Origin of the sequence: Saccharopolyspora sp. 6V (assembly GCF_020176785.1) — a bacterium.
GTDB lineage: Bacteria > Actinomycetota > Actinomycetes > Mycobacteriales > Pseudonocardiaceae > Saccharopolyspora_C > Saccharopolyspora_C gregorii.
The window spans coordinates 1-57671 of the sequence record NZ_JAIUKB010000050.1; the positions used below are offsets into that span (position 1 = coordinate 1).

At 71.4% G+C, this 57671-nt stretch carries 45 protein-coding genes and 3 pseudogenes (1 of these 48 running past the window's edge); 27 read left to right on the forward strand and 21 right to left on the reverse strand.

Going from position 1 to position 57671, the window contains the following annotated elements; translation table 11 throughout:
* Positions 1-515 precede the first annotated feature (515 nt).
* Complete coding sequence (locus LCD35_RS10675) at positions 516-983, forward strand: hypothetical protein (protein ID WP_224963307.1); 468 nt, start codon at positions 516-518, stop codon at positions 981-983.
* 972 nt (positions 984-1955) lie between these two features.
* On the opposite strand, the gene LCD35_RS10685 is transcribed toward LCD35_RS10675, so the two are convergent.
* Together LCD35_RS10685 and LCD35_RS10690 are read right to left on the reverse strand one after the other, a co-directional pair.
* Positions 1956-2825: an IS5 family transposase gene (locus LCD35_RS10685; protein WP_255614689.1), complete on the reverse strand. Its 870-nt coding sequence runs from the start codon at positions 2823-2825 to the stop codon at positions 1956-1958.
* A gap of 592 nt (positions 2826-3417) precedes the next feature.
* Entirely contained in the window at positions 3418-4026 is a 609-nt protein-coding gene (locus LCD35_RS10690; protein ID WP_224962588.1) for a TetR/AcrR family transcriptional regulator, read from the reverse strand.
* A 95-nt stretch (positions 4027-4121) separates the two neighbouring features.
* On the opposite strand from LCD35_RS10690, the gene LCD35_RS10695 reads away from it, so the two are divergent.
* From LCD35_RS10695 to LCD35_RS10715, 5 genes are all read left to right on the forward strand, one after another.
* Positions 4122-5312, forward strand: coding sequence for an MFS transporter (locus LCD35_RS10695; RefSeq protein WP_224962586.1), 1191 nt, complete (start codon positions 4122-4124; stop codon positions 5310-5312).
* A gap of 58 nt (positions 5313-5370) precedes the next feature.
* Entirely contained in the window at positions 5371-6249 is an 879-nt protein-coding gene (locus LCD35_RS10700) for an aldo/keto reductase (protein WP_224962594.1), read from the forward strand.
* A 50-nt stretch (positions 6250-6299) separates the two neighbouring features.
* A complete protein-coding gene (locus LCD35_RS10705; protein ID WP_224962592.1) occupies positions 6300-6575 on the forward strand; it encodes a YciI family protein in 276 nt (91 codons plus the stop codon).
* Between the two features lie 91 nt (positions 6576-6666).
* A complete protein-coding gene (locus LCD35_RS10710) occupies positions 6667-7269 on the forward strand; it encodes a TetR/AcrR family transcriptional regulator (RefSeq protein WP_224962584.1) in 603 nt (200 codons plus the stop codon).
* Between the two features lie 59 nt (positions 7270-7328).
* The gene (locus LCD35_RS10715; RefSeq protein WP_224962582.1) at positions 7329-8327 is read left to right on the forward strand and encodes an amidohydrolase family protein; all 999 of its coding nucleotides are present in this window, start codon (positions 7329-7331) and stop codon (positions 8325-8327) included.
* A 407-nt stretch (positions 8328-8734) separates the two neighbouring features.
* On the opposite strand, the gene LCD35_RS10720 is transcribed toward LCD35_RS10715, so the two are convergent.
* Entirely contained in the window at positions 8735-9361 is a 627-nt protein-coding gene (locus LCD35_RS10720) for a TetR/AcrR family transcriptional regulator (protein WP_224962581.1), read from the reverse strand.
* A 36-nt stretch (positions 9362-9397) separates the two neighbouring features.
* On the opposite strand from LCD35_RS10720, the gene LCD35_RS10725 reads away from it, so the two are divergent.
* The 5 genes and pseudogenes from LCD35_RS10725 to LCD35_RS10745 all read left to right on the forward strand — a co-directional run.
* Positions 9398-10357, forward strand: coding sequence for an NADP-dependent oxidoreductase (locus LCD35_RS10725; RefSeq protein WP_224962579.1), 960 nt, complete (start codon positions 9398-9400; stop codon positions 10355-10357).
* Positions 10358-10507: 150 nt separating this feature from the next.
* Positions 10508-11980 (forward strand): MDR family MFS transporter, encoded by a 1473-nt coding sequence (locus LCD35_RS10730; RefSeq protein WP_224962577.1) that lies wholly within the window; start codon positions 10508-10510, stop codon positions 11978-11980.
* Positions 11981-12038: 58 nt separating this feature from the next.
* Positions 12039-12434 (forward strand): annotated as a pseudogene (locus tag LCD35_RS29880) (cation:proton antiporter); the annotation flags it as partial.
* Between the two features lie 62 nt (positions 12435-12496).
* A complete protein-coding gene (locus tag LCD35_RS29885) occupies positions 12497-13705 on the forward strand; it encodes a cation:proton antiporter (RefSeq protein WP_308012519.1) in 1209 nt (402 codons plus the stop codon).
* A gap of 35 nt (positions 13706-13740) precedes the next feature.
* Positions 13741-13833, forward strand: a pseudogene (locus LCD35_RS10745) (IS5/IS1182 family transposase); the annotation flags it as partial.
* On the opposite strand, the pseudogene LCD35_RS30440 reads toward LCD35_RS10745, so the two are convergent.
* Both LCD35_RS30440 and LCD35_RS10755 read right to left on the reverse strand, forming a co-directional pair.
* Positions 13807-13967: pseudogene (locus LCD35_RS30440) on the reverse strand (IS5/IS1182 family transposase); the annotation flags it as partial. The pseudogenes LCD35_RS10745 and LCD35_RS30440 sit on opposite strands and share 27 nt — an antisense overlap.
* An 837-nt stretch (positions 13968-14804) precedes the next feature.
* Complete coding sequence (locus tag LCD35_RS10755; protein WP_224959346.1) at positions 14805-15524, reverse strand: TetR/AcrR family transcriptional regulator; 720 nt, start codon at positions 15522-15524, stop codon at positions 14805-14807.
* Positions 15525-15638: 114 nt separating this feature from the next.
* Between LCD35_RS10755 and LCD35_RS10760 the strand changes: the two genes are divergently transcribed.
* Positions 15639-16385: an SDR family oxidoreductase gene (locus LCD35_RS10760; protein WP_224959347.1), complete on the forward strand. Its 747-nt coding sequence runs from the start codon at positions 15639-15641 to the stop codon at positions 16383-16385.
* Positions 16386-16498: 113 nt separating this feature from the next.
* On the opposite strand, the gene LCD35_RS10765 is transcribed toward LCD35_RS10760, so the two are convergent.
* Genes LCD35_RS10765 through LCD35_RS10775 form a run of 3 tightly spaced genes read right to left on the reverse strand, consistent with a single transcriptional unit; the run spans position 16499 to position 19006 of the window.
* Entirely contained in the window at positions 16499-17701 is a 1203-nt protein-coding gene (locus tag LCD35_RS10765; RefSeq protein WP_224966802.1) for a HAMP domain-containing sensor histidine kinase, read from the reverse strand.
* 1 nt (position 17702) lies between these two features.
* Positions 17703-18398, reverse strand: coding sequence for a response regulator transcription factor (locus LCD35_RS10770; RefSeq protein WP_224959350.1), 696 nt, complete (start codon positions 18396-18398; stop codon positions 17703-17705).
* Positions 18395-19006 carry an LppP/LprE family lipoprotein gene (locus tag LCD35_RS10775; protein ID WP_224966801.1) on the reverse strand — a complete coding sequence of 204 codons (612 nt, stop codon included), beginning with the start codon at positions 19004-19006 and terminating at the stop codon, positions 18395-18397. The genes LCD35_RS10770 and LCD35_RS10775 overlap by 4 nt, the downstream gene beginning before the upstream one ends.
* Before the next feature lie 239 nt (positions 19007-19245).
* Here LCD35_RS10775 and LCD35_RS10780 point away from each other — a divergent pair, with 239 nt between their 5' ends.
* The 8 genes from LCD35_RS10780 to LCD35_RS10815 all read left to right on the forward strand — a co-directional run bounded on the left by LCD35_RS10780 (position 19246) and on the right by LCD35_RS10815 (position 34058).
* On the forward strand, positions 19246-19623 hold the full coding sequence (locus tag LCD35_RS10780) for a hypothetical protein (protein WP_224959352.1): 378 nt from the start codon (positions 19246-19248) through the stop codon (positions 19621-19623).
* A gap of 190 nt (positions 19624-19813) precedes the next feature.
* Positions 19814-21853, forward strand: a complete 2040-nt coding sequence (locus LCD35_RS10785) for a cytochrome c oxidase assembly protein (protein WP_225044117.1) — start codon at positions 19814-19816, stop codon at positions 21851-21853.
* Positions 21854-22009: 156 nt separating this feature from the next.
* Positions 22010-22447 (forward strand): single-stranded DNA-binding protein, encoded by a 438-nt coding sequence (locus LCD35_RS10790; protein ID WP_224978099.1) that lies wholly within the window; start codon positions 22010-22012, stop codon positions 22445-22447.
* 127 nt (positions 22448-22574) lie between these two features.
* Positions 22575-24251, forward strand: a complete 1677-nt coding sequence (ettA, locus tag LCD35_RS10795; protein WP_224959354.1) for an energy-dependent translational throttle protein EttA — start codon at positions 22575-22577, stop codon at positions 24249-24251.
* 19 nt (positions 24252-24270) lie between these two features.
* Complete coding sequence (locus LCD35_RS10800) at positions 24271-27390, forward strand: hypothetical protein (protein ID WP_224959355.1); 3120 nt, start codon at positions 24271-24273, stop codon at positions 27388-27390.
* A 475-nt stretch (positions 27391-27865) separates the two neighbouring features.
* The gene (locus LCD35_RS10805; protein WP_225044137.1) at positions 27866-32809 is read left to right on the forward strand and encodes an NAD-glutamate dehydrogenase; all 4944 of its coding nucleotides are present in this window, start codon (positions 27866-27868) and stop codon (positions 32807-32809) included.
* 174 nt (positions 32810-32983) lie between these two features.
* Positions 32984-33424: a thioesterase family protein gene (locus LCD35_RS10810; protein ID WP_224959357.1), complete on the forward strand. Its 441-nt coding sequence runs from the start codon at positions 32984-32986 to the stop codon at positions 33422-33424.
* Positions 33417-34058, forward strand: a complete 642-nt coding sequence (locus tag LCD35_RS10815; protein WP_225044118.1) for a hypothetical protein — start codon at positions 33417-33419, stop codon at positions 34056-34058. The genes LCD35_RS10810 and LCD35_RS10815 overlap by 8 nt, the downstream gene beginning before the upstream one ends.
* A 170-nt stretch (positions 34059-34228) precedes the next feature.
* Here the strand turns inward: LCD35_RS10815 and LCD35_RS10820 are convergent, their stop codons facing one another.
* From LCD35_RS10820 to LCD35_RS10840, 5 genes are all read right to left on the reverse strand, one after another.
* Positions 34229-35539 carry a hypothetical protein gene (locus LCD35_RS10820; RefSeq protein ID WP_224959359.1) on the reverse strand — a complete coding sequence of 437 codons (1311 nt, stop codon included), beginning with the start codon at positions 35537-35539 and terminating at the stop codon, positions 34229-34231.
* A 233-nt stretch (positions 35540-35772) separates the two neighbouring features.
* Positions 35773-37020 carry an alpha-amylase family glycosyl hydrolase gene (locus tag LCD35_RS10825; protein WP_225044119.1) on the reverse strand — a complete coding sequence of 416 codons (1248 nt, stop codon included), beginning with the start codon at positions 37018-37020 and terminating at the stop codon, positions 35773-35775.
* Positions 37021-37037: 17 nt separating this feature from the next.
* Entirely contained in the window at positions 37038-37430 is a 393-nt protein-coding gene (locus LCD35_RS10830) for a globin (RefSeq protein WP_224959363.1), read from the reverse strand.
* 22 nt (positions 37431-37452) lie between these two features.
* Positions 37453-38445, reverse strand: a complete 993-nt coding sequence (locus LCD35_RS10835) for a mechanosensitive ion channel family protein (RefSeq protein ID WP_224959364.1) — start codon at positions 38443-38445, stop codon at positions 37453-37455.
* 191 nt (positions 38446-38636) lie between these two features.
* Positions 38637-40742 (reverse strand): prolyl oligopeptidase family protein, encoded by a 2106-nt coding sequence (locus LCD35_RS10840; protein ID WP_224959365.1) that lies wholly within the window; start codon positions 40740-40742, stop codon positions 38637-38639.
* Positions 40743-40997: 255 nt separating this feature from the next.
* Between LCD35_RS10840 and LCD35_RS10845 the strand changes: the two genes are divergently transcribed.
* Complete coding sequence (locus LCD35_RS10845) at positions 40998-41621, forward strand: HNH endonuclease (RefSeq protein ID WP_374108067.1); 624 nt, start codon at positions 40998-41000, stop codon at positions 41619-41621.
* Between the two features lie 16 nt (positions 41622-41637).
* Here LCD35_RS10845 and LCD35_RS10850 read toward each other — a convergent pair whose 3' ends face one another.
* Entirely contained in the window at positions 41638-42591 is a 954-nt protein-coding gene (locus LCD35_RS10850; protein WP_225044120.1) for a hypothetical protein, read from the reverse strand.
* Positions 42592-43568: 977 nt separating this feature from the next.
* Between LCD35_RS10850 and LCD35_RS10855 the strand changes: the two genes are divergently transcribed.
* Both LCD35_RS10855 and LCD35_RS10860 read left to right on the forward strand, forming a co-directional pair.
* Positions 43569-43835, forward strand: a complete 267-nt coding sequence (locus LCD35_RS10855; RefSeq protein ID WP_224959367.1) for a hypothetical protein — start codon at positions 43569-43571, stop codon at positions 43833-43835.
* Positions 43822-44307, forward strand: coding sequence for a DUF5130 family protein (locus LCD35_RS10860; protein ID WP_224959368.1), 486 nt, complete (start codon positions 43822-43824; stop codon positions 44305-44307). The genes LCD35_RS10855 and LCD35_RS10860 overlap by 14 nt, the downstream gene beginning before the upstream one ends.
* A gap of 77 nt (positions 44308-44384) precedes the next feature.
* Here LCD35_RS10860 and pepN read toward each other — a convergent pair whose 3' ends face one another.
* Positions 44385-46964, reverse strand: coding sequence for an aminopeptidase N (gene pepN / locus LCD35_RS10865; protein WP_224959369.1), 2580 nt, complete (start codon positions 46962-46964; stop codon positions 44385-44387).
* A 321-nt stretch (positions 46965-47285) separates the two neighbouring features.
* Between pepN and LCD35_RS10870 the strand changes: the two genes are divergently transcribed.
* The 4 genes from LCD35_RS10870 to LCD35_RS10885 all read left to right on the forward strand — a co-directional run bounded on the left by LCD35_RS10870 (position 47286) and on the right by LCD35_RS10885 (position 51308).
* Positions 47286-47897, forward strand: coding sequence for a DsbA family protein (locus LCD35_RS10870; protein WP_224959370.1), 612 nt, complete (start codon positions 47286-47288; stop codon positions 47895-47897).
* Between the two features lie 266 nt (positions 47898-48163).
* Positions 48164-48913 carry an alpha/beta fold hydrolase gene (locus LCD35_RS10875; protein ID WP_225044121.1) on the forward strand — a complete coding sequence of 250 codons (750 nt, stop codon included), beginning with the start codon at positions 48164-48166 and terminating at the stop codon, positions 48911-48913.
* Positions 48914-49028: 115 nt separating this feature from the next.
* Complete coding sequence (locus LCD35_RS10880) at positions 49029-50456, forward strand: aldehyde dehydrogenase family protein (protein WP_225044122.1); 1428 nt, start codon at positions 49029-49031, stop codon at positions 50454-50456.
* Between the two features lie 180 nt (positions 50457-50636).
* Entirely contained in the window at positions 50637-51308 is a 672-nt protein-coding gene (locus LCD35_RS10885) for an endonuclease V (protein WP_224959380.1), read from the forward strand.
* A gap of 15 nt (positions 51309-51323) precedes the next feature.
* Here LCD35_RS10885 and LCD35_RS10890 read toward each other — a convergent pair whose 3' ends face one another.
* The 6 genes from LCD35_RS10890 to LCD35_RS10915 form a co-directional block, all read right to left on the reverse strand.
* Positions 51324-51683, reverse strand: a complete 360-nt coding sequence (locus tag LCD35_RS10890) for a toxin-antitoxin system YwqK family antitoxin (protein WP_224959374.1) — start codon at positions 51681-51683, stop codon at positions 51324-51326.
* 45 nt (positions 51684-51728) lie between these two features.
* Positions 51729-52175, reverse strand: a complete 447-nt coding sequence (locus tag LCD35_RS10895; protein WP_224959375.1) for a hypothetical protein — start codon at positions 52173-52175, stop codon at positions 51729-51731.
* 135 nt (positions 52176-52310) lie between these two features.
* Positions 52311-52658, reverse strand: a complete 348-nt coding sequence (locus tag LCD35_RS10900) for a toxin-antitoxin system YwqK family antitoxin (protein WP_225044123.1) — start codon at positions 52656-52658, stop codon at positions 52311-52313.
* 14 nt (positions 52659-52672) lie between these two features.
* Positions 52673-57193, reverse strand: coding sequence for a YwqJ-related putative deaminase (locus LCD35_RS10905; RefSeq protein WP_225044124.1), 4521 nt, complete (start codon positions 57191-57193; stop codon positions 52673-52675).
* Positions 57194-57237: 44 nt separating this feature from the next.
* The gene (locus LCD35_RS10910; RefSeq protein WP_224977859.1) at positions 57238-57558 is read right to left on the reverse strand and encodes a WXG100 family type VII secretion target; all 321 of its coding nucleotides are present in this window, start codon (positions 57556-57558) and stop codon (positions 57238-57240) included.
* Positions 57555-57671 carry the 3' end of a YbaB/EbfC family nucleoid-associated protein gene (locus LCD35_RS10915; RefSeq protein WP_224960884.1) on the reverse strand. Its footprint extends 438 nt past the window's final position, so only the last 117 of its 555 coding nucleotides appear in the window; its start codon lies beyond the right edge, outside the window; its stop codon occupies positions 57555-57557. Before LCD35_RS10915 ends, LCD35_RS10910 begins: the two co-directional genes overlap by 4 nt.

Sequence of the window (57671 nt, forward strand, 5' to 3'; positions counted from 1 at the left end):
CCCCGCGGGGGGGGGGCCGGGGCGCGGGGGGGGGCGCGGGGGCCGCGCCCCCCGGGGGGGGGGGGGGGGGGCCGGCCGCCGCGGCCCCGCCCCCCGTTCGTGTCGGCGCAGGGTCTACTGCTGGCGCGCTTCCAGCGCCCGGCCGACGACATCGAGCGTGAGCTCGGTGTGCCAACGGGACAGCTCAGACCTGCCCCGCTCGCTCTCCCCAAATTCAGACGAGGAGTACCGCAAAGTCGACCATGACTAGTCGTCGCGGGCTCACTGGCGTACCTGCGCGAGCACTCGGCCGAACGGCATGGCCTGCGGCGCCGCAGCGACACCCCGCTCTGGCGCGTCGCATACCCGGATCCGCCACGCGCAGCTGGTGCAAGCCGAGGAGCTGAGGTCATCACGGAGCAGCTCACGGACCTGCCGGTGCTCTTCATCTGGATCTTGAACACAGAGCCGAGAGCAACGCGGCAAGGCTCGATGGAGTTCCCGGCAGCTGGGCAGGTCGGCTACCATCGACCGTCATGAGCGCCGTGATCGCGGCCCCGGTGAGCGACGAAATCCGCTCCTATGCATCGCTGGAGCGCATTGATTACGCGGAGGCGTTCCAGCTGGGGGTGCCCAGCGCGGATGCCCGCGCCGCGGAGGTGTGGTTGCGGGCGATCTTCGAGTCGCTGCCCGCGTCCGCACGGGTTGGCTTGAGGCTCGGGTGGAGGGCGATCAGTGTTCGACTCGGTCCGTACCCGTCGGCCGAGCACGTGCTTGGTTGGGCTCTCGAGGACAGTCAGCCTCGCTGGGCCCGTCTTGCGACTCACGGATGGCTTGGTGTCCGGGCGAACCTCGTGCTACGCGTCGAAGCCACAGTGCTGACTCTTGTCACTTTCCTCGAGTACCGCCGTCCTGCGGCCCGCGTCATGTGGCTGTTCGTACGTCCGCTTCACGTGGTGATCGCACGGTTCCTGCTGTCGCGAATGGCCGCCGTCCGCTCGTGAATCCCTGACCTTCCGCAACCGCCTCGTTTGCTGCAGTGACACTTCCTTGCCGCCACTCCTGCTTCGAGGAAGGCTCCGGTCCCCGCGCCGCACTGCTTCCTGTCTCTCACCCCCAAAGAACATTGCAGGTCACGAAGTGTTCATCCGTGTACGCGGGGTAGGTCAGCCAGCTCGGCCCCGGCGCGGACGGCCTGTTGAGTTCGTCCCGCATACACGTACGCGTGCATTGGCTCAGGTCTGCGGTCGTCACCGCTGCCGCTTCGCCTACCCGTTCCGCGTATTCCGACCTGTCAATACCGAAGGCGGGTAATGACGTCCTCCGTTGCGACCCGGGCGTCCTGGTTGCTCTGTCCCATTGGTCGGGCGTAGCCTGATCAAGCTCGGTCAAGGGCGCCGACCTGTGCCCCGCCACGCTTTACCGAAGCCTGCTCCTCGAGGTGGACCGATGACCCCTCGTGGCGGTCGATGGGATGGAGCCACCCACTCGCACCGTCCTGAACCGGCGCCCGAGCTTGATCCCCAGCTCCACCCTGGATACGGCCGCGAACAGGGGTGGCCTGTACCCCAAGTTGTATTCAGAACTTGAAGTCTTGGGTGAGAGTCTCGAGTGCTCGTCCGACTCGTTCGGTCCCCCACCGCCAGACGAGCATGTCGAACTCTCGACAGGCTCGTTCAAGGTCGGTAGAAGACAGTGTCATCAAGTCGGAGACACGGCCGGTCAACCAAATGTGCAGCAGTGCCTCTTCCTGTGCCGGTTTCGGCCCTGGCAAGGACTGTATATGCATCGATCAACAGCATTGGGACGGAAGTACCAGCCACATTCCCCTCTTCGGGTGCATTCTGGAGCTCGGTGCAACGAAGAGACCTAGTGTCCGCGAGCGTCGTTCCGCGGTTTCGCTTTGGGCTGTTCGAGCTGTGGGGAGGGAGCCTTTGACGAGGCCTCTGCCGCCTGCGTAGGTGTCGATTTTTCGGTCAAGGCGAACGATAGGCACCGGCTGGGAGAGTCGTGGCGCGGGCTTGGGTGCTGCCGGACATGATGGCTTGTCGCGTTTCGTCAGTGCCTGTTCCTGTTCTCAGGTGAGGCGTTTGCTGGTGGTGTGGATCATGGCCCGGCGGACGATGGCTTCGTGGTGTTGGGGTAGTCGTTCGTAGTCGCGGACGCAGTGGCGGTGTTGGTTGATCCAGGCAGGGCTGCGTTCGACGACCCATGGTCGGTGGAGAACGACGAACCCGACTTGGCCTGCGAGTGTCGACGATTTCGATGCTGATCCCGAACGGCGATGTCGCCCAGTTGATCAGGGTGCCGGTGTAGCCGGAGTCTGCCCGCAGGTGCCGGATGCTCGGGCAGAGGTAGCGCAGCCTGACCAGGAGGTTCCGGGCGGTGGTGCGGTCTTGGGCGTCAGCCGAGGTGACCAGCACGCAGATCAGCAGTCCGACGGTGTCGATGGCGATATGCCGTTTGCGGCCGTTGATTTTCTTGCCCGCGTCGAATCCGCGGCTGCGGGATCCGACGGTCTCGGCGGCCTTGATCGAGGCGGAGTCGATGATCCCGGCGCTGGGCGCGGCCCGGCGACCTTCGGCCAGTCGTGCCCGGTCACGCAGCGCGTCGAGTAGGTGCTGAGTGGCGTCGTGGTGTTCCCAGGCGGCGAAGTGGTTGTACACAGTGGACCACGGTGGGAAATCCGCTGGTAGAGTTCGCCATGTGATGCCGTTGTCGACGACGTAGAGGATCGCGTCGACGATCTCGCGGCGGCAGTGCTTGGCTCGGCGGCCACCTCGCCCGGTTAGCCAGCCCGGCGTGGGCAGCAACGGTTCGATGAGCTTCCATTGAGCGTCGGTCATGTCCGACGGATAGCGCCGTGACCTGCTTGGAGACTGGTGCGTGGTCGCCAACAGGCGGCAGGATCGACCCCCTGCGGGCAGGGTCGACGAACTCGGGCACGATGGCATCCGGGACTCCTCGGTAGAGCGGATGACCAGACACCACTCGATCTACCAGGGGTCCCTTCTCATCTCCGCAGCCGCCCCGACGACCAACATCAGTTCAGGAACAGGCTCTCAGGGCGAGTGGGCGAGAGCGTTGGGCGGGGAGTGGGGATGGCGCTCTCGGCTTCGACGCTGTCGACGACGATGCGAAATTCCAGTCGAGTCGGAGCCGGGTCGCGCTGCTGATCGGACGTGAGCAAGGGGCCCGCATCGACAGGCCGCCCAATATCGGCCAGCCCACCTCGCCGCGGTCGCGGGCGGACACTTGAACCGTTCCGCGGCGGTGCGGGCGCCAGGTCCGAGCGTCCTCAACGATCGGCGGGCCAGGCGTCCCCTCGCCCCCTGGTGCGAACGGGCACTAGCGTGAGTCGTTGCGGCGCGACGTGTGGTACCTCGCATCGTCCAGGCCGTCTTCTCCGGCGTCATCCGTCCACAACGTGCTGAGGAACTACACCGAGGCCGCGAACGCGTCCCAGACGTGCAGGGACGCGTCCGCACCGCTGTGTAGGGATTTCGGCTCGGCGCCGTCCCGGATCTGTACCGAGAGGCCGAGCAGCAGCCCGTGGAGCAATCCGCTCAGTCCGATCACGTCGGTGTCCTGCCGGAGCTCGCCCGTGTCGACCGCTCGGATCACGCACCACTCGATGCCCTGCCGGTCTTCCTCGCGCCGCCGTGCGACGGCGTCGCGCACCGACGTCGGTGTCTGCTCGCCGGTGAGGCCGCTGGACAGGGCGACCAGGCATCCGGCGGGATGGCGCGGATCAGTCTGCATGTCGATCGAACCGTGCAGGAGTCGTGCGATGGCATCACGTCCGGAGAGACCCGGGTCGCGGACGACATCGGTGATGGCCCCCCAGCTCGACACATAGCGTTTCAACGCGCGCTCGAACAGGGCGGCCTTGGATTCGAACGCCGCGTAGAAGCTCGCCGACGAGATGCGCATCGCCGCGCGCAAGTCTGCGAGAGATGTCCCCTCGTACCCCTGCTCCCAGAACAGCAGCATCGCCGCATCCACTGCGGCATCGACGTCGAAGGTGCGCGGGCGACCTGCGGGCATCAGTCCTCGTCTCATTCGGGATCAGTCGATCCAGTTTGACAAGCGTCGCTCTTGCGGTCAATACTGGATCAACTGATCTGGAATTGGAGCTGCCTGTGACTGAGGCCATCGAGACCGTCCGCACCGCATCGACGGCGCGTCGCACACTGCCGTTCGGAGCCCTTGTCGTGATGGCGATGGTCGGGTTCATCGTGATCGCCACCGAAACGATGCCGGCGGGGCTTCTGGCCGAGATCTCGCACGGCTTGGACACCTCGCCCGGCGTGACCGGGCAGCTTGTCAGCGCTTACGCCCTTGGCACGGTCCTCGCGGCGATCCCGTCGACGGCGCTGACCCGAACTGTCCGGCGAAAGCCGGTGCTGCTCGTCGGAATCGTCGGCTTCGTCGTGGCGAACACGGTGACGGCCCTCGCGCCCGGGATCGTGATCGCGCTGATCGCCCGATTCGTCGCTGGTGGGTTCTCGGGCCTGTTGTGGGGGATGCTCGCGGGATACGCGCGACGGATCGCGGCACCCGAGCATGCCGGTCGAGCGCTCGCCATCGCCATGACGGGGACGCCGGTGGCGCTTGCCGTCGGAACGCCGCTGGGCTCCTGGCTGGGCGCTGCGACGGACTGGCGGTGGGTGTTCGGCGCGATGTCGGCCCTGTCCGTGATCGCGTTCGTGCTCACCGTGGTGCTGGTCCCTGACGCGCCCGGACAGTCCGCCTCGAGCAGCCGCTCGCTTCGACGAGTCGTGGGGATCCCTGGGGTCGGCGTGATCCTCGTCGTGGTGTTCGTGTGGATGTTCGCGCACAACCTCGAGTACACGTATATCGCCGAGTACCTGGGGGCCATCGCAGCGGCGCTTCCGGTCGGCGTGGCGCTCGTCGTCTTCGGTGTCGCATCGCTGGTGGGCGTGTGGCTCACCGGAGTCGCTGTCGACCGTCATCTCCGTCGCACCACCCTCGCGGGAGTCGCTGCGTTCGTCGTGGGCGGACTCGTTCTGGCCGTCGGCGGCACGTCCCCGGTGCTGGTCATCGTCGGTCTCGCACTCTGGGGCGTCGGATTCGGCGGCGCCGCGACGCAACTGCAGACGGCGATGGCGTTGGCCGCGGGCGACAACGCGGACGTTGCCAACTCCATTCTGACCGTCGCGTTCAACCTCGCGATCTTCGCCGCGGCAGCGGCCGGCGCGACGCTGGTCGACGGTGGAGCGGCGACAGTGCTCCCGCTGGCGATGGCGGCACTGAGCCTTGTCGCTCTCGCGCTCGTAGCCGGCGGACGCAGGCACGCGTTCACGCCGTGAGCCGACCCCCCTGCACGCGCCTGTTCCGAATGCTCCAACCCGATTGAAAGTGGACCTCATGCACCCATCGGCACGTGCCGATCGCGCTGGCACGATCACGATCGGCGGCGACCTGGACGTCGCCCGCCTCGGCTTCGGCACCATGCGGCTTCCCGGCCCCGGCATCTGGGGACCGCCGCGCGACCACGACGAGGCGATCCGCGTCATCCGCCGTGCCGTCGACCTCGGTGTCACGTTCATCGACACCGCCGACTCGTACGGGCCGGCGGTCGCCGAGGAACTCATCAAGGAAGCCCTTCACCCGTACCCGGACGACCTCGTGATCGCGACGAAGGCCGGACTCCTGCGCCCCGGCCCGATCGTGGCGCCGGGCCCCTGGCCCCGATGCGGACGCCCGGATTACCTCAAGCAGCAGGCGGAGCTCTCACTCCGCAGGCTCGGCGTCGAAAGACTCGACCTCTTCCAACTGCACCGCGTCGACGAGACGGTGCCATTCGAGGACCAGATCGGCGCGCTCGCAGACCTCCGCGCGGCCGGAAAGGTGCGGCACGTCGGACTCTCCGGCGTCTCGGTCGCCCAGCTGGAAGCCGCACGCAGCATCGTCCCGATCGTCGCTGTGCAGAACCGTTACAACCTCACCGACCGCTCCGAGACCGCAGTGCTCGACTGGGCGACCTCCCACGGAATCGCATTCATCCCGTTCGCGCCGCTTTCCGTCGGAGCCCTCGCCGAGCCGAGGGGCGCGATCGGCCAGATCGCGGCGACGCACGGTGTCCCGGCCGGGAGCGTCGCCCTCGCATGGCTGCTCAAACGCTCGCCGATGATGCTTCCGATCCCGGGCACCTCGACGGTCGCGCACCTCGAGGAGAACATCCGAGGCGCGGCGCTGGACCTCTCCGACGACGAACTCGACCTCATTGGCCGCGACACCCGCTGACCCGACCACTTGACGACGAAAGATCCGAAAGCAGCAGGCCCGTGATTCTCATGATCTCGAACTACACACGATCCCTCGACGAGGTCTCCACGATCCGCCCCCAGCACCTGGCGTTCCTCGACGAACTCGAGGCGCGCGGGCTCGTTGTCTCCGCCGGGATGCGGAACCCGCCTACCGGCGGTGTTGTGCTCCTCGCCACCGACGACGTCGACGACGCACACGCGCTCATGGCCGACGACCCGTACGCGAAAGCCGGCTACTCGATCTACCAGGCTGTCGGATGGAACCCCGTCCGCGGCGTCCTCGCCGACTGGGCCGCGCACTGAGGCGATCAGCGCGTCCATGTCAGCATCGCTACATACCGGTCGTCTCTGAGATACCGATGGTATATTCATTCCCATGGGCAGGGGGAGCCGGGTGCGACGGCAGCAGGAGACGCGGGAGGCGATCCTGGCAGCCGCGTACACCTTGTTCTGCAGCAAGGGGTATGGGGGCGCGTCTCTTGCTGAGATCGCCGAGTCGGCGGGCTTCACGAAGGGAGCGGTGTATGGGCTGTTCCGGAGCAAGGAGGACCTCTTTCTCGCACTCGCGAAGGCGCGCACGACCGAGCTCGTCGCGGAGGTAGGGGAGATTCTCGGACGCTCCGCGTCCCGTCAGCAGCGCCTTGACGCCTTGGCGGGCTGGGTGCGGAGGAGGGCGGACGCGGAGCGCGAGTGGTTCCTCGTCAACGCGGAGTTCTCGATCCTGGCGGCGCGTCGTCCTCACTTGCTCCCTGATCGACGTGCAGCAGCCGCCAACACCGTCGCGGACGTCATGAACGTCCTCCAGATCGACTCGCTCGGCGATGGCGCTGGTGTGAACGAGAACGTCGGACGGGTCGTCCTCGCGCTCGCGGACGGGCTCGCGTTGCAGCTCGCACTGGACGAGGCCGTGGACATCGCGCACATCTTCACGGACGCCCTCACTCGGTTGCTGGGCTCAGGGCCAGCCGAGGGCCGTGACAGGGACGGACGCTCTTGAACGCGGACGGTGGCGGAGCGGAAGGCGACTCGGGGCCGGAGGGGGTGTCCCGTAGGCGCGTGGTGGCGGGTATCGGTGTGGGGACCCTGATCGCGGCCGCAGCGGGGTTCGGCCTCGCCGCGACACCGCGAGTTCCGGCCTCAACCCCGTCGGCCCTCGTCGATCATCACCTGCACATTCAAGGTCCCGCGGCGACCACACACCTGCGGCGCCTTCGCACCGAACACGGCGAACTTGCCACGCTCTCGCTGCTGAACCGAGAGGCGTTCGCCGTACGCACGGGAGAAGACGCGGTGCGGGTACTCGACGCGGCGGGCATCGGCCGCGGCGTGCTCCTGTCGGAGGCGTACATGCTGGGCTCGGCCGAACTTGTGCGGGAAGAGAACGCCTTCAACGTCGATGCCGCGCGTACATCTCGCGGACGGTTGTGCGCCTGCGTGGGAGTGAATCCGTTCATGACCAGCGCGGTCGATGAGTTGCGCCACTGGGCGGGGCAAGACGGGGTCGTCGGTGCAAAGCTTCACCTCGCCAACAGCGGGTTCGATCCGCAGTCGACGGACTCAGTGGACCGTCTGGTTCAGATCGTCAGAGAGTGCCGCGTTCTGGATCTTCCGCTGGTCATCCACCCTCGGCACTCGCCCGACTACTCGAGAGAAGCCGCCGACGTTTTGATCAACGGCGTGCTGTGTGAGGCCGAAGGGCTACCGGTCCAGATCGCGCACGCCGGCGGCTGGGGTGGGCTCGACGAGTCGACCTTCGCCGCCCTGCAGGGATATCAGGACGCGATCGAAGCATCCCGTCCGGGAACGAGCCTGCTGCAGATCGACCTCGCCGTGGTCGTGCAGGCCCCCTGGGCCGACGGCGAGAAACTGCATCGGCTCGTCGAGCACATGCGGCACATCGGAGTCGAACGCTTCCTAATGGGGTCGGATTGGCCCGCCATCGCGTCCCCCGGCGATCACAACCGACTGTTGCTCGGACAACTCCCCTTGAGTGAGTCGGAACGGCGGACAGTTCTGAAGAACGTCGCGAACTATCTCGGGACAGCACATGCGTGAGAGATCCACCGACCGCATGCCGGCATCGCCCCGCCCCGTATTGGCTCGGCCCATACTGCCGCTCGCGGTCGCGACAGCGACCGTGCTGTTGGCGTCCGCACCTCTGGTCGGCCTGGTCTGGTTCACCGCTGTCCAGGCCGTGACATCGATTCTGGCGTTCGTGATCCTGCTGCTGGTGCTCCGGTACGCCCGGTGGCTCTGGGCGGCTGCCGTGGCGTTCGCCCTGCTCCTGCTCCAGCCAATATGGCCTGTCGCCCCGAACCCGCTGACACACTCCGCGACGATAGTCGCCAGCACCATGCTCCTCCTGTCCGTCGGTCTGTCCGTTCGTGCTCCGAAGCGGCGCAAGCGAGAACGGCCGAGAACTCCACCGCCTCAGCTGGACGCCCCACCCGTCGATGGGCGTGTCAGCGACATGTCGGTTCGGCGCGGAGGCCATCGAGGAGCAGGTCGAGGAGACGGTCAGCACTGATCGTTCCCGCGGCTTGCTGCGACACCGTGAAGATGCCGATGAGGCTGGCGGAGATCTCGGTGGGGGTGATGTCTGCGCGGAGGTCCCCGGCCTCGTTTCCTGCCTGGACGATGGTGGAGATGGCGTCGAGGATCTGATCGCGTGTGTGCGCGTGGGGGAGATCGCCGGTCTCGACCATCGTGAGCAGGGTGTTGAGCATGCCGCTCTTGGTGGCGATCCACTCGCCGTAGAGGTCCATCCAGAGTCGGAGGGCTCTTGCCGGGGCGTGCATCGTGAGGAGCTCTCGTGCGCCGGCGGTGAGGCGGGTGACCTGGTCGCTGTAGACCGCGGCGACGAGCGATTCGCGGGTGGGGAAGTGGCGGTAGAGAGTCCCGATCCCCACGCCGGCATCGCGCGCGATGGCTCGCATCGACGGCTCCGCGCCGTCGCCCCTCGTGAGTGCGCGGGTAGCGACCGCGAGGAGGTGGGCACGGTTACGGGCGGCATCTGCGCGCGGCTGATGAGCGTCAGAAGTTGTCAAACGGATCACGCTCCGGTTAGAGTGAGGATATATACGGAGCATAGTCCGTTTTGATGATGGATGAGAGCAGGTAGCGGGATGAGTGGACAGCGGGACGATCGGATCGACGCGCAGACGGGGCGGGCGGTGCTGTTCGAGTCGTTCGGCGGGCCGGAGAACCTGACGGTGCGGAACGTGCCTGCGCCGCAGGCGGGGCCGGGGGAGATCCGGATCCGGGTCGCCGCGGCGGGGCTGAACCCGATGGATTGGGTGATGACTTCCGATGCGGAGACCGCGGCCCGGTTCGGGCTGTCGCTGCCGTGCGGCTACGGCACGGACTACGCCGGCGCGGTGGACCAGGTGGGCGAGGGCGTGACCGGGTATGCGGTGGGTGACCGAGTGTTCGGGACGGCGCTCTCGCGCTCTCTGGCCGACTACATCCTGATGAGCGCAGACGGCGACATCGCCTCGGGCGTCGCCCACCACACCCCCGATGGTGTCGACGACCGGACGGCGGCGACGCTGGCGATCGCTGGAAGCACCGCTGTCGCCGCCTTGGCGAAGCTCGATCTCGGTCCGGACGACACGGTGCTGATCGGAGGGGCCGGCGGTGGCGTGGGCGTGTTCGCCGTGCAGCTTGCTCGACTGGCCGGGGCGCGCGTGATCGGGACGGGATCTGCGGCATCCGCGGAGTACCTGTCAAGCCTGGGCGCCACACCAGTGACGTACGGCGACGGCCTCGTCGAGCGGGTCCGGGCACTGGACGGTGCCCTGCCGACAGCGGCGCTCGACCTTCACGGCACCGACACCGTCGGTGTCGCTCGGGAGCTCGGCGTTCCCGACGATCGCATCTGCACCATCGCGGCCGCGGTTCCCGGGGTGCACGCCGCCAACGGTGCGGCGGCGGGTGCAGAGGCGCTGCAGAACATCGCGCGTCGTGTCGCCGAGGGGGAGCTGCGCGTCCCGATCGCGGAAACGTTCCCCCTGGACGAAGTTCGCGCCGCGGTCGAGCTCCAGGCCGCCCGCCACGTGCGCGGCAAGGTCGTCGTCGACCTCTGACCTTGCCGCCGTGGGCGTGACGCACTCCCGACCTAACGGGAGCGCGTCACGCCGATACGTCTTGCCGGCCGTCCCGTGGTGCCGGGTCTCGCGCGGCATCCTTCGGGCGCCCTCCGCGGCCCCCCGCCGCGCACATCGAATGAAGGAATCATGAAGTTCTCGCTGAAACGGCCCCTCTCGAACCGGAGCCGCTCTGCCAAGCCGGAGGATCCGGACGCGATCGATCCGGCCGTCTGGACGACGGCGTTCAGCATCATCGTCGGGGCGATGGCGGTCGTCTTCGACACCACCATCGTGAGCGTGGCCATCCACGACCTGGCGGATGATCTGCACGCACCCCTGGGCACCATCCAGTGGGTGACCACGGGGTATCTGCTCGCGATGTTCGTCACGATCCCGCTCGCCGGCTGGGCGCAGGCGGCGCTGGGCGGCAAGCGGCTGTGGCTGGTGTCGCTCGGGGCGTTCCTGATCGGCTCCATCCTGTGCGCGGCGTCCTGGGACGCGGCAAGCCTGATCGTGTCCCGGGTGGTGCAGGGGCTCGGCGGCGGAATCATGCTGCCGCTGATGACCACCCTCATCGTGCAGGCGACCGGCGGGCGACACATCGGCCGGGTGATGGCCGCGATCACCCTGCCAACCGCGCTCGGCCCGATCATCGGACCGGTACTCGGAGGAGTCATCCTCGCCGTCGCCGATTGGCGCTGGCTGTTTCTGGTCAACATCCCGTTCTGCGTGATCGGGGCATGGCTCGCCTACCGGAACCTGCCCGCACAACCGTCACGCCGGGGTGTGCGACTGGACCTGTTCGGCCTCCTCCTCGTCTCCCCAGGAGTCGCGGCGATCGTCTACGCACTCTCACAGGTCCAGGGAAGTGAGGGCTTCGCGTCCATGGGCGTCCTGGTCCCCCTCGGCGTCGGAGCGGTCCTCCTGGCGGGATTCGTCGGGTGGGCGCTCCGCCGTGGCGAGAGAGCACTGATCGACCTGCGGCTGTTCCGGCACCGGAACCTGACATCGGGGTCGGTGCTCGGCTTCCTGGCGGGCGCGACGTTGTACGGGGCCATGTTCCTGCTGCCGCTGTACTGGCAGGAGGTCCGGGGCGAGGACGCGCTGGGAGCGGGGCTTCTCCTCATCCCGCAGAGCCTCGGCACGCTGCTCTCACGAGGTGCTGCCGGCCGGTACACGGACAGGTTCGGGCCGAGATGGGTCGCGCTGGCCGGCTTCGTGATCGTGACCGTGTCGACGATCCCGTTCGCGTTCGTCACCGCAGACACCAGCTACGTGCTCCTGCTCGTGACGCTGTTCAGCCGGGGCATCGGCATGGGGGTCGCGATCATCCCGCTGACCGGAGCCTCCTTCATCGGGCTTCCCCACGATGACACGCCGGGAGCCAGCATCATCACGCGCGTCGCTCAGCAGCTGGGAGGTTCGATCGGCACAGCAGTCATCGCCGTCGTCCTCCAGAACGCCTCGGCCAGCAGTGCCGACCTCGATGACATCGCACACGGCTTCGGCAGCGCTTTCTGGTGGGCGATCGCCTTCACCGCCGTCGCCGCCCCCGTCTGCCTCCTCATGCCCGGCAGACCGCCGGCGACAGCCGTCCCGGCCACGGCTGCGGCCGGCTGACGAACACGTCCCTGACGGGATACACACGGAGAGAGAACGAATGGAATCGGTCGCGATGATGCTCGTCGCCGGAGCGCTGCTGGTCATCGGGGGTACCTGGCTTGCGCCGAAGATCCGCATGGCGGGACCGATCCTCTTGGTCCTCGTGGGGATCGCCTGCAGTCTCATCCCCGGTCAGGCTCCGCTGGAGATCGAACCGGAATGGATCCTCACCGTCGTGCTTCCGCCGATCCTGTACGCCGCGGCGGTCAACGTGCCGATGACGGACTTCCGTCGCAACTTCCTCACCACCAGCGGGCTGTCCGTCGGGCTCGTGCTGTTCTCCGCGGTCGCAGTCGGTTTTCTCCTCACCTGGCTGCTGCCCGGGCTTCCCCTCGCTGCGGGTATCGCTCTGGGTGCGGTCGTCGCTCCACCCGACGCCGTCGCCGCGACCTCCATCGGCAAGCGCCTCGGCCTGCCACCGCGGCTCGTGTCGTCCTGGAGGGGGAGGGGCTCGTCAACGACGCGACCGCGCTGGTGCTGCTGCGATCCGCCATCGCCGCCCTTGCAGGCGGGGTCACGCTGCTGGATGTCACCCTCGATTTCGACTACGCCGTCCTCGTCGGGATCGGCATCGGCACTGTCGTCGGATTCGCGGCCGTGCGGGTGCGTGCACGCATCGGCCAGCCGACCCTGACGACCGCGATCTCCTTCACGGTGCCGTTGCTCGCCTTCTTCCCCGCCGAGGCGCTGCACGGATCCGGCGTCCTCGCCGTGGTCGTCGCCGGTTTGATCACGGGGTTCACCGCGACACGCCACCTCACGCCGCAGGACCCGATCAGCGAACGCATGAACTGGCGCACGATCCAGCTCATGCTCGAGAACGGCGTCTTCCTCGCCATGGGATACCAGCTCTTGCACGTCGCCGAGGAAGTCGCCCGAGAAGGCGGCGATCTCTGGGGCACGATCTGGGTCGGGCTGGCCGTCACCGCCGCACTGATCCTCGTGCGCATCCTGTTCGCTGGCCCCCTGAGCGTATGGCTACGCTTCGAGCAACGCCGAGCGACGCGACGCCTCGCCGACACCGGCCGCGACAAGAGCGCGCGATGGCGCCACGTACTGCGGCTCCCGCATGCCGGGAAGGGCTCGCAGCGCCGACGAGCGGATTGGCGGGTGCTCGCCGCGGCTGCGGGATTCGACGCGGGCAAGAAAATCAACGGCCGCAAACGGCATATCGCCATCGACACCGTCGGACTGCTGATCTGCGTGCTGGTCACCTCGGCTGACGCCCAAGACCGCACCACCGCCCGGAACCTCCTGGTCAGGCTGCGCTACCTCTGCCCGAGCATCCGGCACCTGCGGGCAGACTCCGGCTACACCGGCACCCTGATCAACTGGGCGACATCGCCGTTCGGGATCAGCATCGAAATCGTCGACACTCGCAGGCCAAGTCGGGTTCGTCGTTCTCCACCGACCATGGGTCGTCGAACGCAGCCCTGCCTGGATCAACCAACACCGCCACTGCGTCCGCGACTACGAACGACTACCCCAACACCACGAAGCCATCGTCCGCCGGGCCATGATCCACACCACCAGCAAACGCCTCACCTGAGAACAGGAACAGGCACTCAGGGGCACCTGGATTCTCACGCGGAAACGAAACACTGGATCAATTTTAATGATGTCGTGAATAGCTACCTGAAGAGCAGCTATGGCGAACGCCACTACCAGGAAATTCCAATGTAACGCCGGGGATGCCCGAGGGGCGCCACCGTGGCGCCCACCGCAAGGTCCGGGCCCGCGTCGAGCACGCCTTCGCCCGCATGAAGAGCTGGAAGATCCTCCGCGACTGCCGTCTCAAGGGCGGGCAATGACCACGGCCGGCCCTGCGGACCGGATCGGCCCCCTCACTCCGCAGGGCGGTGATCAGCTTGCTGAACTGCTGAAGGCTCAGCCCGATGAACGGACCAATCCACGAGGGCTCCGACGCCGTGATCACACCAGCCACGGCAAGATCATCCCACCTCTGACCATCGGTTACGGGACAGCCTCTAGCCCATGTTGGCCACGGCGGTTCGAGATTTTCGTGACTTGCTGAACGTTCACAGCCTGCTTTGCGCTACTGCGTGCGGGTGAACTTAGCGGCGGAATCACAGGCAAAGGCATCGAGCAAAGGATTCGGCGAGTGATGCTTGTCTGCGATCAGTGTTCTTGCAGGTCAGCACAGCGCCGAGGGTGAACGCACTTCTAATCCTGAGGTCGCAGGTTCGAGTCCTGCCGGGGGCGCTCCGATGCTGGTCACAGCGGTGGGGGACGATCTCGATCAAGATCATCCCCCACTTTACCCTCCCGCCTCGCTCTGCTCGCCCAGGGCCGAGGAAGTCGGGCCGGCGGACCGGTCGGAACACGCCGTTCGCGTTGGCGGAATCGGTGCGGACGTCCCGGTGCTCGGCGACTTTCCCGTTGTCCGGCCGGAACCGGTCTGTGGGAGCACGCCGGGCGGCCGGGTTTCCGGATCAGGGGTGAATGCGTGGCCGCCCCGTTCCCTCGGCGCCGACGCGCTCGATGTTCAGCCGTCGCGCATGTGCAGGAAGCCGCTGAACGCTTCGGGGTGATCCTGGAGGCCCGGGGCCGATGTGGTCGGCGATCGCCTTTTCCGGGACGCCACCGAGAGCCGTCCGGTGGTGCTCCACGACGATCTTCTCGTGCTGCTCCGGATCGGACGTCGCGCCGTGCTCCGGTTCTGCGATGCGCCGCTGCGCGCGGTGGTTCCTCGTTCGGTTCCGCGCGCGAGGGATCCGGCCGGGTTCGGAAGCGCTGCGGTCGTGTCGCGCCGCGCGCGGGATCAGCGTTCGGGCGAGGGCGGGCCGCTTCCCTGGACGCGGTCGAGCCACTCGTCCAACAGCGCCTTCTCCGGTGCGGTGAGGCGGTCGACGTCGGGCAGGGCCGCGCGGAGGGTGGTGGCCGCGCGCGCCACCGGGTCCGCGGCCGAGGGCCGGTCGGCGGGGTCTGGAACGGTGATCACGCCGCGGACCATCTCGAAAGCGCGGTCGGCGAGCGCGTCGGCGTCCGCCGGGTCGGAGTCGCTGCCGATCAGGGTGAAGATGGTGCCCCGCCCGGCCGCGTGCATCAGCTGCACCGCCTGCGGTTCGGGGACCGCTAGCCGTCCCGCTTCGGCGATCGCGTGGATGAGGCCGGTCAGGATCCGTTCCGCCTGCTGCTCCGCCTCCGAGGGGGCGCGGCGCCTGCGGGAACCGTAGAGGGCGCTGTAGACGTCGGGGTTCTCCAGGCCGAAGCCGATGTGCAGCCGCCACCCGTTGCGGAGGTCTTCGACCGGGTCGCCGGAGGGGCGCATCGCGGTCTTGCCCGCGAGGTACGTGCTGAGCGCGTGCCCGGCGACCGCGTCCATCAGGTCGTCCTTGTCGCCGAACAGGCGGTAGATCGCCGGGGCGTGCACGCCCGCCGCGGTCGCGACGGCCCGGGTGCTCACCGCGGCCGGGCCCCCTTCGTCGAGCAGGCGCTTGGCCACTTCGACGATCTTCATCTTGGTGTCGGTCGATCCCACGATCGGCAACGATAGCAGTCCCCTCGCCTGGAAGTATCAGTGATAACACTCTGGTTGCTCCGCCGGAAGTATCGGTGTTACCGTTTTAAGGGTAACGACGAAACTGGAGTACAGATGAAGACCACAGGACGCACCGCACTGATCGTCGGCGGCACGTCGGGCATCGGCCTGGAGTTCGCGCACCAGCTGACCGCGCTCGGCAACTCCGTCGTGATCACCGGCCGCGACCGGGAGCGGGTCGAGGAGCTGGCCGCCGAACACGGTTTCGCCGGAGAGGTCGTGGACGTCACCGACGCCGCGTCCATCACCGCGCTGCGCGACCGGGTCGTCGACCGGTTCCCCGACTTGGACACCGTGCTGATCAGCTCCGGCATCATGCTCCCGGAGCGGCACCTCGAGGCCGATGCGCTCGAAGTCGCCGAGCGGACGATCTCGACCAACCTGCTGGGCACCATCCGCGTGTTCACCGCGTTCCTGCCGCACCTGCGCACCCGGCCCGAAGCGTCGATCATCACCGTCACCTCCGGCCTCGCCTACGTGCCGATGCCGCTGACGCCGACCTACTCGGCGACCAAGGCCGGCGTGCACGCCTTCACCGAGGCCGTGCGGGCACAACTGCGCGGCACGCCGGTGCAGCTGATCGAGCTGGCGCCGCCGTTGACCAGGACCACGCTGATGGGGCCGGGCACCGACCACGCCGGGGCCATGCCGTTGGGCGAGTTCGTGTCCGAGGCGATCGGCCTGATCCAGGCCGACCCGGACATCCGGCAGGTGCTCGTGGACCGGGTGAAGCCGCAGCGGTTCGCGGCCGTCGACGGCACCTACGACGAGCTGTTCGAGAACCTGGTGGCCCGCCTCTGACCCGGGCGGTCACGTGCGGCCGGTCGTCCCCGCGAGGTGCCGCGGCCGCTCGCCGGGGTCGGAGCCGGGCGGAACGCGTGACCCGCCGCCGAGCGCGCAGCGTGCCGCGCGGCTCACCCCAGGACCAGATCCGCCCGCGCCCCACCGGATTCGGCGGTGCCGAAGCGGAGTTCCGCGCCGATCACCCGCGCCTGCCCGGCGGCGATGGTCAGTCCGAGCCCGTGCCCGCCGCCGCGTTCGGCGCGTCCGGTGCGGAACCGCCGCGGCCCGTCGGCGAGCAGGTCTGCGGGGAAGCCGGGGCCGTGGTCCGCGACGGTGAGGGTGGCGCCGCACACCGAGAGCACCACCGGCGGTCGCCCGTGCCGGTGGGCGTTGCGGAGCAGGTTCACCAGGATCCGCTGCACCCGCCGTGGATCGGTGTCCACCTCCGCGGGCTCGGCGACCTCCAGCCGCACCGGTTTCTCGGCGGCGGCGGCGGCCCGCTCGGCGAGCAGGTCCGCGCCGATGCGTTCCGGGGCGCCCTGCTCCCCGTCGGTTTCGAGGCGGGCCACTTCGAGCACGTCCTCGATCAACCCGCGCAGCCGGGACACCCGGTCGCGGACCAGTTCGCTCGGCCGCCCCGGCGGGAGCAGTTCGGCGGCGGTGACCAGGCCGGTCACCGGGGTGCGCAGTTCGTGCGCGATGTCGGCGGTGACCCGGCGCTCCGCTTCCAGCCGTGCCCGCAGCTCCGCTGCCATCGCGTCCACCGCCCCGCCGAGCGCGGTCACCTCGTCGCGCCCGGCTCCGGCGATGGTGTTGCCGACGCGGGCAGCCAGCTCGCCGTCGGCGATGCGCAGCGCCGTCGCCGACGCCGCGCCGATCCGCCGCGCCAGGCGCTGGCCGATGAACACCGCCAGCGCCCCGGACACCAGCAGCAGCGCCACCACACCCAGCACCAACGCCTGGTCGAGCTGCGCCAGCAGCCGGGCCTGCTCGGCGTACGGGTCGTGGACGGTCAGCACGTGCCCGCCGACCTCGGTGCCCGCCCACACCGCCGGGTCGGCGGCGTCCGCGTCCACGTAGGTCGCGAACGAACCGGCCCGCACCGCGGCCACCAGCGGTGCGGGGGCGGACGCGTCGTCCAGGCTCGCGGACTCGGGCAGGTCGCGGTGCGCGTAGTACGACTCCGCCGCGATCCGCAACCTGCTGCCGGTCTCCTGCCTGCTCAACGCCTCGCTGAGGTCCACGGCGCGGTAGTGCGTCCACAGCGCGAACGCCACGCCCGCCAGCGCCGCGACCCCGGCGATCGCCAGCGCGTTCTTCACCGCGACGCGCACGTCAGCCCACCAGCTTGTAGCCGAACCCGCGGACCGTCTCGATGCGCTCCTTGCCGACCTTCACCCGCAGCCGTTGCACGTGGACGTCGACGACCCGGGTGTCGCTGCTCGCCGGGTAGTCCCACACCTGTTCCAGCAGCCGCCCGCGGGACAGCACCCGGCCTGGCTCACCGGTGAACTCCAGCAGCAGGCGCAGTTCGGTCGGCGTCAGCGACAGCAGCCGCCCGCCGCGGCGCACCTCCAGCGAATCCCGGTCGAGCTCCAGGTCGCCGAACGCGAGCCGGTCGCCCGCGGACGCGTCCTCGGCGGGCCGTACCGGTTCCCGCCGCCGCAGCGCGGCGCGCAGCCTGGCGACCAGGACCATGGTGTCGAACGGCTTGGTCACGTAGTCGTCGGCGCCCGCCTCCAGGCCCTGCACCACGTCGACCGCGTCGCTGCGCGCGGTCAGCATCAGGATCGCCACCGAGGACTCCTCCCGGATGCCGCGGCACAGGCTGATCCCGTCCAGCTCGGGCAGCATCACGTCGAGCAGCACGACGTCGGGTTCCCGCTCGCGGAACGCCGCCAGCCCGGCCAGCCCGTCGCCCGCGGTGCGGATCTCGAACCCGTACCGACGCAGCGCCAGCTCGGTGGCCTCCCGGATCACCTCGTCGTCCTCGACGAGCAGCACTGTGGTGCCTCGGACGTCCCAGCTCATCGGATGATGGTCCCCCAACCGCCGTACGGCGTGGTGCCGGGCGCGCCGCCGGTGCGCTCGGCCATCGCGAACCGGTGTCCGTCCCAGCTGAACCGGAGCCGTTCCGTGGCGGTCGGGCAGCAGTGCGCGTCGTCCGGCGCGTAGAGGTCCCGGTCCAGCACCAGATCACCCCCTTCGGCGCGGAGCCCGGCGTCCGGGCCCAGGTAGCCGAACACCAGCGAGACCTGCTGGTCGCGGACGCTGTAGACCAGCGTTGCCTTGGTGCCACCGCTGCCGCTGTCGTGCACGGGGGCCAGCACGTCGGCCTCGCCGTCCTTGGTGACGTCCGCGTACACCGGGTCCTCCAGCCCGCACACCGAGCAGCCGCGCAGGATCCGCTTCACCTCGTCCGGCACCTTCGGATCGGCGAGCACCGTGCTGCGCAGGTCGATGTTGCGGATGTTGCGCAGTTCGGCGCCGGTCGGCGGGGCCACCTCGGCGGTCGTGGCGGGCTGCGGCGGTGCGAGCGCCGGGCCCTCGACCCGCAGCGCGGGACTTCCGCATCCGGCGCACCCGGCCGACACCGCCAGCACCGCGACCGCGGCGGCCGCGCGGATCGTCGTTCGCACCTTCGTCCTCCTTCACCCGCGGAACGCACCCGAACGTAGGCGGGGATCGTCGCGGTGACCCGACGGCCGGGTAACAGGCGGCGCGCGAAATCCACTCGACGAGGCCACGAACTGCTGAAACACGACTGCCCCTCGACCGATGGGTGACCGTTGCACGAGCTCCGGGCCGCCGTGAGGTCCGCTCCCTAGCGTCGTCGTCGAGCGGTGGGAACACCGGAAGCGAACGGAGAGGAAACACCATGCGCATGCGGAACCTGACCCTGGCGGTCGCCGGAGCCGGTCTGCTCCTCGGGGCGCCCGGGGTCGCGCTCGCGGCCGGTGGTGACGAGCTGCACGTGACCGCGGACGGGCTGGTCAAGCCGAACCAGGAGATCACCGTCACCGCCGACTGCCCGGGCCTCGGCGCCACGGCCACCTCGTCGTTCGGATCGGTCGCCCGGCTCGGGCCCGCCGCCGACGCCGGCGTGCTGATCGGTTCGCTGCGGGTTCCCAACCAGGTGCCCGCACCGGAGGGCGACGCGAACACCATCACCGTGCGCTGCGACAGCGGTGAGACCGGGTGGATCTCGCTGCCCGACGCGGGCAACTCGGACTCGCAGCGGCCCGCCGGGCTCTGACGACGACCGGCGGCGGGACCCGGCACGGGGCCCGGGACCGACGTCGGCGCACCGCGACCCGCCTCGGGCGGGAGCGGCGGGCGGTGGCCGGAATCGGGGCCGGTCACCGCCCAACCGGGCCCGCGACCTGGCGACGAGGCGCGAGGGCACCCGAAACCGCAGGTCAGGGTCCGGCGGTTAGGCTCGTTCCGTGGCTTCTGAGACCGTTCCCGGCGCACGCAGCAGGTCCACCACCGTCGGAATCCTGGTCGTCACGGCCGGGATCCTCGCCGCGGTGGTGGCGGCGGCGCTGACCGCGTTGTCGGCGAGCGACGCGTACGCGGCGTACGGCCTGCCCGACCCGGGCGCGGTGACCGAGTACGGCCTGCCCGTGGTGCGGGTCCTCGCCGAGACCGGCGCGGTGGTGTGCATCGGCTCGTTGCTGCTGGCCGCGTTCGGCATCCCGGCGAGCCGGTCCGGCCCGCTGCTCGCCGACGGCTACGCGGCGGTGCGGACCGCGGGCTGGGCCGCCGGGCTGTGGTGCGTGGGGGCCGCGTTGCTCGTGCCGTTCACCGCCGCCGACGCCACCGGGCGGCCGATCGGTGACGTCCTCGACGCCCAGGTGCTGTTCGGCCTCGTCGACGCCTTGGAGGAGGCGAAGGCGTGGCTGCTGACCGCGGGGATCGCGCTGGTGCTGGCCGTCGGCTGCCGCGTGGTGCTGTCCTGGGGCTGGACGGTGGTGCTGTTCGCGGTGTCGCTGCTGGGCATGTTCCCGCTGGTCGCCACCGGCCACTCGGCGAGCGGCGGGGCGCACGACATCGCCACGAACAGCCTGCTGTTCCACCTGTTCTCGGCCACGTTGTGGGTCGGCGGGCTGGTCGCGCTCCTCGCGCACCTGGCGCGCGGGGGTGCGCACGCGGGGCTGGTGGCGCGCCGGTTCTCGCGGATCGCGCTGGTCTGCTGGATCGTGATGGCCGCCTCCGGGGTGGTGAACGCCTTCGCGCGGGTGCCGCTGGACCAGCTGTTCAGCACCACCTACGGGGTGCTGGTGCTGGTCAAGGTGGTGCTGCTGGTGGTGCTCGGCGTCATCGGCCACTTCCAGCGGGAGCGGGCGGTGCGGACCGTGGCGGAGGGCGGCGGCGGGCTGCTGCGGCTCGGCGCGGTCGAGGTGCTCGTCATGTTCGCGACGATCGGGGTGGCCGTCGCCCTCGGCCGCACCCCGCCGCCGGCCGAGCTGGGGGCGGTGCCGGACCGCACCGAGCTGCTGATCGGCTACCCGCTGGACGGGCCGCCGACGGCCCTCCGGCTGCTGTTCGACTTCCGCTTCGACCTGGTCTTCGGCACGGCGGCGCTGGTGCTCGCCGGGCTGTACCTGTACGGGGTGCGGGTGCTGCACCGCCGCGGCGACCGGTGGCCGGTGGGGCGGACGGTCGCGTGGCTGTGCGGCTGCGCGAGCGTCCTGGTGGCCACCTCGTCCGGAGTGGGCCGGTACGCGCCGGCGATGTTCAGCGTCCACATGGGCCAGCACATGGTGCTGTCGATGCTGGCGCCGGTGCTGCTGGTGCTCGCGGGGCCGACGTCGCTGGCGTTGCGGGTGCTCAGGCCCGCGGCGAAGGGCAGCCCGCCGGGGGCGCGGGAGTGGCTGCTGGCGTTCCTGCACTCGCCGCTGACGCGGTGGTTGACGAATCCGTTCGTGGCGCTGGCGTTGTTCACCGGCTCGTTCTGGGCGCTGTACTTCTCCGGCCTGTTCGACGCGGCGCTGCCGCAGCACTGGGCGCACCTGGTGATGAACGCGCACTTCCTGCTCGCCGGGTACGTCTTCTACTGGCCGGTGATCGGGATCGACCCGGCGCCCCGGCCGCTGCCGTCGCTGGCGAAGCTGGGGATGGTGTTCGCCTCGATGCCGTTCCACGCGTTCTTCGGGATCACGTTGATGATGTCGAACACCGTGATCGGGTCGGACTTCTACCGCGGTCTTTCGCTGCCGTGGGCGTCGGACCTGCTGGCGGACCAGAACCTGGGCGGCGGGCTCGCGTGGGCGTCGGGGGAGGTGCCGCTGGTGGTGGTGATGCTGGCGTTGCTGATCCAGTGGTCGCGCGCGGACTACCGGGAAGCGCGGCGGTTGGACCGCAAGGCCGCGGTGGACGGGGACGCGGATCTGGCGGCCTACAACGAGATGCTGCGGCGGCTCTCCGCTGGGGACGCGTCGGGTTCGGGGGCGAAGAACCCGACCTCTCGCTCCGACGGGTGACCCTCGATGAGGGGTAAACCACCGGATTCCGATGAATCGGTCCACAGCGGCGCGATCTGTGCACAGATCGTGAAACCGGGGTGTCGGTGGGTGATCGGCGCCGCGCATCCTGGAACCCGAGCCGACGGACGGCTCCGCGTTCCAGGAGGTGGCGAGATGTTCGAGACGACCGTGGCCGTGGTGGGGACCGTGCTCACCGAACCGAGGATCCGCACCACCCCCGGCGGAGAGCGGGTGGTGTCCTTCCGCCTGGCGGGGAACTCCCGCCGCTACGACCGGGAGGCCGAGCGCTGGACCGATGGCGACCGGCTGATCGTGACCGTGAACTGCTGGCGCCGGGTCGCCGACGGGGTGCTCGGCGTGGTGGGCAAGGCCACGCCGCTGGTCGTGTCCGGGCGGCTGCACACCCGCGAGTTCGAGTCGGCCGCCGGTCGGCGGACGTCGGTGGAGGTGGAGGCCGCGGCGGTGGGCCTGGACCTGGCCCGGGGCAACCGGTTCCCCAGATCGGCCGAGCGCCCGGCCGCCGAACGCGATGCCGCCGCGACCGGCCCCGGAACCGGCCGGCCGGACGTCGCGGCGCCCCGCGACGGGTGATCTCCGCGCCACCCGGTAGGTCGGTGACCAGCGGTGGAGCAGGTGCGGTGCGGGCTGTGCGCGGCTGCCGGCGCGGCAATCGACGGCGGTGCACGAGCCGACACGGGACGCAACTACGATTCAGGGCATGGCCGAGTTCATTTACACCATGAAGAAGGTGCGGAAGGCACACGGGGACAAGGTCATCCTCGATGATGCGACCATCCAGTTCTACCCGGGTGCCAAGATCGGCGTCGTTGGCCCGAACGGCGCCGGCAAGTCGACCGTGCTCAAGATCATGGCGGGACTCGAGCAGCCGAACAACGGCGAAGCGTTCCTCTCGCCCGGCTACACCGTCGGCATCATGCAGCAGGAGCCGCCGCTCAACGAGGAGAAGACCGTCCTCGGCAACGTCGAAGAGGGCGTCGGCGAGATCATCGAGAAGCTGCACCGCTTCAACGCCATCGCCGAGCAGCTCGCCACCGACTACACCGACGAGCTGATGGAGGAGATGGGGCGCCTCCAGGAGGAGCTCGACCACGCGGACGCGTGGGAGATCGACTCCCAGCTCGACCAGGCGATGGACGCGCTGCGCTGCCCGCCGCCGGACGCCCAGGTCAGCCACCTCTCCGGTGGTGAGCGCCGCCGCGTCGCGCTGTGCAAGCTGCTGCTGAGCAAGCCCGACCTGCTGCTGCTGGACGAACCCACGAACCACCTGGACGCCGAGAGCGTGCTGTGGCTGGAGCAGTTCCTCGCGAACTACCCCGGCGCCGTCCTCGCCGTGACGCACGACAGGTACTTCCTGGACAACGTCGCGGGCTGGATCCTGGAGCTCGACCGCGGGCGCACCTACCCGTACGAGGGCAACTACTCCACCTACCTGGAGAAGAAGCAGGAACGCCTCGCGGTGCAGGGCAAGCGCGACCAGAAGCTGCAGAAGCGGCTGAAGGAAGAGCTGGAGTGGGTCCGTTCCAACGCCAAGGCCCGGCAGACCAAGTCCCGCTCCCGCCTGGACCGCTACGAGGAGATGGCGGCCGAGGCGGAGAAGACCCGGAAGCTGGACTTCGAGGAGATCCAGATCCCGCCGGGTCCGCGGCTGGGTAACCAGGTCGTCGAGGTCGAGAACCTCAAGAAGGGCTTCGGCGACAACCTGCTCATCGACGGGCTCTCGTTCGACCTGCCGCGCAACGGCATCGTCGGCGTCATCGGCCCGAACGGCGTCGGCAAGACGACCCTGTTCAAGACCATCGTCGGGCTGGAGCAGCCGGACGCGGGCACCGTCAAGGTCGGCGACACCGTCCGGTTGTCCTACGTCGACCAGAACCGGGCCAGCATCGACCCGAAGAAGAACGTGTGGGAGGTGGTCTCCGACGGTCTCGACTACATCCAGGTCGGCCAGGTCGAGATGCCGTCCCGCGCCTACGTCAGCGCGTTCGGCTTCAAGGGCCCCGACCAGCAGAAGCCCGCGGGCGTGCTCTCCGGTGGTGAGCGCAACCGGCTGAACCTGGCGCTGACCCTCAAGGAGGGCGGCAACCTGATCCTGCTGGACGAGCCGACGAACGACTTGGACGTCGAAACGCTGGGCTCGCTGGAGAACGCGCTGGAGCAGTTCCCCGGTTGCGCCGTGGTGATCTCGCACGACAGGTGGTTCCTGGACCGCGTCGCCACGCACATCCTGGCCTGGGAGGGCGACGACCAGAACCCGGCCAAGTGGTACTGGTTCGAGGGCAACTTCGAGGGCTACGAGAAGAACAAGATCGACAGACTGGGGCAGGAAGCCGCCCGTCCGCACAGAGTCACCCACCGGAAGTTGACCCGGGGCTGAACCTGAACGGGGAGGCGTCTTGGCCAGCGTGCACGGAGCTCATCCGGGCGGTGCGCAGGAATTGTTCGAACCCGCTTGGCAGATGCGCTGGCGGGTGCCCGAGCTCGCCCTGATGCTCGGCGATCAAGCCGTGGCGGAGGCCAGACGCATCGGTGACCGCGCGTTGCGGCTCCGTGCCGAGGCGGTGGCGCTGTTCGCGTCCAACCGCCTCGGGCACGGGGTCGCGATCACCCAGCGGGCCATCAGCGCCGTCCGGGACGCGGAGCGCGCGGGCGATCACGAGATCGCCGCGGAGCTGCGCGTCGAGCTCGCCTGCTGCGCCCGCACCGCGGGCGGGCACGAGGTCGCCCTGCGCGTGCTGCAACCGGTGCTGGAACGCGAGCGGATCGAACCGGCGCTGCGCGCGCACGCGCTGCTGGAGCTCGCCGCCGCGCTGCCCGGCAAGCAGCGGGAGTCCGAACGGGCCGAGGCGCTCGACGAGGCCGACCGGCTCTACGCGGCGGCCTCCGAGCTGAACCGGGACACCAGCAGGCTGCTGCTGGCACGGGTGCGCACCGCGCGCGCCGGGCACCTGCGGCGCAACGGCGATTTCGAGCAGGCCGCCCGGGCCGCCGAAGAAGGGCTGGCCCTGCTGGACCGGCTCGGCGACCCCGCCGCGGAGAGCGGTGAGATCCGCGCGCGCCTGGTGCTGGAGCGGGTCCACTCCCTGCTGGACCTCGGGCGCCGCACCGAGGCCGTCGAGGCCGCCTCGCCGGTCATCCGCACGCCCGTGCGCGCGGCCGCGGCCGGGCCGTCCGGCTGGTTGCGGCTGGCGCTGGCGACCCGCGTGCACCTGCCCGCCGGGGATCTCGCCGCGGCGGTGCGGCTGCTCAACGACGCCGCCGCCAACGCGGAACGCCACAAGCTGGACTGCCTGCTCACCGAATCGCTGAGCATGTCCTCGCAGACCCACGAGAAGGCGGAGGAGTTCGTCGAGGCGCTGGCCACGCTGCGCCGCGCGTACGCCGCGGACCGGCGCTGGCGGGCCGCCGTGCACGCCGCCCGGGTCCGGCTGCTGGAGGAGTTCCCGGCGCTGGCCACCGGCACCGGGCCTCCCCCGGCGGCACCGGGACCGGCGGGCACGACCACCGCCGCGCCGGAGGCCGCCGCGCCGCTCCCCGTCGCCGCACCGCCGCTGACCACGTCGGCGGACGTCCCGGCCCGCGCTCCGGCCGAGTCCTTCGGCAGCACCGGAACCACCGTGGCCGAGTCCTCCGGCGCCGACGCACCGGCCGCGGGATCCGGCCGTCGCGCGCACTCGGCGGAACCGGCAGTGGCCGGGGCGCACGACGTGGCCGCGGAAGCACCGCAGCAGCAGGAGACCGCGGGCCGCCGCCGCGCGGACGGCACGGGCCGTCCGCAGCGCACCACCGGCAGTCCGTTCGCCGCGAACTCCGGGTTCTCCCCGCCGCCCGAACCGGCGGAGCCCGTGCCCGCTCCGGATCCGCCGAACGAGCGTCCCGCGGCCGAGGCGACCCCGGAAGTCCCGACCGGGGCCGCGAACCGCATCGCTCCGGAGGACCCGCTCGACGAGTACCGCAAGCCGGGGGAGAGCAGCGTGCGCGACGCGGCGCGCAGGCTGATGGACACGTTGACCAGCCGCGTCGCCGACGACCGCAGGACGCACCAGGACCAGGGCGAGCAGCGCCGGGACCCCGGTCCGCTCGGTGCCATGCCGGCTCCGCGCGCGCCCGAGCCGGAGGCCGCGGGCACCGGCGGCAAGCGCCGCGCCCCTGAACCGGAGGAGCCCGCGGCGGAGGACTCCGGTCGGCACGGCGGCATGGACGTCCCGGTCGGCCGCGTCACCTCGGCGCCGTTCGGCGAAGGTTTCCCGGTCTACGACTTCGGTTCCCGCAGCGGACCGGCGATCCCGGAGCCGGAACCGGAAGGCGCGCGCACGGCCGAACCGGACGACGCGCCCGCTCCGCGCACCCGCGGCTCCCGGCGCCGGGAGGACGTCGCCGAGCCGCCGCCCACCGAGGTGAGCGCCCCGTGGGATCGCGGCGCACCGGGCGAGCCGAGCTTCCCGGACGTCACGGCGATCATGCCGGTCATCTCGGTGCCGGACCACGAGCCGCCGCCGACCTCGCAGGTCGGTGCGGTCGAGCACCTCGACGAGGACCGTGCGGAGCCGGATGCCGACGCGGCTCCGGGGACGCACGAGGAGGGTGGCAGGCGCTCGCGCGGCCGCACCCTCGCCGAGATCCGGGAGAGCCTCGCCGAGATGCAGCGCCACGGCCGCGAGGACGGCGCCCGGTCGCGCCGCGCGGCGCCGGAGCCCGCCGACGCCGGCGGGTACGAGGAGTCGCTGCCGGAGGATCCGCCGCGGTCCGGGGCTTCGTGGGCGGACCGCTACCTGGGCGCCTTCCTGGACGAGCGGGGAAGTGCCGGGGAGGGCGGTTCCGGCGGTCAGCACACCGGCGACAGGCACACCGGATCGACCGGCACCGCCGGTGCGAGCGAGGAGACTTCGGGTTCCGGTGGTCGCCGCCGCGCCCGGCACGCCGACCCGGACGACCGGTTCGGCGGCACCGCGCCGGATCCGCCGCGCTGGGACGCGGCGCCGTGGGACCGGCCGTCGTCCGCGCACGCCGCCCCCGACCCGCTCGGTCCACAAGGGACGGTCGAGTCGGCGGACGGGTTGCCGCCGACGCTGGGAATGCTGTCCGAGCCCACCGGGACGACCTCGTACCCGGGCGGTGGCGAGCCGGAGGTCTCCCCGTTCGACCGCACCCGCCCCGATTTCGGCCCGGTGCACGGCGCGTCCGAGTCCGACGACCAGCCCTTCGCCGCACCCGGTGGTACCGCCGCCGACCGCCTCGAATCGGCGGCGGAGCTGCTGGCCCGGCACCAGGACGGGAGCACGCAGGCCGCGGAGGAACCCGCCGGTGAGGTCGGCCTGGCGGACCTGCTGGCCGAGGCGCTGCTCGCCTACGAGAACGGCAGGCGCCAGGACGACGACGGACCGGGGCGGCACGGCCGGCCCGGTACCAACGGTCATCCGATCGGCCTGCCGCACCAGCACGAGGCGGAGCCGGATCCCGACGCGCGGCCTCGGCACCGCCGTCCCGCCCAGGACACCTGGACGCCCCGGTACTGAGCCGCGGACCCGTGCCCGCAGCGGTGTCGCGCGGGCGCGGGGGCCGGGGTGATCGGACGCCTGGCCACCGCCGCGCGATCCCGCCCGGCGTTCGTCCCGGTGCGCGCGGGCGCGGTGACGCGATCGCGCCCTGTTCCGCCGCATCCCGGCACCTCCGCGAGTTCCGGCGACCCGGCCGGTGTCTCGACCTCGCCCGCGCGACCGCCGATCGAGACGCCGCCCGGTTCCCGTCCGCCCGGCGTCGCGCACCGCCGGACCACTCGTCCGGAGGCACCGTGATCCTCCACACCCGCCCACCTGCACGCCCCCGTTCGCACAGTCCGCGCACCTCCGGAACCACCCGGAAATCGGAACGTCGCAGGAGGTTTCCGGTGGGAACGGTGCCGCTCCCACCTGATCGGCGCGCGGCCTGGCAGGCTTAGGGTGGAAGCCGTGTTGGCACAACGCGGTGCCGTCAAGCGTGGAGCAGCTGAAGATGACCTCGAAACCCCGATCCGCCATCCCCGACGCCGCGACCGGCGGGGCCGCCGTGCTGGAGAACCCGGAGGCCGCGAAGGCCTGGTTGCTCGACCGCGCCGCCGACTCCGCGGGGGAGCTCGGCGAGTTGCTGCGGACCTACTTCCGGCATGTGCCTGCCGAAGAGCTCGCCGGTGACGAACCCGACGAGCTCGTGGAGGCGCTGCGTTCGCACCACGCGCTCGCCGCCGAGCGGGTCGCCGGCCGTCCGCTGGTGCAGGTGGTGAACCCCAGCCTCGACGACGGCGGCTGGCGGAACCAGGCGACCGTGCTGCAGCTGGTCACCGACGACATGCCGTACCTGGTGGACAGCGTGATCGCCGAGCTGACCCGGCACGGTGCCGAGGTGCAGCGGATCATCCACCCGATCGTCGTGGTGCGCCGCGATGCCGCGGGCGCGCTGCTGGAGGTCTTGCCGCACGCGGACCCGGGCGCGCCGCCCGCGGACGCGCTCGCCGAGTCGTGGATGCTCGCCGAGGTCGACCGGATCACCGACGCGGACCGGCTGCAGGCGCTGGAGCAGGGCCTGCGCACCGTGCTCGGTGACGTCCGCGAGGTCGTCGAGGACACCGAGCGGATGCTGACCACCGCCCGCTCGCTGGCCGACGAGCTGGAGTCGCAGCCGGGGGCGCTGCCCGGCAAGCAGGCCGCGGACAGCGCGGGGCTGCTGCGCTGGCTCGCCGACGGGCACTTCACGTTCCTCGGCTACCGGCACAACGAGCTCGTCGAGCAGGACGGCAAGCCCGCGCTGAGCCCGGTGCTGGGGTCCGGTCTCGGCGTGCTGCGCAGCGACGCAGTCGCCGCCGAGGACCTCACGACCGGTCCGGACGTGCTGACCAGCACCCGTTCCGGGGAGCCGCTGGTGCTCACGCAGGCCAGCACCCCGTCGACGGTGCACCGCTCGGTGCACCCGTTCTACGTGGGCGTGCTGACCTTCGACGAGAACGGCGCGGTCACCGGGGAGCACCGGTTCATCGGCCTGTTCACCACCACCGCGCTGCACGAGAACGTGCTGGACATCCCGTTCATCGAGCGCCGGGTGCGCGAGGCGATCCACGGCGCCGGCTTCCCGCTGGAGTCGTACTCGGGCCAGCGGATGCTGGAGGAGATCCAGAACTACCCGCGCACCGAGCTGTTCTCCACCGACCTGGACACGCTGCGCGAGACGGTGACGGGCGTGCTGGCGCTGGCCGAGCGCCGGAAGCTGAAGCCGTTCGTGCGCCGCGACCCGTACGGCCGGTTCTTCTCCTGCCTGGTGTACCTGCCGCGGGACCGCTACACGACGCGGTCCCGGCTGGCGATGCAGGAGGTGCTGCTGACGGAGCTGGGCGGCGCGAGCGTCGAGTACAGCACCCGCGTCGGCGAGTCGGCGCTGGCCCGCGTGCACTTCGTGGTGCACACGAAGCCGGGCGGCGAGGCCCCGGAGCCGGACCTGGCCCGCATCCAGGAGCGGCTGTCCGAGGCGATCCACACCTGGGAAGACCAGATGGTCGACGAGGTGGAGATCGCCCCCGGCGACGCCGAGGAGCCGCGCCGGGTGCGCCGCTCGGAGGCCGCCAGCGAGGCCGCGCAGCAGTACGCCGCGTCGTTCCCGGAGGCGTACAAGGAGGACTTCAGCGCTGGGGAGGGCCTGCGCGACCTGCGGAAGCTGGCGTCGTTGTCCGGTGAGCGCGACCTGCGGATGTCGTTCTACACGCCGGAGGACGCCGCTCCGGGCGAGCGCCGGTTCAAGATCTACGTCACGGGCGAGCGGGTGACGCTGTCCCGCGTCCTGCCGGTGCTGCAGAGCATGGGCGTGGAGGTCGTGGACGAGCGGCCGTACGAGGTGGTGCCGGAGAGCGGCGCCGAGTGCTGGATCTACGACTTCGGCCTGCGGCTGGAGAGCGGGCTGCTGGAGACCGAGGGCGCCGAGCGGCTGGACACGCTGCGCGAGCGGTTCGAGGACTCGTTCCGCGCGGCCTGGCTGGGCGACGCCGAGGTGGACCGGTTCAACTCGCTGGTGCTGCGCGCCGGGTTGAGCTGGCGGCAGGCGTCGGTGCTGCGCGCCTACGCGAAGTACCTGCGCCAGACGGGGGTGCCCTACAGCCAGGAGTTCATCGCGGACGTGGTGCTCACGCACCGGGCGACGACGGTGGCGCTGACCAGGCTGTTCGAGGTGCGCTTCGACCCGAAGCTGGCCGAGGACGAGCGGGCCGCCCGGCAGGACGAGCTGCGGACCCAGATCACCCGGTTGATCGACGAGGTGACGAGCCTCAACGCGGACCGGATCCTGCGCAGCTACCTGAGCCTGATCACCGCGACGCTGCGCACCAACTACTACGCGGACGGCGCTCCGGAGCGCTCCTACCTGGCGATGAAGCTGGAGCCGAAGGAGATCCCGGGGCTGCCGGAGCCGCGGCCGGCCTACGAGATCTTCGTGTACTCCCCGCGGGTGGAGGGCGTGCACCTGCGCTTCGGTTCGGTGGCCCGCGGCGGGTTGCGCTGGTCGGACCGGCAGGAGGACTTCCGCACCGAGATCCTCGGCTTGGTGAAGGCGCAGGCGGTGAAGAACGCGGTGATCGTGCCGGTCGGCGCGAAGGGCGGGTTCGTGGTGAAGCGCCCGCCGCTGCCCACGGGGGACCCGGCGAAGGACCGGGAGGCGACGCTGAACGAGGGCATCGCCTGCTACCGGATGTTCATCTCGGGCCTGCTGGACCTGACCGACAACCTGGTGGGCGGCGAGGTGGCGCCCCCGGAGGGCGTGGTGCGCCACGACGGCGACGACACGTACCTGGTGGTGGCCGCGGACAAGGGCACCGCGTCGTTCTCGGACGTCGCCAACGACGTGGCCCGCTCCTACGGCTTCTGGCTGGGTGACGCGTTCGCCTCCGGCGGTTCGGTCGGCTACGACCACAAGGCGATGGGCATCACCGCGAAGGGCGCGTGGGAGAGCGTCAAGCGCCACTTCCGCGAGCTGGACCTGGACACCCAGCGCGAGGACTTCACCGTCGTCGGCATCGGCGACATGGGCGGGGACGTGTTCGGCAACGGCATGCTGCTGTCCGAGCACATCCGCCTGGTGGCGGCGTTCAACCACATGCACGTGTTCATCGACCCGGAGCCGGACGCGGCGAGCTCGTACGCGGAGCGGCGCAGGTTGTTCGAGCTGCCGCGTTCCACGTGGGACGACTACGACCGCAGCAGGATCAGCGAGGGCGGCGGCGTGTGGTCGCGGTCGCTGAAGTCGATCCCGCTGAACGCGCGGGTCCGCACCGCGCTGGGTATCGACGAGTCGGTGACGGCGCTGCCCCCGGCGGAGCTGATCAAGGCGATCCTGCAGGCCCCGACGGACCTGTTGTGGAACGGCGGCATCGGCACCTACGTGAAGGCCTCCACGGAGACGCACGGCGAGGTGGGCGACAAGGCCAACGACGCGGTCCGGGTGGACGGCGCGGACCTGCGGGTGCGGGTGGTCGGTGAGGGCGGCAACCTCGGCCTCACCCAGCGCGGCCGCATCGAGTTCGCGCGTGCCGGCGGCAAGGTCAACACCGATGCGCTGGACAACTCGGCCGGCGTGGATTGCTCGGACCACGAGGTGAACATCAAGGTCCTGCTGGACCACTTGGTCGCCGAGGGCGAGCTGGACGGCGAGCAGCGCAACGAGCTGCTGGCGGAGATGACCGACGAGGTCGCCGAGCTGGTGCTGGCCGACAACTACCGGCAGAACGAGGTGCTGGGCGTGTCCCGCGCGCACGCGGCGCCGATGGTGTCGGTGCACGCCCGGCAGATCACCGCGCTGGAGGAAGGTGGCCTGGACCGCGACCTGGAGGCGCTGCCGAGCAAGAAGGAGCTGCGGGACCGCGAGAAGAGCGGCACCGGGCTCACGTCGCCGGAGCTGGCGACGCTGCTGGCGCACGTGAAGCTGTCGCTGAAGGAGCAGGTGCTGGCCAGCGACCTGCCGGACGCGGACGCGTTCAGCGGGCGGCTGCCGGACTACTTCCCGCTGCCGCTGCGGGAGCGCTACGCCGACGCGATCCCCGCGCACCCGCTGCGCCGGGAGATCACCTCGACGCTGCTGGTCAACGAGGTCGTCGACGGTGCGGGCGTGTCCTACGCCTACCGGTTGTCCGAGGAGATCGCGGCGTCGGCCACCGACGCGGTGCGCGCCTACGCGGTCGTCACCAGCGTCTACGACCTGCCGGAGCTGTGGCGGCGGATCGACGAGCTGGACAACGTGGTGGCCAGCCGCGTCGCCGACGAGATGGTGCTGGCCAGCCGCAGGCTGCTGGACCGCGCGGCCCGCTGGCTGCTGTCGAACCGCCCGCAGCCGTTGGCGATCGGCGCGGAGATCAGCCGGTTCCGGCCGGTCGTGTCCGAGCTCGCGGCCAGCGTGCCCGGCCTGCTGCGCGGGCAGGCGGCCGTCGCCGCCGAGGAGAAGAAGCAGCAGCTCATCTCCGAGGGCGTCCCGGCGGACCTGGCGGAGCGCATCGGTGCCCTGCTGGACACCTACGCGCTGCTGGACATCACCGAGATCGCCGAGCTGGCCGAGCGGGACAACGGCGTCAGCGCCGAGCGCAGCCCGATGGAGAGCGCGGAGCTGTACTACACGCTGTCCGAGCACCTCGACATGGAGCGGCTGCTGGTCGCGGTCAACGGTCTGGAGCGCGGCAACCGGTGGCACTCGCTGGCCCGGCTGGCGCTGCGCGACGACATGTACGCCTCGCTGCGGGCGTTGACGATCGACGTGCTCAGCACCAGCGACCCGGAGGAACCGGCCGCGGACAAGATCGCCCAGTGGGAGGCGACGAACGCGTCCCGCATCGAGCGGGCCAGGACGTCGCTGGAGGCCATCAAGCGCTCCGGCGGGCTCGACCTGGCGACGTTGTCGGTGGCGACGCGGCAGCTGCGCAGCATGGTCCGCTGATCACCCGCCCCCGCGCCTGCGGGGGCTCGGGTGGTCGGCGGGACCGCGCGGTCTCGATGTCGGGAGGGGCGGGCCGGACGGTCCGCCCCTCCCGCGTCCGCGGGGCCGCCGGGCCGGTCCGCGTCCGGACTACGATCGGGGCGAACCTCAGCCATCACACGGGAAGGACACCGAGTGGGTGCTTTCGTAGCCGATGTTCCGCTGCGCTGGTCCGACATGGACGCGTTCGGGCACGTCAACCACGCCAGAACGGTGACCTTGCTGGAGGAAGCCCGGGTGGAGCTGCTGTTCACCGAGGCGGGCAGGCGGGGGCTGCTGGGCATGGCGGAGGGCATGGTGGTCGCGCGCCTCGCCGTCGACTACCGGATCCCGGTGTCGCACTCGGCGGGCACCTTGCAGGTGCGGATGTCGGTGCGAGACCTGAAGCCGGCGTCCTTCGTGATCGACTACTCGGCGTCGACCAGCGGGTCCGCGGAGGTCGCGACCGCGGAGACGCTGATGGTTCCCTACGACCTGAAGGCCGGGCGGCCGCGCAGGCTCAGCACCGACGAACGGGACTTCCTCGCCGAGTGGCAGCCGGTGCTCGCGCAGGCGGAAGCGGGCGGCCGTGCCTGAGCTGCGGATGCCCGACCAGGTGGAGCGCGAGGACCTCGGCGCGTTCGTGGCCCGTTCGGTGCGCCTCGACGGGCAGTCGGTGATCCGGCTGCGCAACCGCGGCGGCACCGGCCGGCTCGACGTGTGGGGCGCCACCCCCTTCGACGCGCTGTGCACCCGCTCGGTGGAAGGCGAGGTGGAACCCGCCGACGTCACCGTGTCCGGCAACGAACTGCTGGCCTCGTTGACCGTCGCGGGCGGGCCGGAGATGGATCCGGGGCCGCAGCGGGACCTGCTGTGGCGTTCCGAGCTGCCGCCGCCGGAGGGGTGGCGGCGGGTGGACGACCTGCCCGCGAAGCTCGTCGGCGAGGTCGCCGACCGCGGCATCGCCATGGCGAAGGAGAACGTCGGCCCGAAGGGCACCCCGCCCGCGTCGCTGCTGGACCAGGAGGTCTTCACCGTCAGCGGGTCCGGGCTGGACGTGAAGATCCCGCTGCGCTGCCTGTTCGTGCTCTCCGGCATGGGGTTCCTCGTCGCGGAACCGGCCGAGTCGGAGATCGTGCGGGTCAGCGCCACCGACTCGTGGTTGCGGATGGACTCCCGCTACGGGGCCGTGGTGCGCCGCAGGCACGCGCTGCTGTCCTTGTTGATGTGATCGGTTCGTCCTGCTCCGGGGGCGGGTGGCGGAACCGCAGCGGTCTTCTCGCCGCGGGATCGATTTCCGCCACCTGAGAAATCGCCGTCCTCGCGAGCGGACCGCTGAGAACCCGCGGGTTGGTCCGGTCGCTCTGGTGGTCGCCGCTGACGAGCAGACAGGACCACTGCTCAGCGGTAGGAGAGCTTGCGGGTGCACAGGTCCACCGCGGCGCTGACGGCGCCTTCGAGGGGACCGCGGCGGAAGAAGCGCTTCCACAGGTTCGCGAAGCCGAGGGAGAACAGCAGGAACAGCTCGGACATGTAGGTGTTCACGAACCCGACGATGCCTTCGGGGCGGTGCCCGTCGGCGGGGAACGCGGGCAGGTTCGGCACCCATTCGGCTTCCGGGCCCATGCTGGCCAGCTCGTCCAGCGTCTCCGGCACGCCGCTGAGCGGCCAGCCGCCGACGACGATCTGCCAGGACATCACCAGGGCGTGCAGCGCGTACAGCGTCAGCGCCATGGTGCCCGCCTTGATCAGCGGCAGCAGCGGTCGCTCGTAGCGGTCCGCGAGTTCCAGGCACAGTGCCAGGATCGCGACCGCGATGCCCAGCGAGGCGATCAGCTCGAACGAGGAACCGCTGTGCGCGCGGGCCGCCAGCAGCAGCTCCGGGTGCTCCAGCGGCACGGTCCCCTCGGTGAGCACGTCCGGCAGCGGTGGGTAGGTCAGCCCCAGCAGCGCCGTGGTCACGTAGGTGGCGGTGGCGACCGCGGCCCCGCCGATGCCGAGCCGCAGCCGCAGCGCGCGGGACCGCAGGTCGAGCCGGCCGAGGGTGAGTCCGGCCAGCACCAGCGCCAGGTACGTCGCCGCCGGGTAGAACCCGGTCAGCAGCAGGTCCACCACGCCCAGGTCGGCGATCAGGTTGCCCGGGTCGACGGAGTGCCACGCCCCGGCCGCGGCGGCCACCGCGTTGTCCCCGGCGAGCAACCAGCGCAGCAGGAACGACAGCTGCGGCCCGGCGAGGACGAGCACCGCGGCGGCGATCCCGGTGCCGCGCGGGCTCATCCCGAGGAACGGCAGGGACAGCAGGAAGTACACCCCGTAGAACGGGATGATCACGGTGAGCAGGAAGCCGGTGGCCTCGGTGGACTTCGCCAGCGCCAGCCCGATCAGCAGCAGCAGCACGGCGCGGACCGCGACCCGCACCCGCGCGTCCCGCAGCGCGCTGCCGGTCAGCGGCCTGCCGCGTCCGGTGAGCATCGCCAGGGAGACCCCGGCGAGGAAGGTGAACAGGGCGGTCGCGCGTCCGCTGGAGGCCTGCGCCAGCCCCACTTCCACGAATCCGCCGCAGAACGGCGCCCCGAAGTGGATCACGAACATGCCGAAGATGGCGACGAATCGGGCCAGGTCCACCCCGAGCAGGCGGGTACCGCGGGCCTTGGTGGAGCCCTCGGTGCGCTGCGGGGTGGCGTGGTGCGGTGCCGGGCTCGCTGCGGGCATGACGTCCTGGGGATACTGAGGCGGAACTCGGGCGTTGCACAACTTACCCGCCGGTCGCGCCGGGTCGATCGGAAGGTCGCCGGGCGCGTCGGGAAACCCGTCACCGGCTCGGCGGCCTGCGGTTCGACCCGATCTCCGCGGCCTGCCCGGCCGGTGGGAACGGCACCGGTCGCTCCCGGCGGGCGTGCGGCGGCGGGTCCGTCCGGAGCAGCCGGCCGCCCCGCCTGCGGGGGTCAGATGAGCCACACCGCCGTGTTCGGCGGCAGCCGGTCGCCGTCGAGCTCGCCGCTGGCCAGCAGCACTTCGCCCGGCGGCAGCGTCACCGGTTCCGCCGAGGCGTTCAACGCGCAGGTCAGCGCGCCCGGTTCCCGCCGGAACGCGAAGCATCCCGCCGGGGCGCCGAACCAGGCCACCTCGTCGCCGCGCAGCGCCGGGTGCTCCTTGCGCAGCTCCAGCGCCCGGCGGTACAGCGACAGCGTCGAGTCCGGGTCCTCCAGCTGGGCTTCCACGGTGTAGTCGGCCCACTCCGCCGACATCGGCCACCAGCCGCCCGGCACGGGGGAGAATCCGAACGACGGCTCATCGCCCTCCCACGGCATCGGGCCGCGCGCGGGCGGTGCCGACCGGGATCCGGCACCGGCGCTCGGCAGACCCAGCTCTTCACCGGTGTCCAGGCCGACGATCCCCGGCAGGCCCAGCGACACCAGGGCCAGCGCCCGTGCGCGGGCCTCCCCGGCGGCGCCGCCGCCGAACCGGGTCACCGGGTGCGTCCGGTCCTCCCCGGCCACCACCCACACGGCGGGGACGCCGAGCATCCGCGCGGACGCCAGCATCCGGGTGATGACCTCCCGCAGCTCGCCCGCGTCGAACAGGGTGCGGCCCAACCGCAGGTCGATGCCGATGTCCCAGCCGTCGTGGTCCTGGTAGGCGTCGAACCAGGACTCGTCGATGAGCACGCCGACACCGCGGCCCGGGTAGTCGGCGATGACCGGCGCCAGCGCCCGCAGCACCTCGCGGACCGCGGCTCCCGCCGGGGCGCCCGCGCCGGGCACCGAGGCGACCCGCAGCGCGTCCACGCCGCGGTCCAGCCAGAACCGCGCCGACTCCGCGAACACCTCGTGCTCCGGTGCGGTGAGCTGTTCGATCCGGTCGCGCTGCGCGGTGACGTCCACCGCGACCCGCAGGCCCGCGGCGTGCGCCTCGTCCACCAGCGATTCGAACGATTCCAGCTCGCCCAGCACCGGGTCGACGCCGCGACCCCGCAGCGGATCGGTCAGCGGCGCCGACGCCACCGCGGTCAGCCACAGGGCGTCCACGCCCAGCAGCTCCAGGTAGCCGAGGCGCAGCCGGGCGCCGTCGAGGTCCCCCACCCCGTCACCGTTGGCGTCGGCGAACGACCGGAGGTCCAGCCGGTAGAACACCGCATCGCGCCACCAGGGGGCGGCCGGAGCCGCTCCCGAGTCCCCCACCGGTGCGTTCATGACAATCGATCAGGCTCCTAGAACCACGAATTCATCATGCTCTGCGCCGCCATCTCCAAGTACTGCCAGAGCTGCTCGCGATGTTCGTCGCCCAGGTCGGCCTCGTCCACCGCTATCCGCATGCAGCGCAGCCACGCGTCCCGCTCCGCGGGACCCACCTTGAACGGTGCGTGCCGCATCCGCAGCCGGGGGTGTCCCCGGCGGTCCGAGTAGGTGTGCGGCCCGCCCCAGTACTGCATGAGGAACAGCCGCAGCCGCTCTTCGGCGGGACCGAGGTCCTCCTCCGGGTAGAGCGGGCGCAGCAGCTCGTCCTTCGCCACCTCCTCGTAGAACCGCGCCACGATGAAGCGGAAGGTGGGTTCGCCGCCGACTTGGTCGTAGAAGGTCTCCGGTGCGCTCACACCCGCCATCCTCCCCTGCCGGCGGCACCGCTCATACCTGGGCCGAGTCCAGCTGCGGCCGGCCGTGGGGGTACGGCGGCTCGATGTTCTCCTCGTCGTAGGCCCGCTTGATCGCGACGCGGAGCCTGCGCTGCACCGCCCACTGGGTGCTGGGCCGCACCTTCACCGTGAGCCGCAGCGTGATCGTGTCCGAGGTGATCTTGTCGACGCCGAGCATGTCCGGCGGGTTCAGCACGTCCTTCGACAGCGGTTCCCGGGCGGCGGCCTCGGTGGCGACGCGGAGCGCGACCTCCATGGCCTTCTCCACCGAGCTGGTGTGCGAGATCGGGAAGTCGACGACGGCGACGGCGAAGCCCTGGCTGGAGTTGCCGACGCGCAGGATCTCGCCGTTGCGCACGTACCAGACGGTGCCGTTGAGGTCGCGCAGCGTCGTGACGCGCAGGCCCACGGCCTCCACGGTGCCGCTGGCCTCGCCGAGGTCGACGATGTCGCCGACGCCGTACTGGTCCTCGACCATCATGAACATCCCGGACAGGAAGTCCCGGACGAGGTTCTGCGCGCCGAACGCGACGGCCACGCCCAGCACCCCGGCGGAGGCCAGGATCGGGGCGAGTTCGATGCCCAGCGACTTCAGCGCGTACATCAGCGCCAAGCCGAAGATCACGAACGAGGACAGCGACTTGAGCACCGAGCCGATGGTGCGGGCCCGCTGCATCCGGCGTTCCGAGAGCAGCGCCATCGCCGAGGACTCCGGGCGGCGTTCCTTCAGCGGCACCAGCAGCTTCGGCGTCTTGCCGCCGTTGCCCCTGGTGAGCCGGGAGATGGTGCGGTGCACGAAGTAGCGCACCAGGAGCGCGATGATGACGATCATCACGATGTTCAGCGGCTTGGCGATGAGCAGCTCGGAGTACATCGCCAGCCACTCGTTGCCGGTCCACGAGAAGACGGTCTGGCACCAGCTGCCGTCGTCCTCGACGCAGTTCGGCTGGGTCAGCAGCGGCTGGGTCAACAGCGGGGGTGTCATGGGTCGGGGTCTCCATGCTCGGGTGTTGCGAACGTCGAATCGCACCGCGGCAGGACGCGCCCCGCGCCGGTGCCGGCCGACTGCCTGCCGGGAGCTGCGGACGCCCCGCCGTCCGCAGTTCCCGGAGCCGGCCGCGCACCGCTGGACGGGCACGCGCCTACCGCGACTGAGTTGTCAGAGGTGGCGACCGCTCAGGCGAGGGGGAGCCCGGTGGCCTCCGCTAGGAAGGCGATCTGGTCGGTCGCCAGGCCCACGGTACGCGAAACGGACCGGGCGGAGTGCCCCACCTCGGTCTCCCGCCGCAGCAGCACCGGCCGCTGCTGCGGGTCCGAACTCGTGGCGTGCTGCAGGGCCGCGCACATCTTGCGCGCGTGGTTCGGGTCGACCCGGGTGTCGGACTCGTACACCGCGAACAGCACGGACGGGTAGCCGGTGCCCTCGGCGACCGCGTGGTACGGCGAGTACGACAGCAGCCAGTCCAGCTCCTCCGGGTCGTCGGCGGTCCCGTACTCGTCGTTCCAGGTGCGGCCCAGCAGGAACTTCTCGTAGCGCACCATGTCCAGCAGCGGCGCCGAGCACACCACCGCCCGGTACAGCTCCGGGCGTTGCGTCAGCGCCGCGCCGACCAGCAGCCCGCCGTTGGAGCCGCCGGTGATCGCCAGCCGGTCCGGGGAGGTCCAGCCGGTGGACACCAGGTGCTCGGCCGCGGCGTGGAAGTCGTCGAACACGTTCTGCTTGCTCTCGCGCATGCCCGCGCGGTGCCACTGCTCGCCTTCCTCGCCGCCGCCGCGCAGCGAGGGCAGCGCCCACACCCCGCCCGCGGCGACCCAGGCCAGCGCGGTGGGGGAGTAGGACGGCTCCATCGACAGCGAGAACCCGCCGTAGCCGGTGACCAGCGCGGGCCGCGGGACGTCCGGTTCGGCGGTCGGCGAGAGCAGGAACATCCGGACGGTGGTGCCGTCCTTCGAGGTGTACTCGACCTGGGAGGAGCGCACCTCCGGCAGCTCCGCCGCGCCCGGTGCGCGCCGCTCCTGCCGCGTGGTGCCGGAGGCCCGGGTGTAGAGGTGCACGCAGGGTGGCGTCGCGAAGTCGGTCCAGCCGATCCACAGCCGGTCCCGGTCGCCCTCGGTCTCCTCGTCGACGGCGGTCAGCGCCGTGATCTGGCCGGTGCCCGGCAGCGGGACCTGCTCGGTGCGGTCGCCGGTGACCGGGTCGTGCAGCGCCAGCTCGGACACCGCGTGCCGGGTGCGCAGCACCGCGAGCTTCGGGTCGTCGGTGCCGTCGTCGAACCAGCGCACCGCCTCCAGCACCGAATCCGGGTCCTCGGGGATCAGCTCCTGCCAGTTCGCCGGTTCCGGTGCCTCCGGGTCGGCGACGCAGAGCCGCCAGCGCGGGGCGTCCAGCGTCGTCTGCACGTACAGCCGGCCGTCGCGCTCCACCCACGCCGAGGCGCGGATGCCCTCGGAGGTGTCGACGACCTGGCGCAGCCGCCCGTCCCCGGACAGGTCCGCGATCCACATCGAGTCCCGCCGCGCCGTGCCGGGGCTGCCGTGCACCAGCAGCCAGCGGCCGTCCCGGGACACGCGGGCGTCGTAGTAGAAGGTGTGCTCCAGGCCGTCGCCGTGCACCAGCAGGTCGTCGTCCGGGTGCGCGCCCACCTGGTGGCGCCACACCCGGCGGTGGAACTGCTCCTCGCCGTCCGGCACGGCTTCCGGCGGCAGCCGCCGCACGTAGAAGTACTCGTTGCCGCCCGGCATCCACGAGATCGACGAGTAGCGGCACCGGTCGATGGGGCCTTCCAGCAGCTCGCCGGTGGTCACGTCCAGCACGTGCAGCAGCGACTCCTCGTCACCGCCGACGGAGACCTGGTAGGCGAGCCGGTCGCCCTCCAGGCTCGGCGACCAGCGGTCCAGCGTGGTGAGGCCGGACGGGTCCAGCTCGGTGACGTCCAGCAGCGGCCGCTCCGAACCGTCCTCGTCGAGCAGGTACAGCACCGGGAACTCCTGGCCCGGCGCGCGGCGGGTGAAGAACGCGCGACCGGCCCGCCACACCGGGGCCGACACCGACCCCGCCGAGAGCAGGGACGTCAGGCGCTGCGCGATCTCCGCGCGGCCGGGCAGCGCGTCGAGCCGGGCACGGGCGAACTCGTCCTGCGCGGCGGACCACTCCTCGGTCCGCGGGTCGGCCGGGTCCTCCAGCGCGCGGTACGGGTCGGGAACCCTCCTGCCGTGCAGGTCGTCGACCACGTCGGCGCGTTCGGCGTGCGGGTAGGACAGGGGCGGCTGAACCTTCGTCACGCCCGCCGACGATACGGGGGAACGGGCCGGGACCGGTGCGGGTGCGGCGGCATTCGCCGAATTCACCCTGAACGATCAACACCGGAGCCCATACGATCGGCGCAGTGGGGCCGGTCGGACCTCGGAGATCGCTCAGGTCCGCCGCGACCTCGGACTCGGCCCGCGGCGCAGGTGGCTAGCACGTGGTGAATCACACGTGCGTTCGGGGTGTCGATTGTGGTCGACTGGTCCTTGCCAACCGGTGGAGGTGGTCGCGTGCACGACCGAATACCGACTCCGACAGGCGCGGCCGCCGGGCTCGCGCCTCGGGCGACGCTGTGCCACGCGCCGCCCGCCGGGCAGTCGGGCACTTCCGCACCCGCCTGGCGCAAGCGGCGGGTGCTGCTGCTCAACACGACCTTCGAACCGCTGACCGCGCTTCCGCTGCGCAGAGCGATCGTGCTGCTGGTCTGCGGCAAGGCGGAGGTCGTGCACGGCGACTCGGCGGGACTGGTGCTGCACTCGGCCACCAGCAGCCACGAGGTGCCGTCGGTGATCCGGCTCAGCAGCTTCGTCCGCGTCCCGTACCGGGGGCGCGTCCCGCTCACCCGGTCCGCGCTGATGCACCGCGACGGGCATCGCTGCGTGTACTGCGGGGGGCGGGCCGAGACGATCGATCACGTGGTGCCGCGCAGCCGGGGCGGGCCGCACGAGTGGGAGAACTGCGTCGCTTGCTGCACCAGGTGCAACCACCGCAAGGCGGACAAGACGCTCAGCGAACTGGGCTGGCAGCTGCCGGTGGCCCCGCACGCTCCGCGCGGCAGGCACTGGCGCCTGATCGCCGGGCTGTCCGAGACGGACCCGCTGTGGCTGCCGTACCTGGGCGAATCGGCGGCGTGACGGCGCTGCGGGCACGTCAGGCCGCCGCGGTGAGCTGACGGGAACTCCGGCCGCTGATCCGCACGCCGCGGTCCTGGCCGGAGATCCGGACGCCGCGGCTGGCCGAGCTGATGCGCACGCCCGCTTGGGAGCTGATCCGGACGCCGCGCTCGGCTGCGCTGATCCGGACGCCTGCTTGCGAGCTGATCCGGACGCCGCGGTCCTGGGCGCTGATCCGCACGCCGCGGTCGGTGCTGCTGATGCGCACGCCCTGCTGGCCGCTGATCCGCACGCCGGCCCGGCTGCTGATGCGGACGCCGCGCCGCTGCGAGCTGACCCGGACCCCGCGGTTCTCGCCGCTGATGCGGACGCCCGCCCGCGAGCTGATCCGGACCCCGCAGCGCGAGCTGATCCGGACGCCGCGTTCCTCGCCGCTGATCCGGACGCCGCGCTCCTGACCGGAGATCCGGACGCCTGCCTGCGAGCTGATGCGCACGCCGCGGTCGTGACCTGAGATCCGGACGCCGCGCTCGGTGCCGCTGATCCGGACGCCGGTCCGCGAGCTGATCCGGACACCGCGCTCCTGACCTGAGATCCGGACACCGCGCTCCTCGCCGCTGATCCGCACGCCTGCCCGAGAGCTGATGCGGACGCCCTCGTGCGAGCTGATCCGCACACCGCGGTCCTCGCCGCTGATCCGGACGCCGCGTTCGGTGCCGCTGATGCGGACGCCGCGGTCGCCGCCGCTGATGCGCACGCCCCGCGAGCTGATCCGCACGCCCCGGTCTTCGCCGCTGATGCGGACGCCGCGCTGCTGCCCGCTGATGCGCACGCCCCGGTCTTCGCCGCTGATGCGGACGCCGCGCTGCTGCCCGCTGATGCGCACGCCCCGGCCCTCGCCGCTGATGCGGACCCCGCGGTCCGCCGAGCTGATCCGCACGCCGCGCCGGGCGCCGCTGATGCGGACTCCGGACTGCGAGCTGATCCGCACGCTCCGGTCCGCACCGCTGATCCGGACCCCGCGATTCGTCCCGCTGATGCGGATGCCGGCAGCCGTGTGCGGAACGTGTTCGACAAGGGGCTGCGCGTTCTGGAAAATGGTGTCAAGATTGCGCTGAGCGGCGGTGTTGATCGACGACATGGTGTGCCTCCCGCAGGCGAATAGACTGTCCATGGGGCTAGTGATCAAATATGCAAGACCCATACAGGTGAAAAACTAGAAGCGCGGGAGCGTTCAAACAAGCCGCCAACTCGCCGCCCGCTGCGACCTTCTGGATGGGCTCCATTCGGCGGCGGCGATTGCGCTGAAAGAGTTACATTACGTGAGGCGCGACACGCTTGACTAGTGACTTTCGGTAGCCCTTGTCCTGCTCAGGGCCGGGATGGTCACGTGCGGTCACGGAATCGACGTGCGCTGCTCACCAGGCGTGGCCTGGCCCGTGCGCCGCCGCGGCGGTCGGCGTCGGCGGTCGCGGGAGTCGCCGGCGACGCTCGGGATGGTCCTGCCGAGCCCGTTCCGCGGGGCGAACCCCCTGTTCGGCGCCGGTCCCCGGCACCAGGAGTGACCGCGGTGGCGGGGCGGGTCCGAAGAGCAGGGTCCTCGCACGAAACCGTTCTCGTGTCAAGAACGGCCCCGGCTCACCCGTTCGGACGCACGGTGTTTTCACCGGAAATTGAAGTCGCGTTCTCCTGGGCGCGGGCGGATCGGTCAGCCGCGATGCCGATTCCGCCGGTCGGATTCTGCATCGATCCGCGCGATCCGGTGCGCGAGGAATTGTCGTTTCCCCAGGTGGCGAAGAGGTCTCGCCGGTCTTGTTCCGCGTGCGCGGAAAAGCGGATCGGAGTTGTCCACAAGAATGCCGGGCTGTCCACAGGCCGGTTCGCGGCGGCGGCCGGACCTCGGGCGGAGGACACGGGCGTGCCGTGGCGTCGTCCCACGCGGCGACGTGATCGGCTACCGTGCTCAGCGTGACTGCGGTTGAGACCTTCCTCGTGCTGGCGGTGATCCCGGCGTCCGTGTACCTCCTGGTCGCGCTGATCACCCTCCGCTCGAAGCTGACCCGTTCCCGATACCGCGCAGGGCAGGACTGGGAGTTCGCCCCGGTGTTCTGGGTGGCCGATCCGGCGCGCGTGAGCACCGCGCCGCCGGGCGACCAGGACTCCGCGGAGACGGCGTCCGCCGCAGCCGAGCACGCGCACAGCACCGACCGGGGAGGCGCACGTGGCCACTGGTGAGATCACCGGCGAGGGCCGCTCCGGCGGCGACCAGGACCTGGCGACCGGGGAGGCGGTGACCGCGACCGGCCGGCTGTCCATCGCCCGGCGCGTCCGCCCGGAAGGGCCGCACCTGCCGTTCAGCACCGGTCAGCTCGCCCGGCTCGACGAGGCGCTCACCCTCTCCAGCCGCAGCACCGGGCTGGAGTTCGCGGTGTACCTGGGCGACCTCGGCGAGCAGACCCGGGAGACCGCGGGCGAGCTGCACGCCAACCTCGGGGCGCGCGCCGCCGAAGGGGTGCTGCTGGCGGTGTCGCCGCAGCAGCGAGCGGTGGAGATCGTGACCGGCGAGGAGTCGAAGCGCCGCGTCCCGGACCGCAGCTGCCAGCTGGCGCTGATGACGATGGTCGCTTCGTTCAAGGAGGGCGAGATGATCGAAGGGCTGCTCAGCGCGTTGCGGATGCTCGCCGACGCCGCCGGCACCCAGCGCTGAGCCGAACCCGGCGCTCGACCCGAACGTGAAGCGGGGGGGGGCCCGACCAGGTCCGCCCCCGTTCTCGTGCCCGCGGGTTACGAGCGGTCGAACTCGCGCGCGGCCAGCGCTCGCACGATCCCGGCCCGCCCCTCGGAGACCAGCCGCCGCAGCGCCGCCGGCCGCTCCTCGGCGAGCCAGGCGTCGGCGGCGTCGACGGTGCTCTGCCGCACGGCCCAGGACGGGAACAGCCCGATGACGGTGGGCTGCGCGCGCTCGCTGGACCGCCGCTGCCACACCTCGTCGATCTCGGCGAAGTAGCGCTCCACGTAGGAGGCCAGCAGCTCGCGCTGCCCCGGGTGCTGGAACCCGGCGATGATCGCGTCGCTGACCGCGTTCGGCAGTTCGTCGTCGTGCACGGCGCGCTGCCAGGCGCGTTCCTTGGACTCCGGGGTGGGGATGAGCGACCGCGCCCGCTCGGCCTTGCGGCGGCCGGTGGCGGTCCGGTCCTGGTCGAGCTCGGCGTCGATCTCGTCCTCGGCGGCGGCGCCGTGCGCGACGAGCGCCTGCAGCAGCAGCCAGCGCAGGTCGGTGTCGACGGCGAGCCCCGGCAGCGGCTCCGTGCCGTCCAGCCAGCCGCGCACCGCCGCGAGGTGCTGCTCGCCGAGCACCGAGGAGGCCAGCGTGTTCACGAACGCCAGCTGGTGGTCCGACCCCGGTTCGGCGGCCCGCGCCAGTTCCAGCATCCGGGTGGAGAACCGGTCCCAGCCCTCGGGCTGCCAGTCGGCGTCGGCGTAGGAGGCCAGCGCGGTCTGGGTCTGCAGCAGGACCCGCTGCACCACGCCGATCTCGCTCTCCGCGCCGATCCCGGAGTCGGCGGAGCGGCCGAGCACGAGGCTGACGAAGTCGCGCGCCTTGAGCTCCGCCTCCCGGGTCATCTCCCAGGCGGTGGACCAGCACAGCGCGCGCGGCAGCGACTGCTCGATGTCGCCGATCCGGTCGATGAGCGTGGCCAGCGACTCGGGGTCGAGCCGCATCGTGCAGTAGGTGAGGTCGTCGTCGTTGACCAGCACCAGCTTGCCGCGGTGCACGCCGACCAGGTCGGGCACCGCGGTGCGCTCACCGCTGACGTCCAGTTCGACGCGGTGGGTGCGCACGAGCCGCCCGGTGGCCGGGTCGTCGTCGTAGACGCCGATCGCGAGCCGGTGGGTGCGGTGCTCACCGGCACCGGGGCGGGCGCCGTTCTGCACGACGGTGAACTCGGTGAACCGGCCCTCGTCGTCGGTGCTGAACCGGGGGCGCAGCATGTTCAGGCCGGTGGTCTGCAGCCACTGGGCGCTCCACCAGGACAAGTCGCGCCCGGACGCCTCCTCCAGGGCCAGCAGCAGGTCGTTCAGGGTGGCGTTGCCCCACGCGTGCCGCTCGAAGTAGCCGCGCAGCCCGGCGAGGAAGTTGTCCAGCCCCACGTACGCGACGAGCTGTTTGAGCACCGAAGCGCCCTTGGCGTAGGTGATGCCGTCGAAGTTCACCTCGACGGCCTGCAGGTCGGGGATGTCGGCGGCGACCGGGTGCGTGGAGGGCAGCTGGTCCTGCCGGTACGCCCAGGACTTCTCGACGCTGGCGAAGGTGGTCCAGGCGCTCGTGTACTGCGTGCCGCCGACCTGCGCGAGCACGCTGGCCCAGGTGGCGAACGACTCGTTGAGCCACAGGTCGTCCCACCAGCGCATGGTGACGAGGTCGCCGAACCACATGTGCGCCATCTCGTGCAGCACGGTCTCGGCGCGGCGCTCGTAGAGGTAGCCGGTGACCTTCGACCGGAAGACGAAGTCCTCCAGGAAGGTGACGCAGCCGGCGTTCTCCATGGCGCCCGCGTTGAACTCCGGCACGAAGCACTGGTCGTACTTGCCGAACGGGTAGGGGACCCCGAACGCCTTGTGGTAGAAGGCGAAGCCCTGCTTGGTCTCGGTGAACAGCCGCTCCGCGTCGAGGTGTTCGGCGAGCGAGGCGCGGCAGTACAGGCCCAACGGGATCGGGTCCTGGCCGTCCTCGCCGGGGAACTCGTCGCGCCACTCCGCGTAGGGGCCCGCGACGAGCGCGACCAGGTAGGTCGACATCCGTTCGGTGGTCTCGAACGCGTGGGTGCGGGTATCACCGGTTCCGGTGATCTCGGCGGGCGCGTTGGAGATGACCTTCCAGGACGCGGGCGCGTGCACCGTGATCCGGTAGGTGGCCTTGAGGTCGGGCTGGTCGAAGCAGGTGAACATCCGCTTCGCGTCGGCCGTCTCGAACTGGCTGTAGAGGTAGACGCCGCCGTCGACGGGGTCGATGAAGCGGTGCAGCCCCTCACCGGTGTTGGTGTAGGAGAGGTCGGCGCGCACCACGAGCTCGTTGTCCGCGGCGAGCTCCGGCAACGCGAGCCCGGTGTCCTCGGCGTAGCCGGACACGTCGAGCTCGACGCCGTTGAGCGTCGCCCCGTGCACCTGCGCGGCCATCAGATCGATCCAGGTCGACTCGCCCGGCCGGGTGCTGCGGAACCGCACCGTCGTGGTGGAACCGAAGGTCCGCACGTCCGGCCCGTCCGCGCCGTCGGAGAGGTCCAGTTCGATCACGTAGGACTCGACGTCGAGCAGCGCGGCGCGCTGTTCAGCCTGGTCCTGGGTGAGGTTCGGCGGAGCCACGGATCACCTCGTTGTTCGTTGGGATGGCGCACCGGACGATCCGCGCCGGTGCGGGGCGCTGGAAATCCAATCACGCCGGGGCGCGGCCGTGCCGCCCGACGCCTGATCATCGCCGCCGGGCGTGTCGGCGAGCCCGTGAATTCCGGGGAATTCGCGGCTCGGGCGCCGTTCATCCGGGAATACCGGCACATTCCACACTCGTTCGGGCCGAACGGGAAGAGCGGCGGGCCGTGCCGGGTTGTACGGGTGGCGGGCGTCCGCCCGCGCCGATCGATCTCCGTGCTGGAGCACGGAGCACGGAGCACTGTGGAGGGTTCGTCCATGAGCACCGAGCGTCCGAAGGTCGACTTCTACTTCGACCCGGCCTGCCCCTTCGCCTGGGTCTCGTCCCGCTGGATGCTGGAGGTCGCCCAGGTCCGGGACATCGACCTGAACTTCCGGGTGATGAGCCTGGCGGTGCTGAACGAGGGGCGGGACCTCCCGGCGGAGTACCAGGACCTGATGAAGCGGGCGTGGGGCCCGGTCCGGGTCGCGATCGCCGCCGCCGAGCAGCACGGCGAGGAGGTGCTCAGCCCGCTGTACACGGCGCTGGGGCGCCGGATCCACGACGAGGGGAACAAGGACTTCGAGCAGGTCGTCGCCGCCGCGTTGGACGAGGTCGGGCTCCCCGCGTCGCTGGCGGGTGCCGCCGAGGTCACCGACTACGACGAGAAGCTGCGCGCCAGCCACCACGCCGGGATGGACCCGGTGGGCGACGACGTCGGCACCCCCACCATCCACGTGGACGGGGTGGCGTTCTTCGGCCCGATCACCACCCGCATCCCGCGCGGGGAGCAGGCGGGCGAGCTGTTCGACGCGGCGCGCACGTTGGCCGGATATCCGTACTTCTTCGAGCTCAAGCGGACCCGGACCGAATCCCCGCGCTTCGACTGATCCCCGGCTGCGGTCGCCCGGCGGTCGGGTGGCGGAGCCTCGGCGGTCATCTCGCCGCGGGCCCGACGTCTCCGGTGGCTCCGCGCCACCGGAGACATCGCCGTCCTCGCGAGGCGGCCGCTGCGAACCCGCGGGTGCGCTGGTCGTCGGCGCAGCGGTTTCGCCGCTGACAGGACGGGGATCGCGGCTGTAGCGTCCCGGCTTCGGTGGTGTTCGGGCCAGTGGTGTTCGGGTCGGTGGATGTTCGGGCCGGTGGGGGTGTCGCGGTGGGCGCCAAGGTGGTGATCACGCGGTCGGGCGCGCGGACGCCCGGTGCTCCGGCGCTGCTGTGCCTGCCGGGCACGATGTGCGACCCGGTGATCTTCGACGGGCTGGCGGAGGCGACCGGCACCGACGTGCTCGTCGCGCCGTGGCTCGAATGGCCCGGGCCGCACGAGGTGGCGCGGCTCGGGGAGCGGGTCGCGGAAACGGCCGCGGAGCACGGGCCGGTGGTGCTGCTGGGGCACTCGACTGGTGCGGTGATCGCGCTGTGCGCCGCGCTACACGACCGGGCCTCGCACGCTCCGGCGGTGCGCGGCGTGCTCTGCTGCGACAGCGGCGCGAACATGCGCGGCCACGGCGACGTGGACGCGATCATCGACCGCGTCGCGCGGAACTGGGGACCCGAGCTGTGGCGGGCGGTGGCGCGCCGCTCGGTGCACCTGCCGCCACCCGCGGCCGTCGCCGAACTCCTCGACGCCTATCCGGCCGGGCTCGACCGGGAGGCGGTGCTGGCGGTGCTGCGCAGCCAGCGCGACACCGACCTGCTCCCGCGGCTCGGCGAGCTGGCGGGACTGCCCGCGCTCGTGGTGCACGGCCGCTTCGACACCGCGCGCACCCCGGAGCACGCGCGTGAGCTCGCGCGTGCGCTGGACGCGCCGGAACCCGTGCTGCTGGAGTGCGGGCACACGCCGCCGGTCGAACTGCCCGCCGAGTTCGGCGCCGCAGTGGCCGCGTTCCTGCAGCGGCTGTCCTGAACCGGCGTTCCGGCTCGCCGCCCGCCCGAAATTTCCGATCTTCGGAGGGTGCGCGCGCGTTCCGGGGTGTGCCAGGCTCGGTGGAAGCCCGATCATCGATCTCCCGGAGGAACTCATGGCGGCGCCCACGACCAGCCGGACCGACCACGTGATCGGTGGCGACTACGTCGCCGGAACCGGGGAGCGGATCGAGGTGGTCAACCCGGCCACCGAGCAGGTGATCGGTTCGGTTCCCGCCGGAACGGCTCAGGAAGTGGACGCGGCGGTCGCCGCGCCCCGCGCCGCCTTCGACGACTGGGCCGCGCGCCCCGTCGAGGAGCGTTCCGCCGCGGTGCGCCGCATCTCGGAGGGCATCGCGCGCCGCCGCGACGAGATCGCCGCGACCGTCACCGCCGAGATGGGATCGCCGATCACCTTCGCCACCCAGGTGCACGCGAGCGTGCCGGTGGCGACCTCGCGCGGCATCGCCGACCTGCTCGACCAGGGCTACGAGTGGACCGAGGAAGCGGGCGGTTCGCTGATCGTGCGCGAGCCGATCGGGGTGGTCGCGGCGATCACGCCGTGGAACTACCCGCTGCACCAGGTGGTGGCGAAGGTCGCCCCGGCGCTCGCCGCCGGCTGCACCGTGGTGCTCAAGCCCAGCGAGGTCGCCCCCCTCACCGCCGCCATCTTCGCCGAGGTCGTCGCGGAGGCCGGGCTGCCCGCCGGGGTGTTCAACCTGGTGCACGGCACCGGCCCGGTGGTGGGGGAGGCGCTGGCCGCGCACCGCGACGTGGACATGGTGTCGTTCACCGGTTCCACCCGCGCCGGTCGCCGCGTCTCGGAGGTGGCGGCGCGGACGGTGAAGCGGGTGGCGCTGGAGCTCGGCGGCAAGTCGGCGAACGTGGTCCTCGACGACGCGGACCTCGCGAAGGCGGTGAAGCTGGGCGCCGCGGGCTGCTTCCCGAACGGCGGTCAGAGCTGCAACGCGCTGAGCCGGATGCTCGTCCCCGAATCCCGCTACGCGGAGGCGGTGGAGCTCGCGGTCGGCGCCGTCGCCAAGTACACCGTCGGCGACCCCGCGGACGAGACCACCCGCATCGGTCCGATGGTCTCGGACGTGCAGCGCGACCGCGTCGTCGACTACATCCGCCAGGGCATCGCCGAAGGAGCCTCGGTGGCGGTGGGCGGGCCGGACGCGCCGGAGGGGCTGGACACCGGCTACTTCGTGCGCCCCACCGTGTTCACCGGGGTCACCCCGGACATGACGATCGCCCGCGAGGAGATCTTCGGCCCGGTGCTGTCGATCCTGCCGTACCGCGACGAGGAGGAGGCGATCGCGATCGCCAACGACTCCGAGTACGGCCTGTCCGGCGCCGTCTTCGGCTCCGACGAGCGGGCGCTGGCGGTGGCGCGGCGGCTGCGCACCGGGCAGGTCGCGGTGAACGGCGGCGCGGTCGACCCGAACGCCCCGTTCGGCGGCTACAAGCAGTCCGGCAACGGCCGCGAGTTCGGCAGGCACGGCCTCGAAGAATTCCTGGAGGTCAAGGCCATCCTCCGGTGAGCCGCGCACGACCGGCCCGGCGCTCCGGACCGCTCCCGGTCGAGACCTGCTGATCAACACGGTGCGGCTCCCCGAGACCGAGGTCCGGCGGATGTCCCAGGAGGAGGCGAGCGCTCGGCTCGACGAGTGCTGGACCGGCACCTGACCCCGCCGGCTCCCGCTGCTTAACCTGGTGGCGTGATCGAGGTCCGGGAGTGGCACGAGTGGCCGTCGGCGGAGGCGGAGGCCGTCGCCGTGCAGGAACGGCTGCGGTCGGAGGTGCGGTTCGACGGGTTCCCCGCGGAGGTCCGCACGGCCGCCGGGCTGGACGTCGCCTACGGCGCGGACGACGACGAGGTGATCGCGGCGGTCACGGTGCTCGACCTCGCCGAGCTGTCCGTGGTGGACAGGTCGGTGGTGCGGTCCCGCGTCGCATTCCCGTACGTGCCGGGCCTGTTCGCGTTCCGCGAGGCACCGCCGCTGCTGGCCGCGTTGACCGGGCTGGAGGTGGAGCCGGACGTGCTGGTCTGCGACGGGCAGGGGCTGGCGCACCCGCGGCGGTTCGGGCTGGCCTGCCACCTCGGGGTGCTCACGGACCTGCCGAGCGTCGGCGTCGGCAAGACCGCGCTGGGCCGCTACGACCCGCCCGGCCCGGAACGCGGTGATCGGGCTCCGCTGCTGCTGGACGGCGAACCGGTGGGCGCCGCGCTGCGCACCCGCCGCGCGGTGAAGCCGGTGTTCGTCTCGGTCGGCCACCGCTGCACCCTCGACGAGGCGTGCGAGCTGGTCCTGCGCCTCACCCCGCACTACCGCCTGCCGGAGACCACGCGCACCGCCGACCGGCTGGGCCGCGCCGAAGCCCGCGGCACCTGAGCGCGCCCGCTCCGGTCACCGGCGCCCGGTCGGCTCCACGACGAGGTTTCCGCCGCGGTCCCACCGCTCGTGGCGCACGAGGTTCCCGGCGGCGTCGAACTCGCGCCGTTCGGCGAGGCGGCCGTTCGCGTGCCACTCGCGGTGGCTGCCGACGGACCTGCCGTCCCGCATCCGGCCGTCCTTCCGCAGCCGTCCCGAGGACCGCCATTCCCGGTAGGGGCCGTCGGGGTATCCGGCGAAGTACGAGCGGGTGGAGACGAGTTCGCCGTCCGCGGACCGTTCCACCACGACGCCGGTGAACGGTTCGCCGCGGTGGAAGACCAGACCGGTGGGATCCATCTCGATGTCGTCCTCGTCGACGCGAACCTCACCCACGGCGGTCCTCCCCGCTGCTCGGCTCCGCGCGAGTGCCGGGGCGGATCAGCTCGCTTTCTCCGCTGCGCGCAGTTTGTCGGCGAACCACGCCGGGAGGTTCGGCTCGTCCCGGGGGAACATGGCCTGTTCGTCGGTGTACGCGCGCAACGGTGGTTCGTCGTGCCACTGCGGTGGGTTGTCCCGGTTGTAGACGATCTCGAAGTCGGCGGGTGGGTTCAGCCGGTAGAACGGGGAGAACCAGGTGCCCAGGCGTGGCCGGTGCATGCCGACGCGCAGGCGCCAGAGCAGGTTCCACACCTCCTCCGGAGGTGCCCACTGGACCAGTTCGCCCGCCGAGTTCTTCGCCCCCGCGCCTACTTGGACGTGGCGTCCGATCGCCTTGTACTCGACGGCGAGGCGGCTCCAGTCCTGCGGTGCGGAGCGCTGGACGAGGTCGGTGACCTCGTCCAGCAGCGCCTTCTGCTCGACGGGGTCCAGTTCCAGGTTCGTCATCGTGTCCTCTGATCCGTTCCCGCACGTGGGCCGACCCGGCCGGAGAAGCTCAGTGCACGCCGGAGCACCGTGCGTCGGCGAAGTGGGGACGCAGTCGCCCGTACCCGTTGACCCCCTGGCGCGCGGTGGACCGGCTCAGTTCGTTTCTTCCGCGACGAGATCTCCAGTCGCGCTGAAAGTTCTGCGGCGGATCAGCTGCCCGCCCTCGGCGAAGTCCACCTCGGTTGCGATCGTCCCGTTCGGTCGCCAGGTGCGGTGCGTTCCCGTCGGAGATCCGCGGTGGAAGGCGCCCTCGGATTTGAGGTTGCCGTCCGGGTACCACTCGCGGTCGAGACCTTCTTGGAGGCCGTCCGCGTACTCGGTGGAGTACAGCAGCGTGCCGTCTTCCGAAGAGTCCTCCTCTGCTCCGGTGAACGGTTGTCCTTGGTAGTGGACACGTCCTTCGGGGCCCTCGTCAAGTTCATCTTCGCGGACTCGGAGCATTCTTTCCCCTTGCGTCATCTGGCCTTTCGGGCGGCATTTTGCCGGCCCAGTGGTTCATGGTAGTCCGGGTTCGCCACTTCAGTCGGAACACGTTCGCGCGAACCCTTTCTTTCAGGGTCTTCCCCAATGGTGTATCCGCCTGGCGCCATCGTCGCCCCTGCGGACAGGTCGGCTTCATCGTGCTTGTTGGCGGGCAGCGAGTCGGGGCCGGAAACGATGCGGGCGCAGTTAGCACAGCACGTGGCAATGTCGTGCGGCTCGTCTTTGAAGGTGAAGCGAGCATCGACATACACGTCATCGAGGAATTCTTGGAACTTCTCGGGTGAATCGATGGAATCCCCGGTGATCTTCTCCCGTGTTCGCATGAGCTCGTTGAGTGCCTTGACTTCCGCATGGCGCTGTGGGGTGTCGTGGTGCGGGAATTCGGATTGGGGAATGTCGCTCAGATCGGTTTGTGCAGGGTTGCCGCTCATCGCCGCGATGTGCTTTCGCAGCTCGGGATGCAGATCCCTGTTCAGGGGCGTCTTGTCCGGTGTTCCATTGATTCCCTCCGCTACCACGCCGGTACGTCGATCGATTGCAACGGCGTTGACGGCGGCACGAACCTTGCCGAGGGACCTCTTGGTGTAGGGGACGTCGTTCTCGTCAGTGTGCGGGGCATCTCTCTTCAGCTTGCCGCCCTTGAAATTGTCCTCCACGGCATTCTGGATTCCTTGCTGGCGTGATTCGACGGAGTCGCGCACGTATTGGTGGACGGGAGAACCGTCGATATGAGTGATGACGCCGCCTTCGTAGTCGATATGGCGGGTGTCGTCCTGGGCGCCAACGCGTTCCAGCTCCTGGCCCAAAGCGATGTCCGAGGGTACGTGCGGTCGTCGATGAGACTCGAAACGGTCCTCGTTGTCTCCCCGGCTCTCCGCGTCGTCCGGGGCTGGGCCGGGGTCTTCGCCGTCTCGGGTGGGGTGGAAGCCGTCGGTGCCGGCGGGGGTGTGGGTGCCGTCGGGGTGGTGGGTGTCCCAGCCGCCGTTCGGGGGCCAGCCGGGACGGCCGTCGGGTCCCAGGTCGGAGGCGAAGACGCGGCCGCCGCCGTCGGTCCAGGCGAGGCCGCGCGGGGCCGTGACGGGCACGCCCAGCTCGTGGGCCAGGTCGCGGGCGAGTCCGCTGGTGCCCGCGTCGCAGGACAGCAGGCGCAGCGGTTTCCCGTCCCAGTTCGGGTCGCGGCGCAGCACGTCCGCGAACTCCTGCGCGCTGAACGCGTGATCACCGACGCGGATCCGGCCGTCCGGCAGCGCGTGCACGTCCACCGTGTGGTGGACGCCGTCGTCGGGGACGCGCTGCGCGAGGTCCCGCATGCCCGGGTCGTGGTGGTAGGAGGAGCCGCCGGGCGTGTGCTCGCGGGTCGACTCCGCCTGGTCCAGCTGGTGCTGCCGTTCGGGAGTGCCCGGATCGGCGTCCCGGTCGGGCGGGAAGTCGGCGTCGTGCGGACGCTGATCGGTGTCCTGCTGCCGGTTCGGGCCGTCGTGCGGCTCGGGGGCCTCGTGCGGGCGGTCCGGGCGCGGTTCGGCGGCGTCGTGCGCCGGCGTCTCGGGTCGAGCCGGGCCGTCCGGGGGTGCGGCGCCTCCGGCGTGCGTGGTGTCGGGGCCGTCCGCCCGCGGCGACTCCGAGCCGCCGGAGTCGGTGTGCGGCCGGTCGTGCCGGTTCGGTCCGCCGGATTCCGGTGCGTCCGCAGTGCGCGGCGGCGCAGCCGCGTCCGGCCTGGTCGCGGGACCCGTCCCCGCGTCGCCGGTGCGGTGGGGCTCGGTGGCGTGGTGCTGAGAATCGGTTCGGTGCGCCGGGCCGTCCGTCCTCGGCGGGGCTCCCGGGGTGTCGGACCGCTGCGGGCCGCCTGCTGCCGGTGCATCGGCGCGCACGGGTGCTTCGCCTGCCGGGCCGTTCGTCCGCGGCGGTCCGTCCGGTCGTGCCGGGCTCGCAGCGCCGTCCGGGCGCGATCGGCCCGGAGGGCCCTCGGGGGAGTGCGGCGTCGAGCGCTGTCCGGGGACGTCCGCGGGCTGGGCGTGCCTGCCGGACCGCGGCGAGGCCGGTGCCTCCGCCGCGCCCCGAGCCGCCGGTGCGCGTTCGCCGCGCGGGCCGCCGGGCCCCGGCGAGTCGCCGCCGATCGGGCGGCCCGCGGCACCTGGCGTGCCGGACGTCCCGGTCCAGCCACCGCCCGCGCCGGGACGGGACCCGCCCGATCCCGCGGCGCCCGCGCTACCGGGAGCGCCTGCTGGGGCACCACCTGCGGGGGCACCGCCCATCGCGCCGCCGCCCACGGAGCTGCTCTGATCACCGCGAGCGGGCGTGCCCGGCGCGGGGGCCGAACCCGTCGGAGCATCCGCCGGACGTGCCGGTGCGTCCACATTGGACGCGGAAGCCGTGCTCGCCGGGCCGTTGTTCCCCGGCTGGTTGCGGTGCGCGGAATCCGCGCCGCCGTGCGAAGCCGCACCCGCACCGGCGCCGCCCGGACTGCCACCGGAACCGGCGGCGACCGACGAGCCCGCACCGTCGCCGCGCGTCCCGGAATCCGCCGCGCCGCCGGAGCCGCTCGAGCTCCCCGCGTCCGAACCGGCGGAGTCCGCCCGCGGGGACGCACCGGAACCGTCCGGGGCGGCGGCACGGGACGCACCGCCGTCCTCCGCACGCGGAGCACCGCCGGAATCCGCCGTCCGCGCCGACCCGCCGTCGGAATCCGCGGATCGCGTCGACCCGTCATCGGAGTGCGCGCCCGCGGAATCGGTGGACCGGGTGGTCGTCCCGTCGGCGTCGGAGGTGCGCGCCGACCCGCCGTCGGCGTCCGTAGCGCGAGCGGAGCCGCCGTCCGAGGCGCCGGTGCGCTGCGCGCCCGCGTCGGAGTCGGTGGACCGCGCGGAACTCCCGTCGGCGTCCCCGGAGCGCGTCGCGCCGCCGTCCGAATCCGCGGCGCGGCCGCCATCGGAGTCCGTTCCGCGTGCGGTGCTGCCGTCGGAGTCCGCGGATCGCGTCGCGCCGCCGTCGGATTCGGCGGTGCGCGTGGAGCCGCCGTCGGATCCGTTCTGGCCGGACCCGCTCTCCGCCGCGGAGCCGGAGTCGCCGCCGGAGCCCGACTGCCCACCGTCCCCGTGCGCCCCCGAGTCCGAACCGTCGGACGCCCCGGAATCCGAGCCTCCCGACGAGCCGCTGCTCGCCGACCCGGCTGAATCTCCCGATCCGGCCCCGGAATCACCGGACAACATGTCCTCAATGGACGAACGAGATCCGCCGGAGCCGCCGTCCGCGGCCGAATCCGAGCCGCCCGATCCGGAGCCGGATTCGCTCCGACTCGAACCGCCCGCGTCCGAACCGCCCGCGTCCGAACCGCCCCCGTCCGAACCGCCCCCGTCCGAACCGCCCGAGGCCGAACCACCCGAGGCCGAGCTGCTCGACGACGAAGCTCCCGAGCCGTCCCCGGATTCCCCGGCCCCACCCGTGTCCGGCACGTCCGGCGTGTCGAAGTGGTTGGACAGCGCGGCGCCCCCGGCGCCCATCCCGGCGCCCATCGCCCCGCCGGACAGGGCACCGCTGCCGACGTCGCTCCAGTCGATCTCGCCTTCGGTGATGAGCTGTTCGGCGGCGCTGCCGATGGCGCCCTGCGCGGCGCCGGTGGCCGCTCCCTTCACGGCTTCGGCGCCGACGTTCTTCGCGGCGCTCTCCCCGGCGGCTCCGGCGGCATCGCCCGCGGCCCGCCCAGCGGCGCTCGCCGCGCTGCCCGCCGCATCGCCCGCGGCGTCCCCGGCGGCCCGCCCGGCCGCGCCCGCCGCGGTTCCGGCGGCGTCCCCCGCGGCGTCGCCGACGGCGCCCGCGGCCTTGCGGGCGGCGACATTGCCGACGCCCTCGAAGACGCCGCCGACGGTGCCGCTGATGGCGCCGCTGATGGCGGCGTCCTTGAACTTCCCGCCGTCGAGGCCCTTGCGCTCGCCGGAGGCGATCTGGACGCCCTGCACCGCGGCCTCGATGGCGACGGAGGTGGCGACCTCGATGGCGACGTTCTTGGCGATGCTCAGCACCAGCTGCTTGAAGATCTGCATCACCACGGTGCGGGTGATGCCCTGGGCGATGGGGATGCCCGCGGTGGACGCGCCGAAGCTGAACGCCGCGCTCGCGATCATCGCGGCGATCTGGATGGCCAGCGCGATCAGCGAGGCGATGATGGTGAGCTTGGTGTGCTCCACGTCCAGCGCCGCGTCGTCGCAGCCCTGCGCGAGCTGCTCGCACGCCTCCTGGATCTTGGGCAGCGCGGCCGCACCGCCGTCGCCGATGTCCTTCCACAGCTGTTCGAACGCGTCGTGGGTCTGGCCCTCCATGCCGCTGAGCGACTGGGTGGCGCCGCCGTTCGCGTCGGTGGTGACGCCTTCGACGCCGTCGCCCGCGGCGCGCCAGGCGTCGGCGAGGCGGCGCAGCGCGTCCTCGTCACCTTCCGGCCAGGACTGGCCGACGACGATCGGCAGCAGCCACTTGACCTCGTCGGGCATCTCGAGACTCATCGCGGTACGACTCCCCAGTCGATCTTCGGCCCGCGGGCCGGTTGTCAGCTCTGCGGCACGTTCGCGATGTCGGAGGCGGACTCGGCGTCGCGGCCTTCGGTGTCGTCGGCGGTGGCCTTGAGGTTGTCCATGATGTTGCCGAGCGCTTCGGCGAGCTTCCCGATGCCGTCGGTGACGTCGGTGCTGTTCTTGACGTAGGTCTCGGCGAACTTCTGCCCGGCCTCGTCGTCGCCCCAGCACTCGCCTTCGCCGTCCAGGCTGGACTTGAGCTGCTTGAGGACCTCGTCCAACCGGTCCCCGGCGGCACCGATGCGGGTGCCCCCCGCCCGGATCTCCTCCGGGCGCATCCGCATCCGGTCGCTCACCAGCGCCCCTCCGTCATGAACGACTGCGGCGGTTCGTCGTCGTCATCGGCGGGGCGCTCCCGCTGCGGCTTCGGCGACTGCTTGCCGGTGCGGGCGGCGCGTTCCGCGGCCGG

Bases quoted from the DNA above. Each gene is read 5' to 3' on its own strand.
- LCD35_RS10675 (WP_224963307.1), top strand. From the start codon at position 516: ATGAGCGCCGTGATCGCGGCCCCGGTGAGCGACGAAATCCGCTCCTAT.
- LCD35_RS10685 (WP_255614689.1), bottom strand. From the start codon at position 2,825: ATGACCGACGCTCAATGGAAGCTCATCGAACCGTTGCTGCCCACGCCG.
- LCD35_RS10690 (WP_224962588.1), bottom strand. From the start codon at position 4,026: ATGCCCGCAGGTCGCCCGCGCACCTTCGACGTCGATGCCGCAGTGGAT.
- LCD35_RS10700 (WP_224962594.1), top strand. From the start codon at position 5,371: ATGCACCCATCGGCACGTGCCGATCGCGCTGGCACGATCACGATCGGC.
- LCD35_RS10705 (WP_224962592.1), top strand. From the start codon at position 6,300: ATGATCTCGAACTACACACGATCCCTCGACGAGGTCTCCACGATCCGC.
- LCD35_RS10720 (WP_224962581.1), bottom strand. From the start codon at position 9,361: ATGCTCCGTATATATCCTCACTCTAACCGGAGCGTGATCCGTTTGACA.
- LCD35_RS10725 (WP_224962579.1), top strand. From the start codon at position 9,398: ATGAGTGGACAGCGGGACGATCGGATCGACGCGCAGACGGGGCGGGCG.
- LCD35_RS10730 (WP_224962577.1), top strand. From the start codon at position 10,508: ATGAAGTTCTCGCTGAAACGGCCCCTCTCGAACCGGAGCCGCTCTGCC.
- LCD35_RS10760 (WP_224959347.1), top strand. From the start codon at position 15,639: ATGAAGACCACAGGACGCACCGCACTGATCGTCGGCGGCACGTCGGGC.
- LCD35_RS10770 (WP_224959350.1), bottom strand. From the start codon at position 18,398: ATGAGCTGGGACGTCCGAGGCACCACAGTGCTGCTCGTCGAGGACGAC.
- LCD35_RS10780 (WP_224959352.1), top strand. From the start codon at position 19,246: ATGCGCATGCGGAACCTGACCCTGGCGGTCGCCGGAGCCGGTCTGCTC.
- LCD35_RS10790 (WP_224978099.1), top strand. From the start codon at position 22,010: ATGTTCGAGACGACCGTGGCCGTGGTGGGGACCGTGCTCACCGAACCG.
- ettA (WP_224959354.1), top strand. From the start codon at position 22,575: ATGGCCGAGTTCATTTACACCATGAAGAAGGTGCGGAAGGCACACGGG.
- LCD35_RS10805 (WP_225044137.1), top strand. From the start codon at position 27,866: ATGACCTCGAAACCCCGATCCGCCATCCCCGACGCCGCGACCGGCGGG.
- LCD35_RS10820 (WP_224959359.1), bottom strand. From the start codon at position 35,539: ATGCCCGCAGCGAGCCCGGCACCGCACCACGCCACCCCGCAGCGCACC.
- LCD35_RS10825 (WP_225044119.1), bottom strand. From the start codon at position 37,020: ATGAACGCACCGGTGGGGGACTCGGGAGCGGCTCCGGCCGCCCCCTGG.
- LCD35_RS10830 (WP_224959363.1), bottom strand. From the start codon at position 37,430: ATGGCGGGTGTGAGCGCACCGGAGACCTTCTACGACCAAGTCGGCGGC.
- LCD35_RS10835 (WP_224959364.1), bottom strand. From the start codon at position 38,445: ATGACACCCCCGCTGTTGACCCAGCCGCTGCTGACCCAGCCGAACTGC.
- LCD35_RS10870 (WP_224959370.1), top strand. From the start codon at position 47,286: ATGAGCACCGAGCGTCCGAAGGTCGACTTCTACTTCGACCCGGCCTGC.
- LCD35_RS10880 (WP_225044122.1), top strand. From the start codon at position 49,029: ATGGCGGCGCCCACGACCAGCCGGACCGACCACGTGATCGGTGGCGAC.
- LCD35_RS10895 (WP_224959375.1), bottom strand. From the start codon at position 52,175: ATGACGAACCTGGAACTGGACCCCGTCGAGCAGAAGGCGCTGCTGGAC.
- LCD35_RS10900 (WP_225044123.1), bottom strand. From the start codon at position 52,658: ATGCTCCGAGTCCGCGAAGATGAACTTGACGAGGGCCCCGAAGGACGT.
- LCD35_RS10905 (WP_225044124.1), bottom strand. From the start codon at position 57,193: ATGAGTCTCGAGATGCCCGACGAGGTCAAGTGGCTGCTGCCGATCGTC.